Here is a 55,133-nt window from a genome sequence, read left to right as displayed (position 1 = left end):
CTTCCGCCAGTTGATAGGATGCAACGGCCCCGGCGATATGCTGCACCCAGGCGGAGCGCGCCTGCACCGGCTCCAGGGAGGCCACTGCCTCCTGCGCGACCGCGATGGCCTCGCCCATCTGCCCAGCCGCGCAGTGAAGCTCTGCGATGCTCCCCTTCGTCAGGGCGATGTCGCGCGGGCTGCGGAGGCGCCGGGCGATCGAGAGGGCCTCCTCCAGCTCCGCACGCGCCGCCTCGGGCTCGCAGCCGCGCAGCCGGAACATGGCCCTGGCCCTGAGGCAGGAGACGAGGGCTTTGCTCACCCTCTCGCTGCGCAGCAGGCCCTCGGCCTCGTCGAGCAGCGGCCCGGCGGCGCCGAGATTGCCGGCAAGGATGTGCTGCCACGCCTGACGCCAAAGTGCCCGTCCGAGATCGACCCGGCTGCCGGCGGCACGGAACAGCGCGGCCGCCCGGCGCGCAGCGTCCAGCGCCTCGGCGCCCCTGGGGGCGACCCACCCGCAGCGACCGAGCCACAAGCGGCCCGCGACGTCTGGGGGCGTCGTCTCGTCGATCCGGGAAATCGCCAAGTCAAACCAGTTGTGCAATTCGCCGGTCAGGGAGAGTTCGGTCCATACATGCTCGGTGAGGCTGGCAAGCTCGATGCCGAGCCGCGTGTTGCCATTCGGCCCGAAGGCCCAGGCCAGGCTCACCCGGAGGTTCTCCATTTCTGGCGCATAGATCGCGAACCAGTCCTCATCGGGCATGAACAGCCAATCTGCCTCCGCCCGGTCGTAGGCCTTGACCAGCCAGCGCACCATGATGCCCCGAGCCTCCTGGAGCTCGGGCGCGGAAAGCCGCTGGGCAGCATAGTAGCGTGTCGAGGAAAGCAGCCGATAACGCGCCTGCACCCCTGTCAGGTCTGCCTGGACCAGCGACTTGTCCACCAGCGAAGCAATCAGGCCGCAAACCGCGTCCTCGCCGGCTGCGCAGCCCGCCAGGAAGGCGGCGGAGCCTGCCGTCCAGGTGCTGCCGAACACGGAGAGCCGCAGCAGGAGCGCGCGCTCCAGCGGCTCCAGCAGGTCAATGCTCCAGTCGATCGTGGACCGGAGCGTCTGCTGCCGCGGCAGTGCTGTTCGGCGCCCGGTCGTGAGCAGGCCGAAGTGCCGCTCCAGCCGCTTGCGAAGCTCCGCCAGGGTCATCGCCTGCAACGCCGGCGCGGCCAGCTCGATGGCGAGCGGGATGCCGTCCAGCCGCTCGCAGATCCGCACGATTTCGGCGGCGTCGGCATCGCTTGGCTCGAAGGTGCCAAGCGCGGCGCGGGCGCGCTCGACAAAGAGGTCGCTGGCTGGGTAGTCCGCAAGCCGCTCGGCCGTGATCGCGGCATCGGGTGCCGCGGCGCCGAGAGGCTGCAGCCGGTGCAGCAACTCGCCCTCGGCGCGGAGCGGCTCGCGGCTGGTCGCAAGCATCACGATGCCGGGGCAGCTTCGCAGGATCGCCTCGACGGCGTCGGCGGCGGCGCGCAGGAGGTGCTCGCAGCCATCGAGCACGAGCAGCCCTTGCCGTGCGGCCAGCGCGGCGATGACGACGCGCAGCGCGTCGCCGCCGCCGACATCGACGCCCAGTGCGGAGGCGATCGTCGCCGCCACGAGGCGAGGGTCCTCCACCGGGGCGAGATCGGCGAACCATGCCTCATCCGCATGGGAGCGGCGGATGCGGTCCGCGGCGGCGAGGATGAGCCTGGTCTTGCCCACACCGCCCGCTCCCACGACCGTGACAAGGCGTGATTGGCGCAGGCCTGCTTCCAGCCGATCGAGGTCGGCGTCGCGGCCAATGAGCTTCGTCAGCGGGCGTGGCAGATCCCCCGGCCATGGCGCGGCGGCCGGCGGGCTCGGCGCCGCTGCCGGGGGTGAGGGCCGCAGCGAGGCGGCCGGCCAGGGCTGCTCCCCGGCCTCGCCGGCAATCTCGGTTACGGGCGCGACGAACCGGTATCCGCGCCCGGACAGGGTGGCGATGATGCCGCTGCCGAGCAGCTTGCGCAGGCCGGCGACATGAACGGTCAGGTTGCCCTCCTCAACGATGCGGCCGGGCCAGACCAGCTCCAGGATCTCGTCCTTCGAGACGACACGGTCACGCCGCTCGACCAGGGCGAGGAGCAGGTCGAAGGCGCGCCCGCGGATCGGGACCTCGCGGTCCTCGGCAGCGAGGATGCGGCGGTCCGGGACCAGGCGAAAGCGCCCGAAGGCGAAGGCTTTCGCGGTCTCGGCCATAGCGACGCGCCCTCCCTTTGGAAAAATTTGCAATTCTTTGCTCGGCATCGGCATGCGCTCGCCGCCATCATCCCGTTTGGACCAGGACTATAGCCGATGGCCGTGGCCGACCCAGCCCACCCGGCGGGCGAAGTGGCGAGGCGCGCCCCGCCACGGACGGGCCTTCGGCGCCCCGCAAAATTTGGATCTTTTTGGCGGCACGACAAGGACGCCGGGGCGGCAGCGCGGGATCCTGCGAGGGCGATCAACGCCCGGCTTTCGCCCTCCCGCAGAAGGGAACCTCGCCATGCCAACCAGACGTCGCGACACCGTCGCCGGTGCCGACACGGCTCCCACCCGTGCCCTCACGAAGAATTCCACCACGGGCCCGGCGCCGAGACGCCGCCAGGTCATCGAACTGGGTGCGGCCGCGATGCTAGCTCTCGGCAGCCTGCCGCGCATGGCAGGCGCCCAGACCAACACGAACACAACCCCGGAAGGACCATCCACCATGCCCACCGTGTCGACCCGCGACGGCGTCGAGATCTTCTACAAGGACTGGGGCCCGCGCGACGCCCAGCCCATCATGTTCCACCACGGCTGGCCGCTCTCCTCCGACGACTGGGACGCGCAGCTGCTGTTCTTCGTGCAGAACGGCTATCGCGTGGTCGCGCATGACCGGCGCGGCCATGGCCGCTCGGCCCAGGTCTCGGACGGCCACGACATGGACCACTATGCGGCGGATGCCTTCGCCGTGGCCGAGCATCTCGACCTTCGCAACGCGGTCCATATCGGCCACTCCACGGGCGGCGGCGAAGTCGCCCGCTATGTGGCGAAGCACGGCCAGCCGGCCGGACGCGTCGCGAAGGCGGTGCTGGTCTCGGCGGTGCCGCCGATCATGCTGAAGACCGCCGCCTATCCTGGCGGCCTGCCGCTGGAGGTGTTCGACGGCTTCCGCAAGGCGCTGGCCGCCAATCGCGCGCAGTTCTTCCGCGATGTGCCGGCGGGGCCGTTCTACGGCTTCAACCGTCCCGATGCCACGGTGCATGAGGGCGTGATCCAGAACTGGTGGCGCCAGGGCATGATGGGCAGCGCCAAGGCGCATTACGATGGCATCAAGGCGTTCTCGGAGACCGACCAGACGAGGACCTGAAGGCCATCACGGTGCCGACGCTGGTGATGCATGGCGAGGACGACCAGATCGTGCCGATCGACAACTCGGCGCGGCTTGCGGTCACGCTGCTGAAGAACGGCGCGCTGAAGACCTATCCCGGCTTCTCGCACGGCATGCTGACGGTGAACGCCGAGGTGCTCAACCGCGACCTGCTGGCCTTCGTGCGGGGCTGAGCCTCGGCCGAGCCGCGCCGGGGCGAGGGTCCCGGCGCTTCCGCCCGGACCGCTCGAAAGATTCGGATTCCTTTGGCGGCGCGACAGGGATTTCGGGCCGCTGGAGCGTGATCTTCCCGACCGCTGTTGAAGACAGCCCGCCTGCCTTCCAACTCTCGCACAGGAGCATTACCCATGCCTGCCACCCGTCGCGACCTCTTCGCCTCCGCCGCCGCGGCCACCATCGCCGGCGCCGCCCAGGCGCAGCCCGCCACCCAGGGGGCCGGCGCGCGGCCGGTCCGCAACGTCGTGCTCGTGCATGGCGCCTTCGCCGATGGCTCCGGCTGGCGCGGCGTCTATGACGAGCTGACGTCCCGTGGCTATCGCGTCAGCATCGTCCAGAACCCGCTCACCTCTCTGGCCGACGACGTCGCCGCCACGCGCCGCATCCTCGACCGGCAGGATGGGCCCACCATCCTCGTCGGCCACAGCTGGGGCGGCACGGTCATCACCGAGGCGGGCGTGCATCCGAAGGTGGCGGGCCTCGTCTATGTCTCGGCCCTCTCGCCCGATGCCGGGGAAACCACGGCCCAGCAGTATGAAGGCTTCGTCACGCCGCCTGAATTCGTCCTCGATGTCGCGGGCGACGGCTTCGGCTTCATCAAGTCCGAGAACTTCAAGGCCGGCTTCGCCGCCGACACCAGTGACGCCGAGGCGGCCTTCATGCGCGACTCCCAGGTGCCGATCGCCATGTCCGCCTTCGGCACGAAGCTGACCCAGGCAGCCTGGCGCGGCCTCCCGAGCTGGGCCGTGATCGCAACCGACGACAAGGCCTTCGACCAGCGCATGCTGCGCCACATGGCGAGCCGCATCGGCGCCAAGGTCACCGAGGTCCCGGCGAGCCACGCGGTCTTCATGACGCAGCCGAAGGTGGTGGCGGGCGTGATCGAAGACGCGGCGCGGCAGGCATCGCGCGCCGCTCTCTGACGGCGCAACCGACCCCGGGACCGTCAGCGCCGCCCGGCGCTGACGGCCGGCCGCGTGTGCCCCGCTGGCCTGCGCGACGCCTCCCGGTGGCGCAGCCGTTCGATGCGATAGGCAGGCGTGCCTCCTCCGCCGGCGCGGTCCCTTCCGTCACCGGTGCCGATCACCGCAGAGCCCGCTGGGAACACTGACGATGTTGCCGACCTTCCAGGACCAGCCCGCCAGCTCCGGATCACCGCCCTGGTCGCCCCGGGTTCTCGTCGTGGACGACGACCCCGACATGCGCCGCATGGTCGTGGATTTCCTGCTCGACAACGGTCTCCGCGCGACGGGCGTCGTCGAACGCCAGGACGTCGAGCGTCAACTCGCGCGGGATGATCTGGCGATGATCCTGCTGGACCTGCGCCTTGGCGCGCAGAGCGGGCTGGACCTTCTGCGCGACATCCGCGCCCGTTCCGATCTTCCGGTGATCATCATCACCGGCGAGCGGCGGGAGGAGGTGGACCGCGTCATCGGCCTGGAACTGGGCGCCGACGACTACGTCACAAAGCCCTTCAGCCCGCGCGAATTGCTGGCGCGCATTCGCGCGGTGCTGCGCCGCCAGGCGGTGAACCCCGGCCCGCGCCGCGAGGCGGTTCGGCACCGTTTCGAGGGCTGGGTCCTGGACCGCCGCATCAGGCGCCTGACCGCCCCGGACGGAGCGGAGGTGCGCCTCACGAAGGGTGAATTCGCGCTGCTCTCGGCCTTCCTCGACGCGCCCCGGCGGCCCCTTTCGCGCGAGAATCTGCTGCAGGCGACGCGCATGCATGAGGACGTCTTCGATCGCAGCATCGACGTGCAGGTGCTGCGGCTGCGGCGCAAGCTTGACGCCGACCGCGCGCCCAGCATGATCCGCACCGAGCGCGGCATCGGCTATGTGTTCGACGTCACCGTCGAACGAATCTGATGCGTGGTGCGGCTGGCAGGGTCGGCGGCGCCAGGTGGTGGCGGGTGGCGATTCCGCTCCTGGCGCTGGCCGCCGCGGCTTTCCTGTGGAACCCGATGGAGAAGAGGACGGTTCAGCCCCCGCCCCATGTCACGGCTGCGCTGGACTGGCAGCATCCGATCGGCATCCTGCGCCCCCTGGCGGTGGATGAGCGCCGGCGTGCGCTGGGTGAGCGCCTGTTCGCCGATACGCGCCTGTCGGGTGACGGCTCTCGCTCCTGCGCGTCCTGCCACGATCTGCGAACCAATGGCGCCACCCGGAACTGGCGCGACATCGGGCTGGATGGAGGACGTTTGCCGCTGAACACGGCCACCGTCTTCAACGCCGCGCTCAATTTCCGGCTCGGTTGGCAGGGTGGTGCGCGCAGCTTGGAAGAAAAGGCCGAAGCCCTGCTGCGCAACCCCGCCATCATGGGGTCAAGCCCCGAGACGGTGCTGGCGCGCCTGGGGCAAGATCCGTCCCTGGTCGCCGCCTTCCGCGGTGCCTATGGCCGCCCACCCGACAGGGACGCCCTGCTGGATGCGCTTGCCACCTTCCAGCGAAGCCTCCTCACCCCTGGCAGCCGCTTCGATCGGTGGCTCGCCGGCGAGGCCGACGCGATCACGCAGGAGGAACAGGAAGGCTACGCGCTGTTCCGCGGCATCGGCTGCGTGGCCTGCCACCAGGGGGTGAATGTCGGTGGCAACCTGTTCCAGCGGCACGGGATTTTTCACGCGCTTGCAAGGCCGGAGCCGGAGGTTCTGCGCGTGCCAAGCCTGCGCAACGTCGCTGTGACCGCGCCCTATTTCCACGACGGCAGCGCGGCCACGCTGGAGGGAGCGGTACGCGGCATGGGGCTCGCTCAGCTGAATCTCGTGCTGGACGGCGGGCAGGTCGCGTTGATCGTCGCCTTCCTGCGCACGCTGACGGGAAACTACCGCGGCATCCCGCTTGCCCCGCCGCCATGAAGGCCGGCATCGCCGCCGGCGTGGCGGCCGCGCTGCTCCTTCTCACCTGGCTGCTGCTGCGCGGCCTCGCCGTGGACCAGCGGCCTTTCGACACGGCGATGCAGTTGCTGGACGAGGTGGAGTTGGCCGAGGCCATGATCCGGCGCGACCTGCTCTCCGCCCGCGCCGGATTGCTGCGCGACTATGACCCGCTGGTGCGCGCGGGGCGCCAGGTCGAAGCCGCCGTCGCGCGGCTGCGCGCGTTCACGACGCCGGAGCAGGCGGACCGGCTGGAGGCCTGGCGCCTGCGACAGGAAAGGCTGGTCGAGGCCAGCAAGAGCGACAATGCGCTGCTGCGGAACTCCCTGGCGCAGGTTGGCCGCCTGACCGTCCGCCTCTCCGCCCCGCCCGGGGGCGGCGTGCCAGTCGCGGAGGCTGGCCGTCTCGGCTCGGCGATCCTGCACCTGACGCTCGACACCTCGGCTCTGGTGCTGGACGAGGTGCGACGAGGCCTTGCCGATCTGCAACTGCAGGCGGTTCCGGAGAGTGAGCGTGGCCCGGCCGCTGCCCTGCTTGCGCATGGCGCGCTGCTTCAGGACCTGCTGCCGCGCGTGGACGGGTTGCTCCGCGACCTCCAATCCCATGCGAGCGCGCCGGTCCGTGAAGCGATCGCCGCCGAGGTCGAGGTCCGGCGCGAGGCGGCGGAGGCCGCCGCACGTCGCTACCGGCTGCTGCTCTATGCCAGCGCGGTGCTGCTGCTCGGCGGCTTGCTGCTGCTGGGCATGCGGCTAAGCGCCCGGGCGCTCGCGATGCGGCGCCACGCTGCCTTCGAGCATATGCTGGCCCGCCTCTCGGCCCGGCTGATTGGCACCGGCCTGAGCGAGGCGGAGGCGGGCGTCAGCCATGCGTTGGAGGAGATCGCCCAACGCCTCGGCGCACAGCGTGCCTACCTGGCGACCGCCGGCCAGGCAGGTTCGGCGCATGTCCCCGCCGCGCATGTCTGGACGACCGATGGCGCCACGCCGCCGGAAGGCTGGCCGGAGGCCGTGCTTGCACTGGCCAACCGCCATCCACCTTCGCCGCAAGGGACGATCCGCCTGCCGCCCGGACACCCGGATCTGCGCGACATCCCCGGTGGCCTGCATGCCTGGATGGCGGCGGTGCGCCGGACGGAGGACGGGGTCGCCGTCCTGCTTGGCTGCGACCTGACCCGCCCCAGCCGCCTGCCGTCGGAGCAGGAGCTGGGCTCGCTGGGCCTCGCGCTCGATGCCGTCCTCAATCTCATCACGCGCAGCCGTCTGGAGGCGGAGCGCTCGCGCCTGGCCGCGCAGGATGCGCGGTCACGCCAGATGGAGATGCTCGGCACTTTCGCCAGCGGCATCGCCCATAACTTCAACAATATCATCGGCGCCATTCTGGGCTTCACCGAAATGGCGCAGGCGGGGTCCTCCGGCGCTCGGCTCGCGGATATCCGCCGTGCCGCGGAACGCGCCCGCGACCTGGCGTCGGACATCCTCGCATTCGGCGGGCGGCAGCCAACGCCACAGGGCGAGGTGGAGGTTGAAGCCCTGCTTGCCGAGACGGAGGCGCTGCTGCGCGTCATGCTTCCGCCTGATGTGCGGTTGACGGTTGGACTCCCGTCGGAAAGCGTCATGGTTTCGGGCGATGCGACGCGGATCCAGCAGGTGATTGTGAATCTCTGCCGCAACGCGGCCCAGGCCATGGAGGGACCTGGCGAGGTGGTGATCGAGGTCGAGCGGCGCGCCCTTCACGAAAAGCGCGCGCTCCGGCTGGGCGAGCTGCGGCCCGATCACTACCTCATCATCCGCGTCAGCGACACGGGGCCGGGCATGGACGCCACCACACTCGGCCGCATCTTCGAGCCCTTCTTCACCACGCGCCGGGCCGGCCACGGTCTCGGCCTTGCGACGGCGGGAGAGATCGTGCTCGCGCACGGAGGGGGCATGGCGGTGCGTAGTACCCCGGGGCAGGGAAGCTGTTTTGAAGTGTGGCTGCCGCGTGCCGTCGCGGCGGAGGCCATGCGTCGCGAGATGCCGCGCGGCGAAGGCGAGGCCGTGCTGGTTCTCTACGACGATGACCGGCTGCATCGCGAGGAGGAGCTGCTCGCCGTCCTCGGCTATGAGCCGCATGGCTTCCGTGCTGTCACCTCGGCGCTCGCCGCATTGCATGCGGTGCCGCGACGCTTTGACGCTGCATTGCTGCCGGAGGGGAGTGCGGAAATCGCCCGGAAGGTTCGCCGTGTGGCGCCTGCCCTGCCCATCATTCTCGCGGCCACGACGCCCGTCAGCGGCTTTGACTGCATCGGCTGGCCGCTCGCTTCCGACGAGCTGGCGACGGCGCTGCGCCGATGCCTGGCGCGGCCGACCCTTCCGGCCTGACGCAGCTGCGGCCGCCGCCCGAACGCGCTCGCCTTCAGCCGAAGCAACGCCGTACCGCCATCCTGCTCACCCGGCTTGGTGTTGCGGCGGTAACGCAGCAGCGCGCATCTGACATCAATGAGTCGCGCGTTGCGACCATTCTCCTTGCATCACCAACGAGGAGGTCGTCATGCACGACATCATCTGCCGAGTCGCCGCGCACAAGGACGTTTCTTGGCGCGCCGGAATGCGTCGCAGCTCGCGTCTTGCGCTGGCCGCCATCGGGTTCGGGCTATTGCCGGCCCTGGCGGCGGCGCAGCCCTACTACCCGCGCATCGTCGAAAGCGGCGAGAACAGTACCATCGACTACGGGCCGGGACCGCTCGGCAACATCGTCGGTGGCGGCCGCGTGGTCGTTACCGGCAGTGGCGAGGACACGACGCTCACCCATCTCGATCCGCAGCTTGCGCAGCGCCCACGCGTCGGGATGGTGCCGGTTGCCGTGGGAAGCGGTGAAGACTTCACGACGGTCTGGGTGCCCGCGGCGACTGATTGGCTGCAGATGGCGCTGATCGGCGGTGACGGCTCGCTACTCGAGACGACGTCGCCCGGCACGCCGATCCGAACCGCATCCCGCAGAATCGAGCCGTCGCGGGAGTAGCAGGCGAGCTGGCAGCGGAGGGCGCTTGAAGACGCCTTCCGCTGCAGCAGGACCAGGAGCCGATTGCCGCGTTCGGCAACGAGGTGCATGGGACAGCAGATGGCTCCGCCTGTTGTTTCCGCCCACAGAGAGTTGCGCGCGCGGTTCCTACCGCCTCCAGCTGGCGCGCGCGGTTGCCGAAGGGCGGCAGGACGGTCTCGGCCCGCACCGCCCAGGCCCGGCCCGACGGCGAGAGGACGAGCCTCGCGACATGGGACAGCCTCCGTGGGAGCAAGCGGTTTCGTTGATTCTGGTGACGCAGGCCGCGCCGGTCACAACGCCTGGGACTGGGCCACCTGCCGATGCACACTCTCGGCCACACGCTGCAGCGCGACCCGCTCCAGCCCCTCGGCGGCAACCGCGAAGCCGAAGCCCCGATCCACCCACCAGAAGGCGGTGATGCCCTGCGCCGGAACCTCGGCGACACGGAACTCGGTGCCCGCGCCGCCGGCCCGGTCGGCGCGGAGATAGACTGTCACGCGCTCGGCGCCGGGGCCGGCATACATGAGCTGGGCCGCCGGATCGCCCGCTGCACCCGGCAGCAGTCGCCCGCCCAGCAGGCGATAGCCGAGCGGCGCCAGATCGGGCGCCTCCAACGGCCGGCCGAGGCGGTGCGACAGCCAGCCCACCAGCTGCGCCTCCTGCGCCGCCGCGACCTCGACGGGACGCAGCGCGTCGGCGGCGAAGACACGATGCGCCGACAGCGCTTCAGCCACCATCGGCCGCGTCGCGGTGACCGTGGCGCCCTGCGGCACCAGCAGCCCATGCCCAACCCAGCCCAGCCCGCCGCCGATCACCAACCACGCCGCCACGGCGGCGACCCGGCGGATGCCGTGCAGCCGGGCCTGGCGCCGCGCCGCCAGCAGGTGGGCGACGCGCAGCCGCGCCGGAACCGGTTCCGCCTGCCCTTCGCCCAGTGCGGCACGCAGCGCGTGGCGCTGTGCCGCCATCGCCCGGAACCGCGCGGCAGTCTCCGGGTTTTCGGCGAACCAGGCTTCCACAAGCGCCTGTCGCTGCTGGCCCAGACGGCCATCGACCCAGCCCTGCAGGTCATCCTCGCCTACCGGCAGGGGGCCGCCGTTCACTGTCACTTCACTCTCCGCAACGGGGGTTTGGCGAGGTCGGCGCGGCTGTCGCCGGCGATCAGGCGGCGCAATCTTTCGCGCCCGCGTGCCAGCCGCGACATCACGGTCCCGACCGGCACGCCGGTGAGCTTTGCCGCGACATCGTAGGAAAAATCCTCGACGCCGACCAGCAACAGGACAATGCGCTGATCCTCGGGCAGCGCTTCGAGGGCGATCAGCGCATCGCGCCAGACCAGGCGATGCTCGGCCACGTGATCGGCGGTTGGATCGGCAATCTGGAAACCCTCATCGCCCTGCTCGTCCAGCGGCAGCACATGGCCGCGGCGGGAGGCGCTGCGCCGCCCCATCCGAAACAGATTGTGCAGGATCGCGAACAGCCAGGCTTTCGCATCGGTTTCGTGGCGGCGGAACTGCCAGCTTGAAATCGCGTGCTCCAGGCAATCCTGCACCAGGTCATCGGCGGCCGTGCGATCGCGCAACAGCGCCCAGGCGAAGCGGCGGAGGGCCGGGATATGCGGCTCGATCAAGGCCGCCATTGCGCGCTCGCCGCCGGCCATCATCGCGCAGGGGCGCTCCCGCGCGTGCCGCCCAGGGCCGGGAATTCGTCGCCCGGGCGGCGCAGTGCCGCGAGGCGGGCCTGCATCGCCGCGACTTCGACGGTCTGCCCTGCCATGATCTCCTCTGCCAGCCGGCGCGTCAGCGGATCCCGGCCGTGCAGCAGCAGCAGCCGCGCCATTTCGATCGCGCCTTCATGGTGGGGCGCCATCATGGCGAGGAAATCCTGATCCGGATCACCGGTGGGTGGCGCGGCATGCATGTCCACCATCATACGCTCCATGGCCGCGGACATCGCTCGCGCGAATGGGTCGGCCGCATCAGCCCATGACTGGGCACCGCCGATCGGCCCATGATGATGATGCGCATGCGCCGTATCGGTCATGCCGTGACGCTCCTGGCGCCGGGACGGATGAAGACGAGGTTGATGCCCTTCTTGTTCCGCAGCCCGCCCGATGGCAACGCCAGATCACCAAGCATCACCCGGTCGACGAAGCGCGGCCGGAAGGGATCCGTCACATCGAGCACCGTGCACAGCGTCTGCCCGGCGCCAGGCGTGCCCGGCAGCTCATCCTGCTCATGCACGACGAACAGCCGGGTGCCGGCGGGATCGAGCCACAGCCCGTGCGCTTCCCGCCCGCCGGTCGCGATCTCGCCCACGACCCGGCGTTGCCCGAGCGGTGCCGAGCGGTCGATGATGGCGAGCTTGGACGATGCGCCGCCGCCCGGCCCCGCGCCGTCGTCGATCCGGCCGAGGCTGGCATAGACCGCGCGGCCTTGGGCATTCTCGACGAATTCCACGTGGTTGGGCCGCGCCAGAGCCCCGAGCGGGATGGTCTCCGCGATGGCCCGGCCATCGGCCGGGAGCACGGAGAGCGAGTCCGCCAGCTTGTGGCTGATCCAGAATTCGCGCCCATCCGGGCTGAGCTTCAGGAAGGGGCTGAATCCGAAGCGGTCCTGCGCGTTGACATCGAGCCGTGCGCTGCGCCGCGCCGTGCTGAAGCCCGACGCATCGTAGGTGACGTCCAGCAGGTCGATCAGGGAGGCTTTCTGGCTGATGACCACGGCGCGGCTGCCATCGGCCGAGAACCAGGCATGCGCCGGGCCGGGCATGGTGTCGACGAAGCCCCGGATGGCGTGCCCGGGAGGACCGCCGGCACTTTCCTCCCGTGCCTTCTGGACGTCGAGCACCGCGATGCGGTCCTCGCCGCGCACGGTCACCCACAGTTCCCGCCCGTTGCGGGTGAAGGTCGGCTCGTGGGGCTCGCGACCCACGAAGACGCCGCTGGTCAGGCGGTCGGGGTTGGTCTGCGCGGAGGCCTGAGGATTGGGCCGGTTGCCGATGATGCGTCGCGTCGCTGTATCGATGAGGTAGAGGTTGCTGGTGCCGCGCCCGGTGGTGGCGACCAGTGTGGAATCCGGGTTTGGCACCGCGCCGTGGATCGAGATGGCGCCGTGATAAAGCGGCTTCTGCACCATGGCGCCATGCGTCGGCATGAAGCCGCCGGTCACGAAGCGGAACGGAGGGCGGCGATCCTCATCGAAGGAGGTGAGATTGACGCTGGTCTGCACCACGAGGCGCACCGGGTCGATGACCACAAGCGTGTTGCTGTCCTCGCAGCAGATCCAGACGCCGTCGCCCATGGATCCCGCGGCGGCTGAGGCATGGCCGTGTGTCGGCTGTGCGGCGGGCGCGGGCTGCCCCCGGGCGGGCGCGGCGGCCATGGTTCCCAAAGCGGCGACCAGGCCCGTGGCCAGTGTCAACGCATCGCGCCGGGACGTGGGAGGGGTGGGGGTCTGGGTCACGCGGGCGCTCCTGTCAGGCATCGACCCGAACTCGGGCGATACGGCTTGGAAGTGAGATGCCGAGAACGCCGGTTTATTCCCAGGCTCTGAAAAAAAGCGCGCCTGGCGGGTGCGAGGGTGACCAGATGCTCGACCTCGGACCTGGCGATGGCCGCTTCAGCCGCGCAGCCGACGGAGGCCCCATGATTGGAGCGTTTCGCACCATCCTGCTCGAGATCGTCAGCCTGTTCGTCCACAATGGCACGCCGGCTTTGGCACTGGTCGTCTGGTGCGCGCCCGTCGGGCCCCCGGTGCTGGCCCTTTCCGGTGGGACGATGGCAACTGCAGGCGCCACACTAATGGCCGGCTCGGCGGCGTGGACAAGCTGGTGAACCAGGGATTTCCAGCCGGAGGCGCGCGTGATTCCAGGCTGGTCTCTGGCATGGAGATCGGCGTTGAATCGTGGTCTGCTGGCGGACGAGGCGTGGTCCTGCTTCGAACCTGGTGGTGTCTGCCAGCCCGCTCGGCCGCCGGCCTGCCCGCGACCACAGGCGCGTGCTGGACGTCATCTTCAGGATCGCGCGCACCGGCGCGCCGTGGCGTGACCTGCCGGCCGAACTCGGCAACTGGAACTTGGTGCTGCGCCAGTTCCGGCGCTGGACCGCATCCGGCCTGTGGGACGTGACGCTGGAAGCCTTGGCCGATGGCGGCGGCGCCGACCTCCTCCCGATTCCTGCAGATGATCGACAGCACCGGCATCCGGGCGCACCACTGCGCCGCCGGCGGAAGGCGGGGACGCCTCAAGCGGGTCTGGGCCGCGCGCGAGGCGGCTTCACGAGCAAGCTCCACATCCACGGCAACGCGCACGGCCTGCCCATCGCCCTGCACGTGACCGCCGGGCAGGAAGCCGACTGCTCGAAAGACGATGCGCTGATGGAGGCGCGCGACGGCGACCCCGGCATCATGCTCGCCAACAAGGACGACGACAGCGAGCCGATCCGGCAGGACCTGCGCGGCCGCGGCGCCGCGCCGGAGAACCCGACCAGGCGGAACCGCCGTGTCCTGCACTGCGTCAGCCGCCCCCTCCACGCGCTGCGCTGCACATCGAGTGCTTCATCAACCGCCTCAAGAACAGCCGCCGCGTCGCCACCTGCTACGTTCAGACTGCCGACAGCTTCCTCGACTTCGCCGTGCTGTCCTCCATCCGTCCATGAATCAGATTTGTCCACGCAACCTGGTTCCAAGCCTCTGGCCGGGCGAATTCCTTGGCCAGACACCGCGCTGGTGCTGCAAGGATCGAGCGCGGCCAACTCGATAGAGCGGCAAACCAGAACAGGCGGGACGTTCGCGTCAGATGAGGCGCTTGCGTTCCAGGTTTCCATGACCAGCGAAGCGGCACATGTTCTCGATGCGGGCAGTTCGCTGAAGGCCGCTACGGGTCATGCGCAAGGCGGAACCCGGTATGCCCCGCCGAGGTATCCGGGCTGCGGCCAGAGCGCGCGGCGATGCGATATCGGTAGCAGTAGCTGATGTGGCACAGGTAGGAGCCACCTTTCATCACCCGCTCCCGCTCCGCTGCCGCAGCCTGATTGCGCTGCTTCGCCGCGGCCGAGATGGAGCGAATGCGGAAGGGGTCGGCGCACCATTCCCAAACGTTTCCACAGGTGTTGAACAGCCCATGGCCGTTCGGCCGATAGGCATCCACGGGGGCGGTGCCGAGGAAGCCGTCGGACAGGGTGTTCTGGGTCGGAAAGTGCCCCTGCCAGATGTTGCACAGCGCGTTGCCGTCATCCGGTTCCGTCGCACCCCAGGGGAAGCGTGCGGCATCATCGCCTCCCTTCGCCGCATGTTCCCACTCGGCCTCGCTCGGCAGGCGGCCGCCAGCCCAGGCGGCGAAGGCGTTGGCATCGTTCCAGGCGATATGGGTGGCCGGGTGGTCCAGCCGGTCGGCGATGGAGGAGCCCGGCCCTTCCGGCGCAGCCCAGTAGGCCCCCTGTACCTGGCGCCACCAGGGCGTCCCTTCCGGGCTGGGCGCCTGCACCCCCGGTGCCAGGAAGCTGTGGAAGACATAGGACCAGCCGTACCGCTCGGCTTCCGTCTGGTAGCCAGTGGCGCCGACAAAGGCGGCGAAGCGGCGGTTGCTGACGGCATGCACGTCGATCCGGAAGGGGCGCAGGGTAACGCGCCGCGCCGGCCCTTCGCCATCCGCACGGAAGACGGGCGCGTCAGTGCCGACGGTGACCGTGCCGCCCGGGATGGCCACCGTCATGGCCAGGTCGCCGCCGCCCGCCACCGGCAGCGCCGGGGCCGGCCCAGACGGTAGTCCCGATGAGCGACCCGCTATCGGCAGGCAGCAGGCTTTCGGCGGGGCCTCCACGCACCTAGCCCCCGGGTGTTCCCACCACGACATCCGCCCCGGCCTGCGGCGGCGGCGGGAAGTGGAAGCCGCGCTGGCCGGACAGGCCCCGATTGGTCTGGCCCTGGAACGGCCTGGCCGGGGTGCCGACCAGCTTGCCGTCGCGGATCCAGCCGGTATCGACGCCCCAGGCATCCGCCACCAGCGCCGCCTCCAGCTTCGCCCGCACCTCGGCCAGCGCCAGTTCGCCGGCGCGGTCCTGCATCTCCTGCGGGTCCTCCTGCAGGTCGAAAAGCTGGATCATGTTGCCGTTGGGGTACCAGATCAGCTTGTGCCGCCCATCGGTCGCCATGCGGGTGGCAGAGGCATCGTCGCGGCAGGCCGCCGTCAGCACCTTCCGCTTCGCCTCGCCGATCATCGAAAGCCCCTCCATCGGCGCGGCGGAGGTGACGCCGGCAAAGTCCAGCAGGGTCGGCATCACATCTGCCAACTGCACCAGCCGGCGATCCACGCTGCCCGGCCTGGTGCGGGCATCGCCTGCCGGGCCGAGCAGGATGGTCGGCACCCGGGCGCTGTCCTCGTAGAAGATGCGCTTGGCCCAGAGGCCATGCGTGCCCAGCATGTCGCCATGATCGGCGGTGAACAGCACCACCGTATTGTCCAGCAGCCCCTCCTCCCGCAGCGTGCCGAGCACCAGGCGGAATTGGTGGTCGATATGGGTGCAGAGCGCCATGAAGGCGCGCTGGATGCCGCGCAGATGGTGCGGCTTCACATGCGCCCAGTAGTCGGTGATGGAGCGCAGCGCGTAGGGCAGGGCGGCCTCGTCCCTGGCCCAATCGGCGATGGGCGGCACCGGCGGCTCGGCATCGCGATAGATGTCGAGATAGGCCTGAAGCGGTGCCAGCGGCGGATGCGGCGCGGTGTAGGACAGGTGCCAGAAGCCGGGCCGCGTCGGGTCGCGCCGCTTGATCTCGCGGCACATCTTCCAGGTGGTCCAGTTGGTCACATGGCAAGGCTCCGGCAGGTGGAAGGGCCGCCAGAGATAGTCGTTGTTGTTCATGCCATGGTTGAAGCCCTGGCCCGGAAAGCCCTGGTCGGCCAGGTACAGGTCGTAGTCGTCATAGCCGCCGAGATGCGGCCGGCCTTCCTCCGCCAGATGGACATCGTCGAAGCCGATGCGGTCGCGCGGCGGATAGACATGCAGCTTGCCGACTGCCGTCGTCTGGTAGCCGGCGGCGCCGAGCGTCGCGGCCAGGGTCGGGCTGTCCGGCATCCGCGCCACCGGATCGAAGCTGCGGTCGCCATGGATGCGCGCGGTATTGCCCGTCATCATGGTGCGCCGCGCCGGAATGCAGATCGGGCATTCGGAATAGGTGTTCGGGAAACACACGCCATTGCGCGCCAGCTGGTCCAGCGTCGGTGTCAGCACGGTGGGATGGCCGGCGTAACCCATCAGGGAGGCCGGCCACTGGTCCACCGTGACCAGCATGATGTTCGGGCGCTTCATGGCCTCGCTCACTCCACCCGCGCTCCGCTGGCCTGCACCACCGGCCCCAGCTTGGCGCGTTCCGCCGCGATGAAGGCGACGAAGTCCTGCGCCGAGCCGCCCTTCAGCGGCAGGCCGAGCTGGCGGGCGCGTTCCAGCACCCCGGGATCGGCAACGGCGGTGTTGTAGGCGGCGTTGAGGCGCGTGATCGCCTCGGCCGGCGTGCCGCGTGGCGCCACCACCCCGTGCCAGGAGAGGAAGTTGTAGGTGGCCACCCCCGCCTCCGCCACCGTCGGCAGGTCCGGCGTGAAGGGGGACCGGCTGGGGCCGGTGACGGCCAACGCCCGCACCTGGCCCTGGGTCACGGCAGGCAGCAGCGTGCCGTCGACCAGCAGGTCGACATTGCCGCCGATCAGGTCGACCTGCGCCGGGGCGCTGCCGCGATAGGGCACATGCGTCATCTGCACATTCGCCAGCGACATCAGCATCTGCGTCGCCAGGTGGCCCGCCGTGCCATTGCCCGGCGTCGCGAAGGTCAGCGCATTCGGCCGCGCGCGGGCTGCCGCCAGCAGGCTGGAGAGGTTCTGGTGAGGCGACTGCCGCGGCACACCGACCAGCAGCGAGACCTCCGTCAGGCGGATGATCGGCGCGAAGCTGTCCGGGTCGAAGGGCAGGCGCGCGAAGAGATGCGGCGCGATGGCCAGGATGCCGATATCGGCGAAGAGCACGGTATAGCCATCCGCCGCGGCGCGGGAGGCGATGCCGGCGCCGATGGTGCCGCCACCGCCGCCGCGATTGTCGATGACCAGCGGCTGGCCGATCTGCCGTTCCACCACGGGGGCCAGCAGCCGCGCCAGGATGTCGTTGTTGCCGCCGGGCGGATAGGGCACCACCACGGTCACGGGCCGCTCCGGCCAGGCGGCCTGGGCGGGCGGGGCGATGAAGGGCGCGGCGAGCAATCCGGCACCCAGCAGCGTCAGAAGCCTGCGAGCGATCATGGCGGAACTCCCTTCAATAATTGGCGCTGCGCGGTGGACCCGCGCTGGTGGTGGCGGCCATGGCGTCGAGGTGGAATTGCAACCGCTCCGCCCGCAGCGCCACATCGTGCCACAGATTGTCGAACTCGCCAGGGTCGCGGTCGTGGTCGAAGATCTCACCCATGGGATGGCCGTGATAGATCACGGATTTATGGCGCCCGTCGAAGACCATGGTGCCATGGCTGTGATCGCGCCCGGCGCCGATGGCGTCGTGGAATTCGCAGACCACATGCGACTTGTGGCGGCTTGGGTCGGCGCGGCCTTCCAGGATCGGCAGCAGCGATTTTCCCTGCACCGTCCAGGGGATCACGATGCCGGCCGCCTCCAGCAATGTCGGCGTGATGTCCACCAGCTCGACCAGCGCGTCGCTGACCAGGCCGGGCGTCACCCGGCCGGGCCAGGACCAGATCATCGGCACATGGACCAGGCCCTCGAAGAAGCGGCAGCCCTTCAACACAAGGCCATGGTCGCCCAGCATCTCGCCATGGTCGGAATGGAACAGCACGATGGTGTCCTGTTCCTGGCCGCTGTCGCGCAGGGCCGCCAGGATGCGGCCGAGCTGCGCGTCCAGATGCTCGATCATGGCATAGTAGTTCGCCTTCACCTGGAGCGCGTCATAGCCCTCCGGCACATGGCTCGCGACCTTGTCGTGGTCGCGCTCGGCCGGGGGCGGCGGCTGTTCGGCGTGGCGGATGCGCGGGTCCTGCGGGCGGACCTGCTGCTGGTCCACATTCTGGAAGTCGACCCAGCGTTCGCCATCGCTGTCGCGCCACAGCGGCAGGGGCAGGCTGGCGGCATCGACCTTGGCCAGGGCTTCCGGCGGCGCGTCGAAAGGGGCGTGCGGGTCGAAGAAGTTCAGAGACAGGCACCAGGGCGCATCGCGACGGTCGGTGATGAAGCGGATCGCCATTTCCGCGCACCAGGTCGATTGATGCAGCGCCGCCGGTACGCCGGGGCCGCAGAAGGCGCCCTTGTCGCGATACAGCGCCTGCGGATCGACGCCCTTCTCGTGCCGCAGCCAATGCTCATAGGCATCGCCGCGCGCCGCATCCGGCGTCGGGTGGTGGTTCCAGTGAAAGACGCGGTAGCCGTCATCGACCCGCTTCTCGTGATACTTGGCGGCAGAGAGATGCAGCTTGCCGATCAGCCCGCAATCATAGCCGGCATCGGCGAGCCGCTTCGTCACCAGCACCTCATGCGCCGGCCAGAAGGCGTTGCCGTTGCGTTGCACCTGATGCGTCGCCGGGTAGCGCCCGGTCATCATGCTGGCGCGCGACGGCGTGCAGATGGGCGACTGCGTGTAGCAGCGGGTGAAAGCGGTGCCGGAGGCCACCAGGCTGTCCATGGCCGGGGTGCGGATATGCGCATTGCCCAGCGCACGGATCGTGTCCCAGCGCTGCTGGTCGGTGCAGACCCAAAGGATGTTCGGTGGCTTCACTGAACCGTCACCCCGGCGGCCGGCACGGCGACGCGCCAGCGGTTGCGCTCGGCGGTGAGGTGGCCCTGGAAATCCGCGGCACTGCCGCCAGCGGGCTCGACGCCCAGGGTCAGCAGCCGCGCCGCCACCTCCTCCACCCGCAGCACCGCCTGGAATTCGGTGTTGAGGCGGGTGGCGATGGCGTCGGGCGTGGCGGCAGGCATCACCACGCCGAACCAGCCGCTGCTGTCGTAATCCGGCACGCCCAGCTCCCCCAGAGTCGGCAGGTCGGGGAAGGCGCGGGCGCGGCGGGCGGTGGCGGCGGCCACCGGCACGGCGCGGCCGCTGGCCAGGTTGCCGGCCATGTCGAGCGGGCTTGAGATCATCAGGTCGATCCGCCCGCCGGCGAGGTCTGCCGCGGCAGGGCCACCGCCGCGATAGGGGACATGCAGGATATCAACGCCCGTGCGCAGTTTCAGCAACTCCATCGCCAGATGCGGCAGGCTGCCATTGCCAGGGCTGCCATAGGTCAGCACCCCGGGCCGCGCCTTCGCCATCTGCAGGATTTCCGGCCAGCCGCCCGTTGCCAACCCGGTGCGGGAGAACAGCAGGGAAGGGCTGGTGACCAGCAGAACCACTGGGCGAAAGGCGGCCTCCGGGTCATAGGGCAGGTTCGGATAGGCGAATTGCGTGATGACGAAGGGCGGTGGCGCCAGCAGGATGGTGTAGCCATCCGGTGCCGCCCGCGCCGCCTCCGCCGTGCCGATGACGGAGGCGGCGCCGGCCTTGTTCTCCACCACGACCGGCTGGCCGAGCCGCTGCGACAGGTGCTGCCCGGTCAGCCGCGCCGTGGTGTCGGAGGCTCCGCCCGGCGCGAAGGGGACGATGAAGCGGATGGGGCGGGAGGGCCACGGCGCGGCCTGCGCCATGGCGGGCCGCACAAGGGCGGGTTGCGCCAGCCCCAAGGCCGCTGCAGCCCCGAGCAGCACCGCGCGGCGACCGCTTCCTGACATGGTTGTCATGGAGTTTCCCTTTCCCATCCGGTCCATGTTTGGCTAGGTGGCCTGACCGGTTGCCTCATGCTGCGGGCGGCTTGCAAGAGCTGTCAACTGCCCGGATACCAGCCGGATGCCGTTCCAGCCCCTCGAACCCCGCCGCCTGTTCCGCCGCATCGCCGAGCAGATCGCCGCCATGATCGCCGCCGGCGAATTGCCGCCCGGCAGCCGCCTGCCCTCCGAGCGCGACCTCGCGCCGCGGTTGAATGTCAGCCGGCCGTCATTGCGGGAGGCCCTGATCGCGCTGGAGATCGAGGGGCTGGTGGAGGTACGCGGCGGCTCCGGCGTCTATGTACGTGCCGCCGCTGCGCCGCCGCTGCACGAGTCCAACGATGCGCCCGGCCCGTTCGACGTGCTGGAGGCGCGGTTGCTGGTTGAGCCGGAATGTGCGGCGCTCGCTGCCCGGAGCACCGATGCAGCGGCACGGCTGGAGGTGGCCGAGGCCTTCGGCCGGATGCGGGCGGAGGCGGTGGCGGGCTGCGTCGGCGACCTGGCAGACCGGGACTTCCACCAAGCCATCGCCGAGGCCTCGGGCAATCCGGTGCTGTCGCGCATCGTTGGCGATCTGTGGCGGGATCAGGCGGCGCCCATCGCCTCCCGCCTCACCCGGCTGGCGGTCTCGCCGCTGCGCCGACGGCAGAATCTCGGTGAGCACGCACACATCGCGGAGGCCATTGCGGCTGGCGCGGCCACCGCCGCGCGGCAGGCGATGCGCCGGCACCTGCTGGCGGTACGCCGCGCCCGGATGGCGGCGCTGGGCGCGTGACGATCAGGCGGGATTTCTAACCCGGATCATGCACGGTCATGCGGACGGGCGGCCTGGGACTGACGCGTGGCTCGCGGGATGGTTGTGCGTGCGTGCGGGATAGGGCCGCTGGGCGTCGGCGTCGGCGTCGTTGCCGTCCTCGTAGCCGGGCGCGATCACCAGCAGGCGGAAGCGGATGATCTCGGCGTGGCTGTGCCGCACCGCCTCTGGCAGCCGCGGGTCATCGAGGCGGGCGGCCAGGCGATCGGCGATGCCGAGGCGGCGCTCGCTCTCACGCAGGGCCAGCACGCCGCCCCCGGAAGAGAGACGTCTGCCGTCGAAGCGGGCGACCAGGGGCTTGCCGCCGACCGGTGACACCACGAGAGCTTAGACGGCAGGCTGCGGGACAAGCTGCTCGACCGGGCGATCTTCCACTCGCTGCGGGAAGCCGAGGTGCCGATCGAGCGCCGGCGGCGGCACGACAACACCGCCAGGCGCGCACAGCGCGCTGGGCGATCGGCCGCCGGCGGCGGAAGCGGTGTTGCCCTGGCCGTCTGGCCCCACCTACGCTGCGCTCCGGCAGGGCCAAACGGCCAGGCCAGAACGCAGGCCGGCTCTTCATGGCCCATGGATCCCCGTTCGGGGGCGGGTCCCCCTGTGGCCCTCGCGATTGGCCGCGACTTATGACTTCAGGCTGCGCGCCACGGCAGGCATGAAATGCGCGACGGCTGGCGTCTCCAGTCCCTTCACCTTGGCCTGCTCGTCATAACGGCGCAGCTGGACCGCCTCGGCGCTGTGCTGCAGCGCCTCGAAGGCCTTAACCTCCTCCGCCGACATCGGCCCGCCCTGCAGTGCCAGGCTCTTCACGCTGTCCGGCGAGAGCTTGGCGAAGTAGTCCGGCTCCACGGCGCAGAGGTAGCGCTTGGCGGCCACATGCAGCCGCACCGGCTCGGTCACTTCGGCGCCAAAATGGTCGGTCAGCCAGGCATGGCCCAGCTCCTCGTGCCGGTCGTCGATGCCGGCATCGGCCGGGTTCTCACCCAGATCGTGAACCATGTGGCCGATATCGTGCAGCAGGGCGGCGACGACCAACGCATCGCCACGCCCCTCGCGCTCAGCGAGCGCCGCAGCCTGCAGCGCATGCTGCTGCTGGTTGATAAGCGAGAGCCCGTATCGCCCATGGGCCTTCTGCTCGAGCAGGTGGCGGATCTCCGCGATGATGGTGGCGGCGTCGGTCATGGTGGGTCTCCGTTCAGGCGGTGCCGGGCCACGTGCCGCGCAGCGCCGTCATGATCCTGTCATTTGATCTACGTATGGGCGACCAGTTAAACATAGATTGAGCCTATGTTCCAGCGCCAGTCGCTTCCCCCGACAGGCCATCGGCAAGGGCGCCACGAAACGGGAGTTCCGCCCATGTCCTTCGCCCGCCGCGACCTGATGGCCGCCGCCGCCGCTGGCACCTTGGCGTCGGCCATGCCGATGCCCGCCATGGCCAACCCGCGCGAGCTGCGCGTCGGCGTGCAGACGCACGCCCGCACCCTCGATTTCCAGGCCGAGACCGGCAACAACGCCGCGCAGTTCCTCGACTGCCTCTGCGATACGCTGGTCGAGATCGACACGCGCAGCGCAACGCCGCGCTACATGCCGGGGCTGGCCACCGCATGGCACAGCATCTCCCCCACCGTCACGGAATTCCGCCTGCGCGAAGGCGTGCGGATGCATGACGGCACGCTGATGGATGCCGATGACGTGGTGTTCTCGCTGCAGCGTGTCTTCACGCCGACCGAGGCGCGCTATCGCGGCAATCACGGCCGCTACTTCTCCAACTTCGCGCGCGTCGAGAAGCAGGATGCGATGACGGTGCGCATCGTCACCCACCGCCCCGATCCGCTGGTGGAGGCACTGCTGTCCTGCCGCAATGCGGGCATCGCGTCCAAGGAACAGGCGGATGCGCTGGGCCTGGATCGCGCCGCGCAATCGCCCGCCGGCAGCGGGCCCTATCGCGTCGGCAGCTTCCGCCCCAATGCCGAGCTTACGGTGGAGCGTTTCGCCGATTATTGGGGCCCCGCCGCGCCGCTCGATCGCGTGCGCTTCACCCGCGTCTCCGAGATGGCGCCGCGAGTCACCGCGCTGCTCAACGGCGACGTGGATTTCATCGTCTCCATCCCGCCCGACCAGCAGGCGCCGATCCGCGCGCGGCGCGGCCTGCGCCTGGTCGAGACGACCTGGCCGATGTTCTTCCTCTACGTGCTGAACATGAACCGGCCCGAGATCGCCGATCCGCGCATCCGCCGCGCCATGAACCTCGCCATCGACCGCAACGCGCTGGCCAGCGCGCTGTGGGGCGGCAAGGCGCATGCGCCGCGCGGCCATTACTTCCGCGGCTTCGCCGACCACGACTTCCTGAACGACCTCAACCTGCTGCCCTACGACCCCGCTGAGGCGCGGCGCCTGATGCGCGCCGCCGGCTACAATGGCGAGGAGATCGTGCTGTCCTTCCAATCCGCCTACTACACCTATGGCGACCTGGGCGCGCAGGCGGTGCTCGACATGTGGAAGGATGTGGGCTTCCGCGCACGGCTGCAGGTGATCGAAGGCTTCGGCCAGAACAGCAGCCGCTTCTTCACGCGCGACTGGTCGAACCCCCTCTACTACCCCGACATGCTCGGCGCCTTCGACACGCATTGGGCGCAGGCGTCGTGGGTGACGCGCGACAAGTGGTTCGCGCCCGAGAAATTCCCCGCCTATCAGCCGCTCTATGACGCGGTGCGGTTCGGCACCGACCCGCAGGCGCGCCGCGACGCCTATCGGCGCCTCGTGATCCTGACCGAGACCGAGATGGTGCCCTGGGTGCTGCTGTATCAGCCGGCCGAGGCCTATGCGATGCGCGCCAACATTGCCTGGGAGATCCCGCACAATGTGCGCCCCTACCAGCTGCCCTTCCGTGCCGGCCTGGTGAACGTCAGCTGATCGGCTTCCTCGCGGGACGGGTCGCGCGGGCGGGCGTCACGCTGCTGCTCGTGCTGGTGGTGACCTTCGCGGGGGCGCGCATCTCCGGCAATCCCTTCGACTACCTGTACGATGACGGGCTGACCGCCGAGCAGCGTGCCGAGCTCTCGGCCGAGTTCGGGCTCGATCGCCCGCTGCCGGCGCAGTTCGCGGCCTATGTGGGGGCGCTGGCAACGGGCAATTTCGGCGTGAGCATCGCGCAGCGCCGCCCGGTGCTGGATCTCTATGCGGAGGCCCTGCCCTCGACGCTGGTCCTGGCTGTCTCGGCCTTCGCGCTGACCCTGGCGGTGGGCCTGCCGCTGGGGGTGCTGGCGGCGGTGCGGCGCGGGCGGTTCTGGGGTGGGGTGGCGATGGGCGTGGCCTTCCTCGGCTATGCGATGCCGCATTTCGTGCTGGCGATCATCCTGGTGCTGGTCTTCGGCCTGGCCCTGTCCTGGCTGCCCTCGGTGGGGGGCGACACGCCCTGGCACTACGTGCTGCCCACGGTCACCCTCGCCGCCGGGCTGGTCGCGTCCGTGGTGCGTTTCCTGCGCGGCGAGATGCTCGAGGTGATGGGCCAGGACCATGTGCGCACCGCGCGTGCCACGGGGCTGTCCGGCCCGCGCGTGCTGTGGGGCCATGTGGCGCGCAACGCCGCCCTCCCGGTGCTGACCATCGTGGGCCTGCAGCTCAACGGGCTGATCAATGGCAGCCTGATCATCGAGACGGTCTTCGCTCTGCCCGGCATCGGCCAGACCTTCGTCGGCGCGGTGCAGGTCCGCGACTATCCGGTGCTGCAATTCGGCGTCATGGCCTATGCGCTGGTCGTGGTGGTCATCAATCTCGGCGTCGATGCGCTCTACGCCGTGGCCGATCCGCGCATCCGCCGCGGCGGCGCGACACGGATGGCGGAGGCGTGAGCGCCACCAGCGCCCTGCGCCGCGTCGCGCCACGCCTCCCCTGGCCGATCGCGCTTGCCCTGACGATGGCGGCATTGCTGCTGATCGCGGCCCTGGCCGCCCCCTGGATCGCGCCCTTCGACCCCGACCGAACGCAGCTGCTTCGCCGGCTGCGCCCGCCGGCAGGCTTCGAGGGCGCGCATCCGGCGCATTGGTTCGGCACCGACCAGCTCGGACGCGATTTGGTGTCGCGCGCCCTGCACGGCTTGCGCACCTCGCTCGGCATCGCGCTGATCGGCTCGGTGATCGGCTGCCTGATCGGCACCGGCATCGGCCTGCTCGCGGGCTATCTGCGCGGGCGGGTCGAGACGGCGCTGATGGTCATCGTCGATGCGCAGATCGCGCTGCCCTATCTGCTGCTCGTGCTGTTGGGTCTTGCGGTGTTCGGCACCTCCACCTGGGTGGTGATCGCCCTGGTCAGCCTTGCGGGGTGGGAGAATTATGCGCGGCTGGCGCGCGGCCAGGTGCTGTCGCTGCGCGAGCGGCCCTTTGTCGAGGCGTCGCTGGCGCTGGGTGCCGGGCCGGGCTGGGTGCTGCGCCAGCACATCATGCCGCATCTGGCAGCCCCGCTGGTCGTGCAGTTCACGCTGGGGCTGCCGGCGGTGCTGCTGCTCGAATCCTCGCTGTCCTTCCTGGGCATCGGCGTGCAGCCCCCCGCGGCGACGCTCGGGCGCATGATCGGCGAGGGGCGGCACCAGATGCTGACCGCGCCCTGGGTGGTGGTGGTTCCGACCCTGGTGATCCTGGCGCTGACGCTGTGCGTGCAGGCGATCGGCGATTGGCTGCGCGACCGCGCGGATCCGCGCGCATGACGCCGCCGCTGCTCTCGGTGCGCGGCCTGGGCGTGACCTTCGCCACGCCCTTCGGGCCGGTGCGGGGTCTGGACGGCGCGGATTTCGATGTCGCCCCGGGCGAGATCCTGGCCCTGGTGGGGGAGAGCGGGAGCGGCAAATCCGTCGCCTCCCTTGCCGTCATGGGCGTGCTCGGCCCGGGCGGCGATGGCGCGCGGGTGCAGGTCGAGGGCAGCGCCATCTGGGATGCGAAGGTCGATCTGCTGCGTGCCCCCCACCGCCCCGGCCTCGCCATGGTCTTCCAGGAGCCGATGACGGCGCTCAACCCCGTGCTGCGAATCGGTCGCACCATCGGCGAGGCGGTGGCCCGGCATGACGGCGTCCGCGGCGAGGCCGTGACGGCGCGCGTGACCACGCTGCTCGCCGAAATGGGCCTGCCTGACCCGGCGCGGGTGGCGCGCGCCTATCCGCACGAGCTTTCGGGCGGCATGCGCCAGCGGGCGCTGATCGCGCTCGCCATGGCCTGCCGGCCGCGCCTGCTGATCGCCGATGAACCCACCACGGCGCTGGACTCGACCGTGCAGGCGCGGGTGCTGGGGCTGTTGGCGGGGCTGCGGCGCAGCCATGGCCTGGCGATGCTGCTTGTGACGCATGATTTCGGCGTGGTCGCGCAGATCGCCGACCGGGTGGCGGTGATGTATGGCGGGCGGGTGGTGGAGACCGGCCCGGTCGCTGCCCTGCTGGCCCACCCCGCCCACCCCTATACGCGCGCCCTGCTGGCCGCTGTGCCGCGCCTGGACCTGGCGCGCGGCGAGGCGCTGCCGGCGGAGGAGATGCCCGGCACGCCGCCCGATCCGCGCCACCCGCCGCCCGGCTGCCGCTTCCACCCGCGCTGCGCCGTGGCGCGTCCGGGGCTCTGCGATAGCGGCCCGCCACCGGCCCCACAAGCGCTCGGCCCAGGCCGCGCCGCCGCCTGCCACCTGCTCGCCGCATGACGCCGCTGCTGCAAGCCGTGGGGCTGACGCGGCGCTTCGGCGCGGGGCTCCTCGCCCGCCGCGGCGGCGTGACGGCGGTGGCCGATGTCAACCTGACCCTGATGGAAGGGGAGGCGGTGGGCATCGTTGGCGAGTCCGGCAGCGGCAAATCGACGCTGGGGCGGCTGCTGCTCGGCCTGATTCCGCCATCGGCCGGGGAGGTGCGCTATCGCGGCCGGCCCTTGGGCGCGGCACTCGCCGCCGATCGGCGCGGGGTGCGCCGCGCCTTGCAGATCGTGCAGCAGGACCCGACCGCCGCTCTCGACCCACGCTGGGACGTGGCGCGGCTGGTGCGCGAGGGGCTGGACATCCACGGCCTGGGCACCCCGTCCGAGCGCGCCGCGCGCGTGGCCGGGCTGCTGGCCGATGTCGGGCTCGATGCCGGCTTCGCGGCGCGCCGGGCGCATGAGCTCTCGGGCGGGCAGAAGCAGCGCGTCGCGATCGCGCGCGCCCTGGCGCTCGCCCCCGAATTCCTGTTTGCCGATGAGCCGGTCTCGGCGCTGGACGTGTCCGTGCGCGCCCAGGTGCTGGGGCTGTTGAACCGCCTGCGCGCGGCGCGCGGCATCGGGCTGCTGATGGTCTCGCACGACATCGCGGCGGTGGCCGCCTGCTGCGAGCGGATCCTGGTGATGCAGCGCGGGCGCATCGTCGAGGACGCGCCGCGTGCCACGCTGCTGCGCACCCCTCTCCACCCGCATACGCGCGCCCTGCTGGCCGCCGTGCCGCCGCCGCCGGTGGCCTTGTTGGCGACGGGGTGACCTCAGCCGAAGAAGTGCGGGTTGGACCAGGCGCGGCGGCCCTGCGCGTCGGCCACCACGATACGGGCGAAGCCGCCCTCCCGCAGCTTGCCCAGCGGCAGGCTCACGCGGGTCTGCAGGGGTGCGACGGATTGCGCGGCGCGCGAGCCACGGCCGAGCACCATGACGCTGGCGGCGGGCGAGCACTGCACCTCCACGCTGTCGGCACCCCAGGCGACGCCCTCGATCCGCGGGCCCTGCGTGGCGTAGAAATGCCCGGCCTTCAGCGCGGCCAGCAGCGTGTCGGGCTCGTTCTCCGCGGCCTTCACCATGACCCAGCCGCCGAACCAATCCGGGCCGTGGAAATGCGCATCATCGACCGCGATCAGGCTGATGCGCTTTCCCTCAGCCAGCAGCTGGTCCGCCAGATGGCTGCCATCGCCACGATCGGTGCGAAGATGCGTGGTGTGGTTGTAGATCTCCACCGCATGCGCGCCCGTGAGCGTGTTCGCATCGGCGGCCGACAGCGCATACCAGCCCGGATGCGCAATGCCGACGAAGGCCCCGGCGGCAACGCAACGCGCGGCGAGTTGCGCCCCCGTCTCGCCGGGCGCGGTCGGCGCGAAGTCCAGGGGCAGGCCAACCGCGAGGATATGCCAGATCTCGCCGAGCGAGGTTGCGGGCGCATGCACCTCCGCGCCCAGCAGGGTGGTGAAGCCGGCCGTGCGGAAGGGCCGGGTATCGACGATCGGGAAGCCGAACTTCGCCAGGAAATGATCGGTCAGCGCCAGGAAATCATAGCCGCCCGCGCGGTAGGCGTCGCAGACCTCCGCTGGGCTGAGGCGGGCGTCGGAGGCGTTGGAATGGGTGTGGATATTGCCCTTGAGGAAGCGGCCGGGTGCGGCGAAGGTGGGGTCGGTCTGCATGAGGCTCTCCGCGTCGGGGCTCGGCGCATGTCGCCGCGCCTCATAGAATTTTTCTATGGTGAATCGACAAATCCGTGTGTTTATTTAAGATAATACATGACACCTCGATGATGACGGGATGGTCGATGCGTGAAGATGCCTAAGGCCTCGGGAAGCGATGGCCTGAGCAACGAGGCGCCGGGTGAGCGGCGCGAGGGCCGCATCAGCCTCGCGGCGCTGCGCTGCTTCGTCGCGGTGGTGGAGGGTGGCGGCCTGTCCCGCGCGGCCGAACATCTCGGCCTGAGCCAGCCCACCGTCTCGGTCACCCTGGCCGGGCTGGAGCGCGCCTGTGGCATGCTGCTGCTGCATCGCCGGCCACGCCTGCTGCTCACCGATGCCGGGCGCGACATGCTGGTGCGCGCAAGGCTGGTCTTGGGCCGCATGCAGGAGCTGGAGAGCTCGCTCAGCGCCTTCCGTGGGCTGCGCCGTGGCAGCCTGACGATCGGATTCTCGACCCCCTTCTTCGCCATGCCGATGATCGCCGCCTTCCTGCGCGAGCATCCCGGCATCGCGCTGCGTACCCGCCTGGGCAATACCGCCGGGCTGCTGGAGGCGGTGGCCGGCTGCGAGATCGAGGTCGCGGTGATGACGCTGGTCGACCCGGTGGAGGGGATGGCCTGCACCAAGCTGGCGGATCAGCGGCTGGTCGCCTGCATGCCCAGGTGCGCGGCGCCGCGCAGCATCTCGCTGGAACGGGTGGCGGCGGGGCCGCTCGTGCTGCGCGAGCCGGGCTCGATGACACGGCTGATGCTGGAGCGCGCGCTTGCATCGCGACAGTTGGCGCCGCAGGTCCGGCTCGAAGTCGGCAGCCGCGAGGCGGCGCGGGAGGCGATCGCCGCAGGCATCGGCATCGGCGTCGTGCTGGACGGGGAGCTGGGGGAGGATACCCGCCTGGTCGCCGTGCCGATCGAGGCACCCGCCATCAGCGGCGGCGTCTATGCGGTTGCCCTGCCGGAATCCCTGGAACTGCCTGCGCTCGCTGCCTTCATCGAAGCGGGAAAAGGCACGGGTCCGGGCGGAGCGCGGTAACCGGCGACCCGACGGGTCGCTGCCCGGCACGGTTGGTCATGGGTGGTCTCGCGGATCGCGTGCCACCTTCCCCGGCAGCCCTTCGAGCGGGATGCGTTGAGGCGGAGTCGTCAAAAAGCGCTGAACCCCGCGGTCCAGGCAAGCCTTGGGGATGCTGTGTGCGCGAATGCGAACGCAGCATGCTCTACCCCCCCGTTCGCACGCGCTCGAGGAACAGGTGCGCCGGCGCCCGCCGCGGCAAGTCGGCAGGCAGCACCGCCCAGAGCTGGCGGTACAGCGCCGGGCCGGCCAGCGGTACGGCGACAAGCGAGCCCGCCGCCAACTCGTCGCGCGCGGCGCAGGCCAGCAACACCGAGACGCCCAGCCCGGCCGCCACGGCGCGCTTCACGCCCTCGGTGCTGCCCATGGCGCGCGTCACGCGCAGGCTGGGCGCTGCATCGCCCAGCGCCTCGGCCAGCACGCGGCCCATGCCCGTGCCGGGCTCGCCGCCGATGAGCGGCTCGGCCAGGAAGCGGGCCAGCGGCACAGGCGCTCCATCGGCAAGGGGGTGCCCGGGCGGCGCGATACCGATGATCGGCTCCTGCCGCCAGGGCCGGGCATCCAGGCCGGGCCGCCCGTCCCACCATTCGGTGAAGGCGATGTCGGTCTCGCCCGCCGCCAGCAGCTCCAGCGCCTCGGCGTTGGAGGTCAGGCGCAGACCCTCCTCCGGGCGCAGCAGGGGCGGCAGCACATAGAGCCCCGGGTTGCTGGCAGCGCCCACCACCAGCGGGCGCGGCGCGAACAGGGCGGCGGCCTGGCGCGCGCCCTCCACCAGGCGGCGGGCATGCGGCAGCAGGCGCTGGCCCTGCGGCGTGGGGGCGCCGCCGCGCCGGCTGCGCTCGATCAGCGGCACGCCCAGCTCCTGCTCCAGCCGGCGCATATGCTGGCTGAGCAGGGGTTGCGACACGCCCAGCCGCCGCGCCGCCAAGCGGAAGCCGCCGCCCTCGACCACCGCCACGAAGCTGTTCAGCAGGCCGAGGTCGAGCATCACACCACCAGCCCGGGCACGCGGGCGCCGGCGAAGAAGGCGGCGAGGCTCTCTGCGGCGCTCATCTCGATCGCCTCGCGCACCTGCGCCACCGCCGAGCCCAGATGCGGCGTGAACAGGGTGCGCGGATGCGCCAGCAGGGCGGGCGGAATGGCACGCGGGCGGTCGGGGAGTGCCCAATCCTCCAGGGCGAACACATCGGCAGCGTAGCCGCCGAGCCGCCCGGCATGGAGTGCTTCTGCCACCGCCGCCTCATCCACCAGCGAGCCGCGCGCGACGTTCACCACCAGCGCGTGCGGCGGCAGGGCGGCCAGGCGCGCAGCGTCCAGGATGTGCCGGGTGGATGGCGTCAACGGCAGGGCAAGCACCAGAGCATCGGCGGCCGGCAGCAGCGCATCCAGCGGCAGGGCGGCGACGCCGGGCGGGGGCGGCGCGGCCGCGTCATGGCCGACCAGCCGGCAGCCAAAGCCCTGCAGCCGCGCCGCCACCGCCTGCCCGACCCGGCCGAAACCCAGCAGCCCGACTGTCGCCCCGTCGAGCCCCGCGCCATACAAAATGGGCCGCCACCCCGCGAAGCCCCCGCCGCGCACCAGCGCATCGCCGGCGCGCAGATTCCGGCCGAGGCCGATCAGCAGCCCGACCGCGAGTTCGGCCGTGGGGGCGGTCAGCAGGTCCGGCACGACGGAGACGGCCACGCCGCGGCGGCGGCAGGCGTCGAGATCGAAATTGTCGGCGCCCTTCAGGGCACAGCCGATCATGCGCAGGCGTGGGCAGGCGGCCAGGAAGGCCTCGTCCAGATGGTCGGTCATGAAGGTGAGCAGCCCATCCGCCTCGGCCGCGCGGGCGCGCAGTTCCGCGGCGGCCCAGGGCTCGGGGCCGGGGTTCATTTCCACCGTGGCGAAGTCCGTCAGGCGCTGCAGCACGCGCCCGTACAAAGGCTGTGTGACGAGGATGCGCGGCGTTGGGGCGGGTTTCATCAAGACGTCACTCCGGGGGCGGGATTGGTCGCGATATAGGGCCGGAAATTATCAAACAGCGCCGGAGTTGCAAATGAATGATCAAACAGGGGGCAAGCCGGCGCTGCGGCTGATCAAGGGCGGCGTCGTCTACCCGAACGGCACGCGGGCCCTGCACCCCACCAGCCTCGATTTCGCCGAGGGCGCCTTCACCGTGCTGCTCGGCCCCTCTGGCGCCGGCAAATCCACCCTGCTGCGCAGCCTGAACGGGCTGGTGCCGCTCAGCGAGGGCCATGTGGAGACAGCGCGGCTGGGCCCGGTGCGGGGCACGCGCGGCTGGCGCGAACACCGGCGCGCCACCGGCATGGTGTTCCAGCAGCACCAGCTGATCGGCCGGCTGACCGCCTTCGCCAATGTGCTGACCGGCCGCCTCGGCCACCATTCCACGCTGCGCAGCCTGCTGCCGCTGTCGCCCGACGAGAAACACCTGGCGCTGGACGCGCTCGATCGCGTGGGGCTGCTGGATTTCGCGCTGCGCCGCGCCGACCAGCTTTCCGGCGGGCAGCAGCAGCGCGTGGGCATCGCGCGCGCCCTGGCCCAGGCGCCCAACCTCATCCTGGCGGATGAGCCCGTGGCCTCGCTCGACCCCGCCACGTCGGAGCGCGTGCTGGCCCTGCTGCATGACATCTGCCGGCAGGACGGGCTCTCCGCCATCGTCTCGCTGCACCAGGTCGAACTCGCCCGCCAATTCGCCGACCGCATCATTGGCATCGGCGGCGGGCGCGTCGTCTTCGACGGCCCGCCCGGCGCCCTCGATGAGGCCGCGATCCGCCGGATCTACGGCGGCACCGCGCCCACCCAAGTCCACGCCACCCCCATCCTGGAAACCACGCCATGAACCGCCGTTCGCTGCTGGCCGCACCGCTGCTCCTGCCGGCGCTGGCCGCCACCCGGGCCCACGCCCAGGGACAGAATCCCAGCCGCCTGCGCATGGCGCTGCTGCCGGATGAGAACGCCTCCACCATCATCCAGAACGCGCAGCCGCTGCGCGCGCACCTGACGCAGGCGCTGGGCCGCGAGGTTCAGGTGGTGGTGACGACCGACTATTCCTCGATGATCGAGGCGATGCGCTTCGGCCGCATCGAAATCGCGTATTTCGGCCCCTTCTCCTATGTGCTGGCGAAGTCCCGCGCCGAGGGCATCGAGCCCTTCGCGGTCGGTGTCGAGCGCGGCTCGCCCACCTATCGCTCCATCATCATCGCCAACGCCGAGGGGCCGGTGAAGAAGCTCGAGGATGTGCGCGGCCATCCGGTGGCCTTCGGCGACCAGGCCTCCACCTCCTCGCATCTCGCGCCGCGCGCCACCATCCTGGCCCGCACCGGCCTGGTGGGTGAGCGCGACTACCGCGTGGTGCATGTCGGCACGCATGACGCGGTGGCCCGCACGGTGGAATCCGGCCGCGCCCCGGCCGGCGGCCTGTCCGAGCCGATCTTCCAGACGCTGCTGACGCGCGGCATCATCAAGCGCGAGCGGGTGGTGGACATCGCCTTCTCCGACCCCATCCCGAACTACCCGATGACGATGCAGAGCAACCTGGCGCCCGAGTTGAAGCAGGCCATCCGCGATGCCTTCCTCAACCTGCGCGACCCCGCCCTGCTGCGCAATTTCCGCGTGGAAGGCTTCGCGCCGACCACCGACGCCGCCTATGACGTGCTGCGCGAAACGGCGCGCATCCTGAACCTCGACCTCGGCCGGATGAGCTGATGTCGGCGACCACGCAACACGGCATCCTGGCGGCGGAGCGTGCCGATGGCCGCCGCCAGGCGCTGCTGGTGGCGGGCGTGCTGGCGATCTGCGTGGTGGCGCTCGCCATCACGGGGTTTTTCGACGCGCAGCGCTTCGCCGAGGGCATCCCGGCACTGGCGCAGCTCGGCTCGGAGATGATCCCGCCCGACTTCTCGCGCTGGCAGCATTGGTTGCGCCCGCTGCTGGACACGCTGGCCATGTCGATCGCCGGCACCATCCTGGCCGTGATCCTGTCGCTGCCGCTGGCGCTGCTGGCTGCGCCCAACACCACGGTGCACCCGGCGCTGGGGCACATCACGCGGCTGCTGCTCTCCTTCCTGCGCTCGGTGCCGGAACTGATTCTCGGCATCATCTTCGTGGCGGCGGTGGGCTTCGGCGCGCTGCCGGGCGTGCTGGCGCTGGCGCTGCATTCGGTGGGCATGGTTGGCAAATTCTACGCCGAAGCAATCGAGCATGTGGACCCGCGACCGCTGGAGGCGGCGCGGGCGGCGGGTGCCACGCGCGTGCAGGTCATCACCAAGGCCGTGCTGCCGCAAGTGCTGCCGCAACTGGCCGACATCACCATCTACCGCTGGGAGTATCACTTCCGCGCCTCCACCGTGCTGGGCATCGTGGGCGCCGGCGGCATCGGCTTCGAGCTGATCGCCGCACTTCGCCTGATCGCCTATGATCAGGTGGCGGCCATCCTCCTGACCATTCTCGCCTGCGTGGTGTTGGTGGACAGCTTGGGGGCGGCTCTGCGACGGCGGCTCAAATAGAGGCCGAAGAGCCTTGGCGCGACCAGCGCCCCCCCCCGCGGAGGTTGAACAAAGAGCCGCTTCCGCCGGGTGTTGCCCAAGCTGTGCGAGATGGAAGTTAGAGCATTCTCAAGCCTTGTGGCTTCGCAAGGCGACTCGGAAAATGCGTCGAAACAATAGGCTGGAGCTGTTTCACCGTCTTCGCTTGCGGTGAAACAGCTCCAGCCCGGAGCAGGTTGGATTCCGTTCCCCACCGCCGCAGCAATGGGAATCGTATTCCAACCTTTTCCGGCGTGCACGGAATGCCGCTCCTCCGCGCAGACAGACCTACTCGGCTGCGACGCGCGGCCGTTCCGGCATCGCGCCGCCGATCCGCCGGGTCAGCGTCACGGCAGCTTCAGCGAGGATCGGTCTTGCGGCCGCCTGCGCGTCCGCTGTCCAGCGGATCACCGGCGCGGAGAGTGCGAGGGCCCCGGCGAGCTTGTCGCCGGGGCCGAATACCGGCGCGGCCATCGCACCGGTGTGCGGATCTGTCGCGCCCATGGTGACGATGGGCAGGTCGAGCGTCGCGACATAGGGTGGTAGCGGCCGCGGCGCGAAGGCGCGAAGCACCTGGGCGATGGCGGAACTGTCGAGGGGCAGTGCGTCACCGACCCGGACATGCATCCGCAGGAGATGCGGGCTGTCCACGCGGTACAGGCAGAGCCGTTGCTCGCCACGCCGGACGTAGAAGGCTGCCGTCTCGCCCGTCCGGGCAACGAGCTCCTCAAGCACCGGCATGACATGCGCGTCCAACCGGAAGGACTGCGTGTAGATCATGCCGAGGCGGAGCACCTCGGCATCAAGCCGGTAGGCGCCGTCATCCTCGCGCGCGAGGTAGCCCTGCTCCTCAAGCGAGATGGCGAGGCGCATGATCGTGCTCTTCACCAGGCCCGTCCGTCCCGCAAGCTCCGCCAGCGACAGGGCGCGGTCGCCCTTGCGGAAAGCGGACAGCACGGCCAGGGCGCGGTCTGCCGAAGCCACACCCTCAAGCGCTGATCGCCGCTTCCCCTTCTCCGCCATGGTCACCTCCGGCCTCACCGTCCCACATTAGCCGATTCCGGACGCGCGCGCAGGATGCTGCCAGTTTCGCTTTCGGTGATGAACAGGTCGCGCCCGTCGGCGCCGCCCAGGCAGAGGTTGGTGGTCGAGGCGCCGGCGCAGGAGGTGATGGCGAGCGTCGGCTCCGCCCGCCCGTTGAACCGCCAGACCGTCCCGATCCCGGTATGGGCGACCAGAAGATTCCCCTCCGGGTCCCAGGCCAGACCATCCGGGCCGCCGGGCCCGCCATGCAGGTGGATGAAGATCCCCGCCTTGGTGACCGCGCCATCGCCGTGCAGCGGCAGGCGCCAGATCTGGTTGGCGCGTGTGACGGCCACAAGACAATGCGACAGGTCGGGCGCGGCAACGATGCCGTTCGGGCTCGGCACCGTGCCGATCAGCGTGTCGAGCCTGCCGTCCGGGCGCAGGCGATAGACCCGGCCGGTCGGGTCGTGCAGGCCGGTCTGCCCCTGGTCGGTGAAGAAGATGCTGCCATCCGCGCCGAGGGCCAGGTCGTTCAGCCCGCGAAAACCCTCACTGCGCGCCGTCTCCAGCAGCGGCGTGATGTCGCCGCTGGCAGGGTCGATGCGGATCAGGCCGCGCTTGTAGTCGGTGACCAGCAGCGTGCCGTCGGCCGCCACCTTCAGGCCATTCGGCCAGCCATCATACTCGGCAACAAGATCCCACGCGCCGTCGGGTGCGATGCGGAAGATGCGCCCGAAGGGGATGTCCGTGACGTAGAGCCGGCCCTCCGCGTCGAAGCAGGGACCTTCCAGAAAGCTGTCGATCTCGCGTCCGCCGCGGTTCCAGCGTGCCCATTCGGTCGCACGCGGCCGGCGGAAGCGGTCCGGCAGCCGCGTGAAGACCTCGGTGCTGATGCGCGGCGGCGGCGCGAAGAAGGGCATCGGCTTATTGCCGTGCGATGCCGCTGGTGACAGCCACATCGCGCCACAGGGCGGATTCCTCGGCGAGCAGCGTCGCGAAGGCGGCTGGCGGCATTCCGCCCGGCGAGGACGCCAGCGAGGCCAGGAAGTCGCGCATGTCCTGCGCCCCCAGCGCCTCCGCAACCACCGCATGCAGCCGCGTCACCACCGCGTCCGGCGTGCCAGCCGGGGCCGCGATCCCCGACCAGTTCACCACGCCGGTGCCATTCGGGCCGAGGTTGGGCAGGCCGGCCTCCTTGAAGGTCGGGACCTGCGGCAGGACAGGCGTGCGCTCCGCGCCGCTCATCGCGAGCACCCGCAGCAGGCCGCCCTGCACATGGCCAAGCGCAGAACCGAGCGAGACCATGACCAGGTCCACCTGGCGCGACAGCACATTGGTCACCGCCTCGCCGGCGCCACGGAACGGCACGTGCAGCATCCGGATGCCGGCTGCCTGGGCGAAGGCGGCGGTGGCGAAGTGTGGCGCGCTGCCGATGCCGCCGGTGCCGTAGGTGATCCTCTCCGGCTCGCGCTTCGCATCCGCGATCAGCGCGGCGAGGTCGCGCCATGGTGCGTCGCGGTGCACGGCGATCATCACCGGCGAGAAGGCGCTGACCGTCACCGGGCGGAAGGCATTCGCATGGTCGAAGGGCAGGCGTTCAAACAGGTAGGGCAGCATGGCGTAGGTGTTGTCCATCGCCAGAAGCGTGTGCCCGTCCGGCGTGGCGCGCGCGACGTCGGCGGCGCCGATCGTGCCGGTGGCACCCGACTTGTTCTCCACCACCACCGGCCGTCCCAGTCTCTCGGACAGCCTGGGCGCGAGGCGCCGCGCAATGGTGTCCACGGCGCCGCCGGGGGCCCAGGCGACGACGATGCGGATCGGGCGCGACGGCCAGGCTTCGCCCGCTTCGGCGTAGCCAGGGCGCGGCAATGCCCCGAGGGTGAGCGGCATGGCGGCGAGGCCGGTGCGGAGGATGTTGCGGCGGGAGAGCATGGTACGCGGTTCCTTCCCAAGGTGCCCTGCTGTTGAAGGCTTGCATTTCGAAATCGTGTTTCATTATAAGCGATCCCAGCCTGTGTCTGTCAAGAAAAGGGCCGGGCTCAGGGAAGGAACTTTGGGATGCAGGAAACCCAGATCGGCCGGCGCGGCGCGCTCCTCGGCGCCATCTCCGTCCTCGCGACCCCGGCGCTCGCCCAGCGCGGTTGGCCGGCGGGCCACCCGATCGAGATCGTGGTGCCCTTCGCGCCAGGTGGCGGCATGGACGCCATGGCGCGCAGCGTCGCGCCTTTCCTCGCCGCGCGCCTGCCAGGCGCGCGTGTCGTCGTCAGCAACCGGGCGGGCGCGGGTGGCCAGGTCGGGACCGAGGCGGTGGCGAATGCCGCGCCGGACGGCTTCGTGCTCGGCGCCTGCGCGACGCCCACGATCCTCAGCCAGCCCATCGAGCGCGCGGTCCGCTGGCGGCCGGCGGAGCTCACCTACCTCGCGCAGGTCGTCGAGGATGCCTGCGGGCTCTTCGTCCGTGCCGACAGCCCGCTGAAGGGGCTGCCGGACCTGCTGACGGCGGCGCGGGCGCGGCCGGGTGACCTGCCCTATGGCACCGCCGGCATTGGCGGGGACGACCACATCGCGGCCCTGCTGCTGGAGGAGGCCGCTGGCGTCCGGCTGAACCACATCCCCTTCAACGGTACCTCGCAGCTGCTCGTGCCGCTGCTCGGCGGCCAGCTCGATGTCGGCGCCTTCAACATCAGCGAAGCGCTACCCTTGCTGCGCGACCGCGCCATCCGCGGCCTGGCGCTGGCCAGCGCGGCGCGCGACCCTGCCGCGCCGGAGATCCCTACCTACCGCGAGGGCGGGGTGGATGTCGTGTTCTCCGCCGGCCGGGGCATCTTCGGGCCGCCGGGACTGCCGGATGCGGTCCGCGCGCAGATCGAGGAGGCCTTCGCGGCCATCTTCGCCGATCCGGCCTGGTCCGCGGCCGCCGCCCGGGTCGGCCTGCCGCTCAAGCCCCTGGTTGGCGCGGCTTATCGCGACGCGGCGCTCGGGGGCGAGGCAGCGATACGCGCGCTCTGGGCCCGGCATCCCTGGAAAGAATGACTTCGCCATTTCGAAATCAAGTTTCACAAATCCGCCCCTGTTCCGCGGTTCGTGACCATCGCGCGGGGAGAACTGTCATGGCCCTGGTGGGCGCAACCTTGCGCCGCTTGGGCTGCGACGGCCTCGTCTGACCGCGCACCGATCTCTTCCGAAAGAATCCCCTCATGCCCCAGCCCCATGCCGCGAAGCCCGCAGTCCTCGTCACTGCCGCGAAGCTCGCCCCGGAGGCGGTCAGCATCCTCGAGGCGGCCGGCTATGCCGTGCCCTGCACCTCCGGCTACCCATCCGAGGCCGAGCTTCTGGCTGCTATCGCCAAGCACCATCCGGTCGCGCTCCTGCACCGGCAGGGGATCATCAACGGCGCGGTCATGGATGCCGCGGCGCCCGCGTTGCGCGTCATTGCGCGGCACGGCGCTGGCGTCGACGGCATCGACCTCCCCGCCGCGGAGGCGCGCGGGCTGACGGTGACGCGCGCCGCCGGCGCCAATTCCCGCTCGGTTGCCGAGCATGCAATGGCCCTGATGCTCTCGCTGCTGAAGGACCTGCCCTCGGTCGCTGCCGGCATGCGCCAGGGGCTGTGGGAGAAGACCTCCCGCATGACCCGTGACGTGGAGGGCGTGTCGCTCGGCCTCGTGGGCTATGGCGCCATCGGGTCGAAGGTTGCGCGCTTCGCGGATGCCTTCGGCATGCGGATCGCCGCCTATGACCCGCTGCTGCCCGCCGGGCCGCTGCCGGGCCCCGGGGAGCGCATCGCCGACCTGCCGGCGCTGCTCGCGCGGTCGGAGGTGTTGTCGCTCCATTGTCCGTTGGAGCCCGGGACGCGTGGGATGATCGGCGGAGGGGAGCTCGCGGCGCTGCCGCGCGGCGCCATCCTGGTGCACACCGCCCGCGGCGGCATCGTGGACGAGGCGGCGCTGCTGGCTGCGCTGGACTCCGGCCACATCGCCTGGGCTGGTATCGACGTCTTCGCAAATGAGCCACTGGAGAACGCCAGCCCGCTCCGCGGCCACCCGCGAATCCTGTCGACGCCGCATCTTGCGGCCAACACACCGCTCGGCGCCGTCGGCATGTCCACGGGCGCAGCCGAGAGCATCGTCGCGGTGCTGGCAGGGCGGCTGCCGGCCCTGCCGGGCGCCGTGGTGATCCCGGGCGGCCTCCGCGAGGCGGCCTGACGCGCTGCCGGCGGCTGCCGGTCCGTACTGTTCCACATGGAGAGGAAACAATGAACACACACACCACCCTCACCCGCCGCGGCATCCTTGCCGCCGGCGTCGCATCACTGGCAGCGCCCGCGCTGGCGCAGCCCAACTGGCCGGCCGGCCGGCCCATCGAGGTCGTTGTCGGCTTCGCGCCGGGCGGCGGGACGGATGTCATGGTGCGGGCCCTGGCGCAGTTCCTGCCGGCCGAGTTGCCCGGCGCCAACTTCGTCGTTGCGAACCGGCCCGGCGCCGGCGGCGAGACCGCCTATGCCGCGCTGCAGGGCGCGCGCCCGGATGGCTACACGCTCGGCACCATCAACACGCCGGGCTACGTCTCGCTCGGCATCCAGCGCCGGGTCCGCTACGATCGTGCGCAGATCCGCCTGATCGCGCGCCTGGTCGACGATCCCAGCGCCTTCGTCGTGCACCGCGATTCACCCTTCCGCACGCTGAAGGACGTGGTCGAGGCGGCGAAGCGCCGGCCCGGTACGATCAGCGTCGGCTCCTCGGGCATCGGCACCGACGACCATCTCGGCCTGACGCTGTTCGAGGCGGCTTCGGGAACCGAGTTCATCCACGCTCCCTTCGCCGGCGCGGGACCCGTGCGGAATGCCGTGCTCGGCAAGCAGATCGACATTGCGGGCCTCAACCTCGGCGAGATCGGGATGCTGGGGCAGGAGAACCCGATGCTCCGCGCCATCGCCAGCATGGGGGAGCGGCGCTGGGAGCTGATGCCGGACGTGCCGACCTTCCGCGAGGAGGGCTACGATGTGCAGATGACCAGCGAGCGCGGGCTCGGCGCGCCGCGTGGCATCCCGGACGAGATCGCGACGCGGCTGGAGGATGCGATTGCAAAGGTCATCGCCACGCCGGAATGGGCTGAGAAGGTGCGCCAGCTGGAACTCGCGATGTCCTTCCTGCGCGGTGCCGAGTGGGAGGCGAAGATGCCGGCGCAACTCGCGCGCTTCCAGGGGATCTGGCAGCGGACGCCGTGGCAGTGAGCGGCGACATGATGCGCCGCCGCACGCTGCTGGCTGCACCATTGCTGGCCGCCGCCGGGCCAGGCCTGGCCCGCGAGGTCCCTGCGCATGGTCGTGGGCTTCCCGCCCGGCGGCGCGGTGGATAGCGCGGCCCGGCTGATCGCCGACCTGCTGACGGCGAGGCGCGGTCAGCCTGTTGTCGTGGAGAACCGGCCGGGCGGCAGCGGCACGATCGGCGTCACAGCAGTCGCGTAGGCGGCGCCGGATGGCTACACCCTGGGTGCCGTCGCGATGAACAGCCTGTCGATCCACCCCTACCTGTTCACGCGGCTTCCCTATGATCCGGAGCGCGACCTGCTGCCCGCCTCGCTGGCCTGGGAGGCGCCCCTGGTCCTCGTCGTGCCGGCCGCGCATGTGCCGGCCGGCACGGTAGCGGAACTCGTCGACTGGGCGCGACAGCAGCGCGGCGGCGTTTCCTTCGGGAGTTCGGGTGTCGGGACGACCGTGCATCTGTCCGGCGAGCTGTTCTGCCGGCGCGCCGGCATCCAGGGGGTGCATGTTCCCTTCCGCGGCGGGTCGGAAGCGCTGACCTCGCTGCTGCGGGGTGATCTTGGCTTCGTCGTCGACAACGTGCCGACGGCGCTGCCCAGCATCCGGAGTGGCGTGCTGCGGGCAATCGCCGTCACCTCCGCCGGACGCTGGCGCGACCTGCCGGATGTGCCGACGATGGCCGAGGCTGGCGTCCCCGATCTCGTCGCGACCTCCTGGGGTGCGGTCTGCGCGCCGGCGGGGACGGACACGGCGATCGTCGCGCGCCTGTCGGAGGCGATGCGTGCCCTATGCGGGTGTGCGCCCCTCGGCGGCGAGCGCCGCGGGCGGATTGTTGGGGCGGGTGGCCCCTGCGTGACGATAGTCCTCGACAGGCAGCGCGCCCTGTTGTCCTGAGGGCTGTGCCCGCCTCCGTCCCGCCATTCCCGATTCCCCCTGTGACCTGCCCCCGTAGAAGCGGTCCGCCGGTAATGTAGTCCGGTGGCAGCGAAGGGGTGGCTGGGATGGCGCGGAAGCGCATCCCTGCCCGCGACGTGCTGCACATCTACCGCAAGCGCCGGCCAGGCCAGCTGCGCGACGTCTCCTGGCTGGCGCCCGCGCCTGTGGAGATCACCTTTCCTACGCCGCCGCGAGGCACCGCCGCCACGGCGATGAACGTCGCCTGCATCACCACCGGCGCGCAGGTCTGGCCTCGCGCCCTGCCTGTTCTCGCATCGCGACGTAGAGCACGTGGTGGATGCGCTCGGTGGTGAAGCGGCTGCGACGGGAGAACGAGATCCTCCGCCAGGAGCGGGACATCCTGAAGCGGGCCACCGCTTTTTTCGCCCGGGAGGGAAGTCGGTGAGCTTCAAGCTCGTCGACGAGGCGAAGAAGGAGTTCCCCGTGCACCGCCTGTGCCGCGTCCTTGGCGTCAGCCAAAGCGGCTACTTCGCCTGGAAGGGCCGCCCAGCCTGCCGCCGTCAGCACGAGGACATGGTGCTGCTGGCGCACGTGCGGTCGGCCTTCGCGTTGTCGAACGGCACCTACGGCAGCCCGCGCATGACGCGCGAACTGCGCGACGATGGCCTGTCCGTCGGCCGCCGCCGGACGGGACGCCTGATGCGAGAGAATGGGTTGCGGGCTCGGCAGAAGCGGCGGTTCAAGCGGACCACGGATAGTCACCATGCCTGGCCGGTGGCGCCGAACCTGCTGGATCAGGATTTCACAGCGGCGGGCCCGGACGAAAAATGGGGCGCCGACATCTCCTACATCTGGACGAAGGAGGGCTGGCTGTACCTCGCCGTCGTCATCGACCTGTTCGCCCGCCGCGTCGTTGGCTGGTCGACCGGCGATAGGCTGCACCGTGACCTGGCCTTGGCCGCACTGCGGAAAGCGGTCGTCATGCGCCGCCCAGCGGCAGGCCTGGTTCATTACTCGGACCGCGGAAGTCAATATTGTTCCGTGGACTACCAGGCCGAACTGAAGGCCAACGGCATCCTGATCTCCCTGTCCGGGCGGGGAAACTGCTTCGACAATGCCATGGTCGAGACGTTCTTCAAGACGCTGAAGTCCGAGCTCGTCTGGCGCACCGCCTTCGACACGCGTGCCGACGCCGCAGCCGCCATCGGCCGATACATTGACGGCTTCTACAATCCAGTCCGCCGCCACTCCGCGCTCGACTTCACAAGCCCAGCGCAGTTCGAGAGAATGGCCGCTACCTGACCCAATGCCTCTCCATAAAAGTGGAGCAAGTCCACACACAACCATCACCTCCCCATAACCCCTGCACGCCACACAGCGCGCAGGGGTCGCGCCGTTTCGGGCGCGCCGAAATGGTGCGCGCGGGTTGCCCGGCCACGTCGCCGCCGATAGCGTCGGCATCGGACGCAGCAGCCAGGCAGGGGGGGCGGCATGTCGGTCGCGGGTCGTCTGGCGTCGTGCTTCCCGGCGCTGCATCTCCTACTCATGGCGGCCTGCGCGTTGCAACTCGTCTGGCATTCGGACACCACGCTGCAAGCCGGCGGCTGGACCTTCGCCTTGCTGTTCGTGACCTACGGGCTGCCTGTCGCCACGCACCGCATCATCGACCGCCTGGCGCCAATCCGGGAAGGCGTGGTGGACCTTGGCGCGCCGCGTCACCTGCCGTGGTGGACCGCGATGCAGCTCCAGTGGACCTACGTCGCGCTGCCTGCGCTGGAGGTCGCACTGCGCGCCGTGCCGGGGCTCTACAGCGCATGGCTGCGGTGCTGGGGCAGCCGCATCGGGCGCGGCGTCACCTGGACACCGCGCGTCGAGGTGCTGGACCGCAGCCTGCTCGACATCGGCGACCGCGTGGCTCTCGGCCACCGCGTCATCCTCTCCGCCCATCTCGCGACCATCAGGGGCGGACGCTGCCTCGCCTATATCCGCAGGGTCAGGATCGGCCACGACGTCTTCGTCGGCGCCGGCAGCATGATCGGACCGGGGGCCCGCATCGGCGATGGCGCCGTCATCGGCTACGCCGCGCTGCTGCCGCTGAACGCGCGGGTCGCCGCAGGCGCCAGCATCGAGGCCATGGCTAGGGTCGATGCGCGGGGCACCAGCCGGCCGACCGACACGACCGTCCCGTGAGGCGGTTCGCCCCGCGCGCGACGGGTCAGGTCACCGGCTGCGGGTCGGCGGCCGTCAGGCCCTCCTCGAAGAACTGGCGCACGAAGGGCTTGAGATTGGCCACCGAAAGCTCGGCGAGGCAGACCATCTCCACCCCCTCGCGATAGTCGGGGTTGCGCTCCAGGAAGAAGCGGATTTCGGGGCGGTCGGCCAGTCGCTCCGGCACCTCGGTCCAGTCGCGCTTCAACTGGCCGAGCGATTGCGGGAAGCGGATCACCCCCCCATCCGCGTCGAAGGCAGCGCCGAAGCGATCCGCGGCAAGGCCATGGGCAATGCGGCGGAGCTGCGGCTCGGTGGCCGGGTCGGGATCATGGCGGGGGAAGTAGTCATAGGCGTAGACTTGCAGATGGCGGTAGGTCCGGTGGCTCATCACGACCAGGAACCAGTAGAGCGGCACCGCCGGCTGCTCCGCCTTCACGCGGCCCATCAGCCGCAGCCAGGCGGCGTGCAGGTCGGTGCGCCCCCACAGCGTGTGGTGGATGATCGTGTCGCCCGAGAAGGCGGCGCGCACCGGCTGCCCGCCGAAGACCTGCCGGTCGATCCGCAGGGTGGTGAAGCCGAGGACCTGCCCCTGGCCGCCGCGCATCAGCAGCACGAAGTGCTTCTCCCGCAGGTCGCCGCCGAAGCGGTCGCGGTCCACGCAGTCGTAGTAGGCGGCGAACAGGCCGAACATCTCGGCTTCGAGGTCGGCGTCGATGTCGCCGACGGCCACCGTCGCGAAACTGTGCATGCCCTTCGGTACCTCCCTGCGCGTCCGTGCCGCGTGGCATCCTGCCTGCGTGCCGCTATGCGCCGCCTGCCGGCTGGTCGTTGCCGGGCGCGACGCCCCGGCCGGCACGCCCGGTACGGCGCTGGCTGCGGAAGCCGGCATAGTAGAGATCCTCGGAGGAGCCTCCGTGGATGCGGCCCTCGTCGATCATGAAGGTGTGGTCCGCGCGGTTCATCACCTGCTGGTCGTGGGTGACGATGATGACGGCCGCGTGCTGCTCCGCCGCCACCTTGCGCAGCAGGTCCACCGCCTTGTTCGCCCGCGTGGCGTCGAGCGAGGCTGTCGGCTCGTCCGCCAGGATGATGCTCGGCCGGTTCGCCAGCGCGCGCGCGATGGCCACGCGCTGCGCCTCGCCGCCGCTCACTTCGGAGGGGTAGCGGTCGCGCCGGTGGCCGACGTCGAAATATTCCAGCAGCTCCATCGCCCGCTCCCGCCCCGCGCGGCGATCGACGCCGGCGTGGCGGAGGACGAGCTGGATGTTCTCGAGGCAGGTCAGGAAGGGCACGAGGTTGTGGAACTGGAAGATGAAGCCGATGCGCCTCAGGCGGAGCGCGGTGTAGTCGCGGAGCGTCCAGCCGCCATCCGCCACCACCTCCCCGCCCAGCTCGATCCGGCCGCCGCTCGGCTCCACGATGCAGCCGATGACGTTGAGCAGCGTGCTCTTGCCCGAGCCGCTCTTGCCCACCAGCGTCGCGACCTGGCCGCCGGGAATCTCGAGGTCGACGCCGCGCAGCGCCTCAACGCGCGAGGCGCCGCTGCCATAGTGCTTCGTCACGCCGGACAGGCGGATCAGCGGCGGTGGCGTTGTCATGCTCCGGGCACCGACGCTTCAACCGGACAGCGCTTGCGCCGGCTGGATGCCGAGCGCGAACCGGACGGAGGAGATGCTGGCGACCAGGCTGATCACCAGCGTGATGAGCGCCACGATGGCCGCATCCTGCCACAGGAACACCAGGTGGACGGGGAAGTAGCCGCGCAGCGCCAGGGCGCCCGATGCGCCGACCACGTAGCCGATCAGGCCGATCATCATGGATTGCTGCATCACCAGCCCGACGATGACATGGCCCGGGATGCCGATCAGCTTCAGGGTGGCGATGGAGCGCATCTTCTCCATGGTCATCCCATGGATGGTCAGGCTGAGGATCGCCACCGTCACCACGACCAGCACCAGGGCGAACAGCGCCATGGTCGCGCTGATCTCCTCAATCGTGGCCAGCGCGTAGACCTCCTCCTGTTCCTGGCGCGTGGTGGCGGAAAGCCCGCCCCAGCGCTCTATGGCCGCGGTCACGGGCCAGGCGGCGGCATCGGGTTCCAGCACGACGGCGAGCAGCGTCGCCTTGCGGAAATCACCGAGCGGTTGTCCGGTCGCCACCAGGCGGCGGATGATCGGGTCCGAGAGGCGGTTCTGCAGCCGCCGCGCATCCTCGATGGTGACGAAGGCCACCGGCTCCCCGCTCGGCCCCAGCGCATGCGCGCCATGGCCGACCACGGTGTAGGGCGCGCCGAGGATCGTCACCTCGGCGCCGACCGGGATCCCGGCGCGCCGGTCCAGCACCACCTCGCGCAGCGGCGCGGTGATGCCGCGCCCGGCGATGATCTCGGAAGGGCCGCCCGGCCGGCCGAGCTCATAGCCGACCAGGCGCACGCGCTGGCGCCGCTCGCCCTCATCCACGCTCGCATAGTGGAAGATCACCTCGCCGACGGCGGCGACGCCGCGGATGCGTTCCACCGCGCGCCGGGCTTCGCTCCAGACCGAGGAGACCTCGCCGACGCCGTTGCGGACATCGGTCTGCAGCACCCAGATATCGGCGCCGATGACGCGGATCAGCGACAGGGTGTTGTCGACGATGCCGCGATAGATCGCGCCCTGCATCAGCAGCGTGCCGATCAGCGTCGCCGCGCCGAAGGCGGTGGCAAGGAAGCGGCCGGGCCGGCGCCGCAGGTCCTTCAGCGCCAGCATCAGCTACCCGCCCCGAACCATCCGCGCGGACGGACCGCCAGCACGGCCTCCTCCGGCTCCAGGCCGCCCAGCAGCTCCCGCCGGCCATCATCATGCCGCCGGCCGAGCTGGACGCGGCGCTCCGCCAGCGTGCCGCCGGCGCGCACCCAGACCGTGCCGCTGCCATCGCGGACGTTGCGGATCAGCCGCTCCGGGATCAGCACGGCTTCCCGCGTCACGCCGGTGACGATCCGGATCTCCGCCGGCTCGCCCAGCACGAAGGCGGGGGGGATGATTTCGAAGGCCAGATTGAAGCGGCGATCCTCGGTCGCGCGGTCGACCTCCCGGTCGATGCGCGCGACGCGGCCGGGCAGGGGTTCCGAAGGGCGGGCGCGCAGCACGATCTCCGCTCGCTGTCCCTCCTCCACGCCGCCGGCGAAGTCCTCGCCGACATAGGCGCGCAGCCACACGCTGTCGGGGTCCACCAGGGTCAGCAGCGGGCTCCGGCCATCGGCGATCTCGCCGACCTCCTGGTGGCGCGCGATGACGATGCCGCTGAAGGGGGCGCGCAGCGTGTGCCGGTCCAGCACCACGCGCGCCGCCTGCACCTCCGACCGCGCCGTCTCGACCTGCGCGCGGGCGAGTTCATGCGCATGCCGGGCCCCGCGCAGCTCGGCCTCGGCGGTGGCGACGCCGAGCTCGGCGTCCTCCGCGATCGCCATGGCGGCATGGCCGGCGAGGCGGAGCGCCGTGGTGCGCGACTGGGTCCGGCGCCGCTGGTCAAGGACGGCGACCGCCCCGGCGACCGACGCCTGGCGGACCAGCACCTGCAGCTCCGCCTCGGCCAGCGCAGCGCGGGTGCTGTCCAGGCGTGCGATCTGCAGCCGGTTGTCGAGCAAAGCGAGCTCCTGCCCGGCCTCGACCCGGTCCCCGACCCGCACGGCGATCCGCGCGATGGTGCCCGGCATGTCGAAGCCCATCCGGGCGAGGCGGTCCGCCTCGACCGATCCGGTCGCCCGCAGCAGGATCGGCACGTCGCGCTCCAGCCCGAGGACCGGCAGCGCGGCCGCGTCCTCGCCGCGGAGCAAGGTCCAGCCGAGCCAAGCGCCGAGCGCGAGGAGAAGGCCCAGCGCCCCGAGCCTGGCGGCACGCCGCCCACCCCAGCCTTGCCGCGCCTCGCTCAAAGCCGCGACATCACGTCGCGCAGGCCGGCGGCGAAGGCATGGGCCGGGTGCGTCAGGGCAAAGAGGTCGGCGCTGCCGAGGGTCAGCATCTCCTCGCTGAACGGCAGGATGCCGGCGACGGGTGCGCTGTAGGTGCGCTCCATCCTGTCCTTCAGCAGCGCGAAGTCGAGGCTGGACAAGGATTTGTTGACCACGAGCAGCAGGTTCGGCACATCCAGCCGCCGCGCCACCTCCAGCGTCACCGCCGTGCCCTGGTAGTCCTGGCTGTCCGGCCGCAGCACCAGCAGCAGCGTGTCGGAGACGGCGATGGACAGCAGCGTCTCCTCGCTCATGCCGGGGTGGGTGTCGATCATCAGCACGTCGAGGCCGAGCGCATCGAGGGCGGTGTTGTAGGCATCCCCCAGCAGGTTCACATCGAACCCCTCCCGCAGGATGCGGGTGATCTCGCCGGCCTTGACGCTGGACGGGATGAGGAACACGGCGCCGCCCTCGGCCAGCTTGCCGTGGGCGGCGACGCGGTCGGTGACGTCATGCGCCGCATCGGTCATGGCGCAGCGTCCCCACAGCACGTCGTTCAGCGTGTGGCGCATGGCCTGCGGCTCAAGCTGGAACAGGACATGGATGCCGGGGGACTGGATATCGGTATCGACCACGCCAACCCTTCGCCCCGACCGGGCGAGCAGCGCCGCCAGGTTCGCGGTGATGTTCGACTTGCCCGTGCCGCCGCGATAGGAATGCGTCGAGACGATCATGCCGGGCCGAGGCCGCGTCGGTTTCGGCGCAGCCCGCGCGCGGCGCTGGCAAGGGCGGTGAAATAGGCGGTGCCGGTCACCCTTGCCACCTCGGCCGCCCGCTCCTCGCCGTCGATCCCGATCGTCATCAGCGAGACGTCCTGCCGCAGCACGACATTCTCCTGCTCCAGCCGGCGCTTCGCATCCTCGAGCTGCCGCTGGGTCTCGCGCAGCGCGTTGATCAGCTGCTGCAGGTGCATCTCCCGCGCCTCGATCTGCACCAGCATCATGCCGAAGGCCTCGGCGAGGCGGGCGAGGTCGGTCGACGCCTCGTCGCCCGTCAGCTCGAACAGCGCATTCGCATCCTGGTAGTCGCCGCGCGCCAGTGCCTCGCAGACATCCACCAAGCGATCGATCGGATCGCCGCCACTTTCGACCAAAATGCACCTCCGCACGTCGTTCGGTGGCAATCCTGCAGCCCAGACATCTTTTCCCGAAGATTGTATCAACCTTCCGGTGCGGTCTAGTCTCGATCCGCGTGTGACGGTTCCAGAGGCGGCGGCGAGCATCTTGGCAGCCTTGATTCCCGACTACCGGCTTCGCCGCGGGCTGCCCCCCGGCCCGCCCGTGCCCCCGGCCTTGCAGACGCTGTTCGAGGTCTATGCCCCGGCCCGGTTCATGCTCGCCTGCCGCCGCCGCTACGGCCCGGTCTTCACCATCCAGGGGCTGGGCACGCCGCCGCTGGTCGTGCTGGCGGCGCCGGAGCCGGTGCGCCGGCTGTTTTCTCTGCCCAGCCGTTCGCTCAGCGTCGGGCGGGGCAATGCCGCCCTCGCGCCCCTGTTCGGCCCGCGCTCCCTGGTCCTGGCCGATGGCGCCGAACACCAGCGCATCCGGCGCGCGCTAATGCCCGGGCTGGTGGGCGCGGGGCTCGACGGCAAGGCGGATGTCGTGCGCAGCGCGACCTTGGCGGCCGCGTCGGCGCTGCGGCCCGGCGACCGCTTCTCGGCCCTGGCCCTGGCGGACCGCGCCACGCTCTGCACCATCCTGGAGGCGCTGTTCGGCACCTGGCGCGCACCCGCGGACGAGGCGCTGCGCCTCCGCCTCACCAGCATGTTCGGCGACCTGGGGTCCCCGCTGAAGACCTTCGGCGTGCTGATCCCCGGCCTCTATGACCGGCTGGACCGCATCCCCGCGGTGCGGCGGATCCGGTCCGACCTGGCGGCGGTGGACGCGATGCTGCATGACCGGATCCGCACCGCGCGCGCGCGGGGCGCGCCGGCGGGTTCGCTGCTGTCGCGCCTGCTCGCGGCGCGGGAGGCGGATGGGCAGCCGCTCGGCGCCGCCACCATCCGCGACCAGCTGATGACGGTGCTGCTGGCGGGCCACGAGACCACCTCCGCCGCGATCGCCTGGGCGCTGCACCACATCCAGCGGCGGCCAGGGCTGCGCGACCGGCTGGTGGCCGGGCTGGCCCGGGGGAGCGAGGACGACCTCGTCGCCATCTGCCACGAGACCCTGCGGCTCCACCCGCCGCTGACGGGCGGGCTGGTCCGGGAACTCCATGAGCCGCTCGACCTCGGTCCCTGGCGCCTGCCCGCCGGCACCCGCGTGCTGGCGCATGGCTGGCTGGTGCATCTCGACCCCGCCACCCATGAGGCGCCGGCGGAGTTCCGGCCGGAGCGCTTCCTGGACCGGGGCCCGGACCGTGCCGGCTACCTGCCCTTCGGCGGCGGGCACCGCCAGTGTCCGGGCCAGGCGCAGGCCCTGCTGGCGATGCGCACGGTGCTGGCGACACTGCTGACGTCGCTGCACCTCGCCCCGCTGCCGGACCGCCCGGTGCGTGCGATGCGGCGGGGCGGCGTCATGGTGCCCCGCGGCGGCGTCATGCTGCGCGTGGAGTCCGTGCTGGCCGGTCCGGGCAGCGGCAGCCCGGCCGAGCGGGAGGCCTGCCATGCCGTCGGCACATGAGGCGACGCTCCGGCTTCTCCATGGCGCCTGGCGGCTGGCGGCGACGCGGGAGACGCGGCGCTTCGCGGCCGCGGCCGCGGCGCTGGAGGCGAGCCAGGCAGGCCGCCTGCTGCACATGCTCCGGCGCAACGCCGGCACCGTCCTCGGGCGGCGGCACCGGTTCGAGAGCATCACCTCCGTGGCCGAGTATCGCCGCCGCGTGCCTGTCGTCGGCTACGACGAGCTGCGCGACCTGATCACGCGCATCGCCGCGGGCGAGCGCGACGTGCTGACCGCCGGCGGCGTGCGGATGCTGGAACGCACCTCCGGCAGCACGGCGGCCGGCAAGCTCATTCCCTACACGAACGATCTCCGCGCGGAGTTCGAGCGCGCCGCGACGGTCTGGATCGCCGGCGTCCTGCGCGACGTCCCGGCGGTGCGCGGCTTGCGGACCTACATCTCGATCTCGCCGCTGCATGCCGGGCCGCGGCGGACGGAGGGCGGCATCCCCATCGGCCTTGACGACGACACCGGCTACCTCTCGCCGGTCGCGCGCCTCGCGGCGCGCCTCAGCCTGGTGGGGAGCGGCGCCCTGGGCGCGATCACCGACCCCGCGGCCTGGCGCGACGCGACCGCCCGCGCGCTGCTCGAGGCCGATGACCTGGGCCTGATCTCCGTCTGGAGCCCGGACTTCCTGACCCTGCTGCTGGACCACGTCGCGGCGCATTGGGACCGGCTGCTCGCCGGCCTGCCACCCGGGCGCCGGCGCGTGCTGTCGCGGCTTTCCGCGCCCGAGCCCGCGCGCATCTGGCCGCGCCTCGCGATGGTGTCCTGCTGGACCGACGCCCAGGCCAGCGCCCCTGCCGACCAGTTGCGGGCGCGGCTGCCGGGCATCGCGATCGAACCCAAGGGGCTGATGGCGACCGAGGGCGTGGTCTCCGTCCCCATCCGGCGCGGCCTGGCGCCCGTGCTGGCGGTGACCAGCCACGTCTTCGAGTTCATCGACCTTTCGCGGCCCGCGACGCCCCCCTTGCTGGCGCATGAGCTGCGGGCCGGCGGCGACTATTCGCCCGTGCTGACCACGGGCGGCGGCTTCCACCGTTACCACCTGCGCGACGCGGTCCGGTGCGAGGGACACTGGCATGCCGCGCCGCTGCTGCGCTTCCGCGGCAAGCTCGATGGCGTCGCAGATTTGCGCGGCGAGAAGCTGGACCCGGTCTTCGCCACGGAGGTGGTGACGCGCGCCCTGGCCGAGACGGCGCTGCCTTACGACTTCGCCCTGCTGGCGCCGACGGAGCCCGCAGGCATCGCGGGCTACACGCTGTTCGTGGAAAGCCCCGCCGCGGAGTCCGCGATCGCGCAGCTGGCGGAGCACGTGGAGCGGCTGCTGCGCGACTCGCGCCACTATCGGCTTTGCCGGGACCTCGGCCAGCTGCGCCCCGTGGAGGCCGAGCGCGTGCACGACGGCCGGCGGCGACGCATGGAGGTCCTGGTCGACGCAGGCATGCGGCTTGGCGACATCAAGCCGGCGCTGTTCGACCCCCGGCCGGGCCTGGCGGAGGCGTTGCGCCGGGGCGGACCCTCGCCCGCGGATCGCGGCCCGGCTTGAGCCGGCGGCGGCCACCCCGCGGGGCCGCATCGGCGCCGCGACCGCCACGCGACGGCGTGGCGCGCGGTCAGATCCGTTGCACGACCTTCCGCAGCAGCGGGCTGGTGAACGCGAAGCGGTTGGTCGCGGCGAAGCCGCTGAACACCAGGCGCGGCCAGGCGCCCTGGGGCGCGATGGCGATGTATTCCAGCGCCGGTTCGCCGCCGCGCAGCGCCTTGAACTCCGGCACCCCGGAGCTCCAGTTCAGCGCGAGCCCCACCTCCGCCGCAAGCTGAAGCTGGGCGAGCATCAGCAGCCTGTAGATGGGATAGGTGCTCGCGCGATCCATCGCGTAGCCGATCATCGGCGTCGTCATCGTCGTGCCGTTGCAGTAGTAGCCGACGAAGCCGATGACGGTTCCGGAGGGATCGCGGACCGTGAGGAACCGCAGCGCCCCGGTGCGCAGCGCGGCGCGCAGGAAGCCGGCGCTGAAATCCGGATTCTGCACGGAATATTTGTGGATGTAGAGTTGCCGGTACATGGCGACGGCTGCGTCGAGTTCCTCGTCGTCCAGCACGTCGTCCGTGGCGACCGTTAGGTCCTTGTGCTTCCGCCGCAGCCGAAGATCCCTGGCCACCTGTCCGGACCGCGACAGCGCGACTGCCGGCTGCGGCACGAGGAAGATTTGGCGCCAGGGAATCAGGATGAAACCGGCGTGCCGCAGCGCCGCCAGGATCGGCATGTGCTGCGCGTCGTTCAGGCCACGGATCGCCAGGCGCGGGCCGATCGCATGCGACGCGCATGCGACGTGACGCAGCATGTCATCCGCCGCCAGATCGGGAAGCAGGACGGTGCTGAAGGGCAGGTTGAACAGCATCGCCATGCCATCCCCGCCGGCCGAGCCGATGAGCAGGCCGGACAGCCGCGCGACCGCCAGCGCCATGGCGACCTCCAGGGGCCTCTTCATGTGCTTCGTGCGCGTTGCGGCGTATCCACCCAGCCCGGAGCGCAGCGAGCCGATGAAGCTCTGGTCCGGGCCGCCCGGGCGCGGAAACGAGACCGGGATCCCGTCGTCGCCGAGCACGGTGAAGTCCGCGGCGGAATTGGCGATGGCGCGTTCGGCGGCGGGCAGCCGCAGGAAGTCCAACATCGCCTCCTTCCACCGTGCCGCCGAGGGGAAGGCGCGTCGAGGGGGGTGGCATGGCGCCGCGATCATGATGATGGAACGCTAGGCCGGAAGACTTGAGCGCTCAAGCCGCCGGCGTGCTTGCCTTGGGACCGGGCGAAGCTGCACAGCACCAACCCGGTCGGGCGCCCCAGCGGGCTCGCCCGACACTTCGTAATTTTTAGTAAGGTTGGCGATGTGGGCAGGTTGGCCCGATCAATCGCGGGCAGCGTGGGTTCCGCACCGCCAGGCCCGCCTTGCCGGGGTGCCCACGATCCCGCGGAATTTCGTCGCTGTCCAAGGATTGCTTCGTGTCGCTGCCTGTTCCGAACGACCCCCTTTTCCCGTTCTCCTGGCATCTGCTGAATACCGGGCAGAATGGCGGCCTCGCCGGGATCGACATCCGCATCCTGCCTGTCTGGGAACACTACCGCGGGGCGGGCATCACGGTCGCGGTGGTCGATGACGGCGTCGCGGATACCCTTTCCCAGGCGGTCAGCTTGCTGAAAGCCCCCAAGCCTCAATCCCACAAAACGATCCAAATTCAACGCTATAATGCTTGAGGGTCAAATCGTCATACCCCCAAGCTTGGGAGACTTTCGCGCCTCCGGAGAGCGATTTCCGGGGTCGTTGCGTTCTCCAACCCTCAAGCCGTCGCGGCGAAACCCCAGGAAACCTGAAGTTCACGGCGCTGTCCGAGCATGGAAGATATGAGGTTGGGAAATCGACTGGAGCAGCGGTGGGAACCGGAAACTAACCTGCTCTGGGGGCGGCGATGCCCGACACGACGGGGTGCACCCGCACCTCCTGCGCTGCCTTCCCCATTCCGCCGGTCGGTACGGCGCCACCCGCTTCCGCCCCGCAGCCCAACGCCTGCACCGCCTCGAACTGCGAGAGAAATACCCGCCCCTTGAAGTGCTCGAAGAAGTCCGATCGTTTCAGCGCATCCATCACCGGCCCCTTCACCTCCGAAGGATGAAAGCCCACGCCCGCGGCATGCAGGCGATCCGCGATAGCTTCGAGACTTTCGAGCGCACTCGCGTCGATCAGGTTCACCGCGGGGCACATGAGGATGACGTGTTGCAACGCCGGGCGTGCCGCAGCCTCCCCGTAGATGCGGTCTTCCAGGTATCGCGAGTTGGCGAAATAAAGGCTCTGGTCGACGCGTAGGGACAGGATCGCCGGATCCGTGATCACCACGTGCCGCTCGACATTGCGGAAGTGCTCGGTGCCAGGTACCTGGCCCACGATCGCCATGTGCGGCGTGCTGGTGCGCCAGAGGAAAAGCAGTAGCGAAAGCGCGACGCCCGCGACGATCCCGGCTTCGACACCGACGAGCAGCACCAGCAGGATGGTCGCGGCCATCGCAGCGAAATCGGCCTTCGAATACGCCCAGGTGCGGCGGATGGCGGCCAGGTCCACCAGCGACAGCACGGCGACGATGATGGTCGCCGCCAGCACCGCCTGCGGCAGGTAGCGGAACAGCGGCGTCAGGAACAGCGTGGCGCCCAGGATGCCGAGCGCCGTCGCGGCGCCAGCCAGAGGTGTCGCCGCACCGGCATCGAAATTCACCACCGATCGCGCGAAGCCGCCCGTCACGGGGTAGCCGCCCGAGATCGCCGAGGCGATGTTCGCCGTGCCGAGCCCGACCAGTTCCTGGTTCGCCACGATCCGCTGCCGCCGCTTCGCCGCCAGCGTCCGCGCGACCGAGACGGATTCCACGAACCCCACCAGGCTGATGAGCACTGCCGCCGGCAGCAGCTCGATCCATAGCGCCGGATCGAAGCTGGGCAGCGCGAAGGGCGGCAGGCCGGCAGGGATGTCGCCCACGATCCGTACGCCCACCTGGTCGAGGCCGAGCAGCACGACCGCGAGCATCAGCCGCCGCTTCTCGCAGCATGGGGATGCCATGATCCGGCCTTCGTTCCCGCCGGCGCCAACGCTTACAAGCGGGACCTCCCGGACGCCGAAATTCACCTGCTCGACGCGGGGCACTTCGCGCTGGAGACGCATCATCACGAGATTGCCGCGCTGGTACGCGACTTTCTTGGTCGCCAATCGGCGACCCTCTAACGATCCTCTGGGCGAAGGGATCGAGATCAAGGAACCTGCTGCCCGACGGATTTGGGCCCTTCAACCAGCGCTGGTTGCTCGAAGCGCTTCCTTGAACAGTTCGAAGGCCTGGCCTGCTGCCGGTTCGATGGACACCGAGTTTAGCCTGAACCGGCCAAGCGCTCGAATGCCACGGGGCTGAGATAGCCGATGGCCGAGTGGCGTCGCGTC

The 55,133-nt window shown here is 70.6% G+C and carries 54 protein-coding genes and 3 pseudogenes (1 of these 57 running past the window's edge); 31 read left to right on the top strand and 26 right to left on the bottom strand.

Annotation, left to right across the window (positions count from 1 at the left end; translation table 11 throughout):
- Positions 1 to 2,245 carry the 5' portion of an ATP-binding protein gene (locus HEQ75_RS09590; RefSeq protein ID WP_168029689.1) on the bottom strand. 344 nt of this gene lie to the left of the window's left edge, so the window shows 2,245 of its 2,589 coding nt (coding positions 1-2,245); its start codon is at positions 2,243 to 2,245; the stop codon falls past the left edge of the window.
- A gap of 490 nt (positions 2,246 to 2,735) precedes the next feature.
- Between HEQ75_RS09590 and HEQ75_RS09585 the strand changes: the two genes are divergently transcribed.
- The 7 genes from HEQ75_RS09585 to HEQ75_RS09560 all read left to right on the top strand — a co-directional run bounded on the left by HEQ75_RS09585 (position 2,736) and on the right by HEQ75_RS09560 (position 9,484).
- Complete coding sequence (locus HEQ75_RS09585; protein WP_456237387.1) at positions 2,736 to 3,377, top strand: alpha/beta fold hydrolase; 642 nt, start codon at positions 2,736 to 2,738, stop codon at positions 3,375 to 3,377.
- Positions 3,378 to 3,388: 11 nt separating this feature from the next.
- Positions 3,389 to 3,571: an alpha/beta hydrolase gene (locus HEQ75_RS29225; RefSeq protein ID WP_456237386.1), complete on the top strand. Its 183-nt coding sequence runs from the start codon at positions 3,389 to 3,391 to the stop codon at positions 3,569 to 3,571.
- Between the two features lie 174 nt (positions 3,572 to 3,745).
- Positions 3,746 to 4,537, top strand: coding sequence for an alpha/beta fold hydrolase (locus tag HEQ75_RS09580; protein WP_168029687.1), 792 nt, complete (start codon positions 3,746 to 3,748; stop codon positions 4,535 to 4,537).
- 190 nt (positions 4,538 to 4,727) lie between these two features.
- The gene (locus HEQ75_RS09575; protein WP_168029685.1) at positions 4,728 to 5,480 is read left to right on the top strand and encodes a response regulator; all 753 of its coding nucleotides are present in this window, start codon (positions 4,728 to 4,730) and stop codon (positions 5,478 to 5,480) included.
- A 44-nt stretch (positions 5,481 to 5,524) separates the two neighbouring features.
- Entirely contained in the window at positions 5,525 to 6,466 is a 942-nt protein-coding gene (locus HEQ75_RS09570; protein WP_209318456.1) for a cytochrome-c peroxidase, read from the top strand.
- Complete coding sequence (locus tag HEQ75_RS09565; RefSeq protein ID WP_168029681.1) at positions 6,463 to 8,844, top strand: two-component system VirA-like sensor kinase; 2,382 nt, start codon at positions 6,463 to 6,465, stop codon at positions 8,842 to 8,844. The genes HEQ75_RS09570 and HEQ75_RS09565 overlap by 4 nt, the downstream gene beginning before the upstream one ends.
- A gap of 169 nt (positions 8,845 to 9,013) precedes the next feature.
- A complete protein-coding gene (locus HEQ75_RS09560; RefSeq protein WP_168029679.1) occupies positions 9,014 to 9,484 on the top strand; it encodes a hypothetical protein in 471 nt (156 codons plus the stop codon).
- Positions 9,485 to 9,795: 311 nt separating this feature from the next.
- On the opposite strand, the gene HEQ75_RS09555 is transcribed toward HEQ75_RS09560, so the two are convergent.
- From HEQ75_RS09555 to HEQ75_RS09540, 4 genes are read right to left on the bottom strand one after another with little or no spacing between them, the layout of a single operon-like run.
- Entirely contained in the window at positions 9,796 to 10,608 is an 813-nt protein-coding gene (locus HEQ75_RS09555; RefSeq protein WP_168029677.1) for an anti-sigma factor family protein, read from the bottom strand.
- 2 nt (positions 10,609 to 10,610) lie between these two features.
- Positions 10,611 to 11,168: an RNA polymerase sigma factor gene (locus HEQ75_RS09550; protein ID WP_235961448.1), complete on the bottom strand. Its 558-nt coding sequence runs from the start codon at positions 11,166 to 11,168 to the stop codon at positions 10,611 to 10,613.
- Entirely contained in the window at positions 11,165 to 11,548 is a 384-nt protein-coding gene (locus HEQ75_RS09545) for a DUF305 domain-containing protein (RefSeq protein WP_168029675.1), read from the bottom strand. Before HEQ75_RS09545 ends, HEQ75_RS09550 begins: the two co-directional genes overlap by 4 nt.
- Positions 11,545 to 12,969: a YncE family protein gene (locus HEQ75_RS09540; RefSeq protein WP_209318455.1), complete on the bottom strand. Its 1,425-nt coding sequence runs from the start codon at positions 12,967 to 12,969 to the stop codon at positions 11,545 to 11,547. The genes HEQ75_RS09545 and HEQ75_RS09540 overlap by 4 nt, the downstream gene beginning before the upstream one ends.
- Positions 12,970 to 13,094: 125 nt before the next feature.
- On the opposite strand from HEQ75_RS09540, the gene HEQ75_RS09535 reads away from it, so the two are divergent.
- Positions 13,095 to 13,340: a hypothetical protein gene (locus HEQ75_RS09535; protein WP_168029671.1), complete on the top strand. Its 246-nt coding sequence runs from the start codon at positions 13,095 to 13,097 to the stop codon at positions 13,338 to 13,340.
- A 163-nt stretch (positions 13,341 to 13,503) separates the two neighbouring features.
- Positions 13,504 to 14,478, top strand: a complete 975-nt coding sequence (locus tag HEQ75_RS09530; protein ID WP_328733496.1) for a transposase — start codon at positions 13,504 to 13,506, stop codon at positions 14,476 to 14,478.
- Here HEQ75_RS09530 and HEQ75_RS09525 read toward each other — a convergent pair.
- The 5 genes from HEQ75_RS09525 to HEQ75_RS09505 form a co-directional block, all read right to left on the bottom strand.
- On the bottom strand, positions 14,381 to 15,217 hold the full coding sequence (locus HEQ75_RS09525) for a formylglycine-generating enzyme family protein (RefSeq protein ID WP_209318454.1): 837 nt from the start codon (positions 15,215 to 15,217) through the stop codon (positions 14,381 to 14,383). The genes HEQ75_RS09530 and HEQ75_RS09525 overlap by 98 nt on opposite strands.
- A gap of 112 nt (positions 15,218 to 15,329) precedes the next feature.
- On the bottom strand, positions 15,330 to 16,811 hold the full coding sequence (locus HEQ75_RS09520; RefSeq protein WP_168029667.1) for a sulfatase-like hydrolase/transferase: 1,482 nt from the start codon (positions 16,809 to 16,811) through the stop codon (positions 15,330 to 15,332).
- Between the two features lie 8 nt (positions 16,812 to 16,819).
- Complete coding sequence (locus tag HEQ75_RS09515) at positions 16,820 to 17,788, bottom strand: Bug family tripartite tricarboxylate transporter substrate binding protein (protein WP_168029665.1); 969 nt, start codon at positions 17,786 to 17,788, stop codon at positions 16,820 to 16,822.
- Positions 17,789 to 17,801: 13 nt separating this feature from the next.
- Positions 17,802 to 19,265: a sulfatase family protein gene (locus HEQ75_RS09510; protein WP_209318453.1), complete on the bottom strand. Its 1,464-nt coding sequence runs from the start codon at positions 19,263 to 19,265 to the stop codon at positions 17,802 to 17,804.
- A complete protein-coding gene (locus HEQ75_RS09505; RefSeq protein WP_168029663.1) occupies positions 19,262 to 20,257 on the bottom strand; it encodes a Bug family tripartite tricarboxylate transporter substrate binding protein in 996 nt (331 codons plus the stop codon). The genes HEQ75_RS09510 and HEQ75_RS09505 overlap by 4 nt, the downstream gene beginning before the upstream one ends.
- 115 nt (positions 20,258 to 20,372) lie before the next feature.
- Between HEQ75_RS09505 and HEQ75_RS09500 the strand changes: the two genes are divergently transcribed.
- Entirely contained in the window at positions 20,373 to 21,065 is a 693-nt protein-coding gene (locus HEQ75_RS09500) for a FadR/GntR family transcriptional regulator (protein ID WP_168029661.1), read from the top strand.
- A gap of 36 nt (positions 21,066 to 21,101) precedes the next feature.
- On the opposite strand, the gene HEQ75_RS09495 is transcribed toward HEQ75_RS09500, so the two are convergent.
- Positions 21,102 to 21,425, bottom strand: a complete 324-nt coding sequence (locus HEQ75_RS09495) for a transposase (RefSeq protein WP_407925891.1) — start codon at positions 21,423 to 21,425, stop codon at positions 21,102 to 21,104.
- On the opposite strand from HEQ75_RS09495, the pseudogene HEQ75_RS28190 reads away from it, so the two are divergent.
- Positions 21,426 to 21,588, top strand: a pseudogene (locus HEQ75_RS28190) (integrase core domain-containing protein); the annotation flags it as partial.
- Between the two features lie 137 nt (positions 21,589 to 21,725).
- On the opposite strand, the gene HEQ75_RS09490 reads toward HEQ75_RS28190, so the two are convergent.
- Positions 21,726 to 22,283: a phosphonate degradation HD-domain oxygenase gene (locus HEQ75_RS09490; protein WP_168029659.1), complete on the bottom strand. Its 558-nt coding sequence runs from the start codon at positions 22,281 to 22,283 to the stop codon at positions 21,726 to 21,728.
- Positions 22,284 to 22,457: 174 nt separating this feature from the next.
- Here HEQ75_RS09490 and HEQ75_RS09485 point away from each other — a divergent pair, with 174 nt between their 5' ends.
- From HEQ75_RS09485 to HEQ75_RS09465, 5 genes are read left to right on the top strand one after another with little or no spacing between them, the layout of a single operon-like run.
- Positions 22,458 to 24,014, top strand: a complete 1,557-nt coding sequence (locus HEQ75_RS09485; RefSeq protein WP_168029657.1) for an ABC transporter substrate-binding protein — start codon at positions 22,458 to 22,460, stop codon at positions 24,012 to 24,014.
- Between the two features lie 56 nt (positions 24,015 to 24,070).
- Positions 24,071 to 24,952, top strand: a complete 882-nt coding sequence (locus HEQ75_RS28185) for an ABC transporter permease (protein WP_209318452.1) — start codon at positions 24,071 to 24,073, stop codon at positions 24,950 to 24,952.
- The gene (locus HEQ75_RS28745; protein ID WP_209318451.1) at positions 24,949 to 25,803 is read left to right on the top strand and encodes an ABC transporter permease; all 855 of its coding nucleotides are present in this window, start codon (positions 24,949 to 24,951) and stop codon (positions 25,801 to 25,803) included. The genes HEQ75_RS28185 and HEQ75_RS28745 overlap by 4 nt, the downstream gene beginning before the upstream one ends.
- Positions 25,800 to 26,777: an ABC transporter ATP-binding protein gene (locus HEQ75_RS09470; protein WP_168029655.1), complete on the top strand. Its 978-nt coding sequence runs from the start codon at positions 25,800 to 25,802 to the stop codon at positions 26,775 to 26,777. Before HEQ75_RS28745 ends, HEQ75_RS09470 begins: the two co-directional genes overlap by 4 nt.
- Positions 26,774 to 27,574: an ATP-binding cassette domain-containing protein gene (locus HEQ75_RS09465; protein ID WP_168029653.1), complete on the top strand. Its 801-nt coding sequence runs from the start codon at positions 26,774 to 26,776 to the stop codon at positions 27,572 to 27,574. Before HEQ75_RS09470 ends, HEQ75_RS09465 begins: the two co-directional genes overlap by 4 nt.
- A gap of 2 nt (positions 27,575 to 27,576) precedes the next feature.
- Here HEQ75_RS09465 and HEQ75_RS09460 read toward each other — a convergent pair whose 3' ends face one another.
- The gene (locus HEQ75_RS09460) at positions 27,577 to 28,479 is read right to left on the bottom strand and encodes a CehA/McbA family metallohydrolase (RefSeq protein ID WP_168029651.1); all 903 of its coding nucleotides are present in this window, start codon (positions 28,477 to 28,479) and stop codon (positions 27,577 to 27,579) included.
- Positions 28,480 to 28,614: 135 nt separating this feature from the next.
- Here HEQ75_RS09460 and HEQ75_RS09455 point away from each other — a divergent pair, with 135 nt between their 5' ends.
- On the top strand, positions 28,615 to 29,547 hold the full coding sequence (locus tag HEQ75_RS09455) for a LysR substrate-binding domain-containing protein (RefSeq protein ID WP_235961459.1): 933 nt from the start codon (positions 28,615 to 28,617) through the stop codon (positions 29,545 to 29,547).
- A gap of 184 nt (positions 29,548 to 29,731) precedes the next feature.
- Here the strand turns inward: HEQ75_RS09455 and HEQ75_RS09450 are convergent, their stop codons facing one another.
- Positions 29,732 to 30,574 carry a LysR family transcriptional regulator gene (locus tag HEQ75_RS09450; RefSeq protein WP_168029647.1) on the bottom strand — a complete coding sequence of 281 codons (843 nt, stop codon included), beginning with the start codon at positions 30,572 to 30,574 and terminating at the stop codon, positions 29,732 to 29,734.
- The gene (locus HEQ75_RS09445) at positions 30,574 to 31,551 is read right to left on the bottom strand and encodes an NAD(P)-dependent oxidoreductase (RefSeq protein ID WP_168029645.1); all 978 of its coding nucleotides are present in this window, start codon (positions 31,549 to 31,551) and stop codon (positions 30,574 to 30,576) included. Before HEQ75_RS09445 ends, HEQ75_RS09450 begins: the two co-directional genes overlap by 1 nt.
- A 73-nt stretch (positions 31,552 to 31,624) precedes the next feature.
- Between HEQ75_RS09445 and phnC the strand changes: the two genes are divergently transcribed.
- The 3 genes from phnC to phnE are packed head-to-tail and all read left to right on the top strand — an operon-like array spanning position 31,625 to position 34,094.
- Positions 31,625 to 32,428, top strand: a complete 804-nt coding sequence (gene phnC, locus HEQ75_RS09440) for a phosphonate ABC transporter ATP-binding protein (RefSeq protein WP_168029643.1) — start codon at positions 31,625 to 31,627, stop codon at positions 32,426 to 32,428.
- Positions 32,425 to 33,294 carry a phosphate/phosphite/phosphonate ABC transporter substrate-binding protein gene (gene phnD, locus HEQ75_RS09435; protein WP_168029641.1) on the top strand — a complete coding sequence of 290 codons (870 nt, stop codon included), beginning with the start codon at positions 32,425 to 32,427 and terminating at the stop codon, positions 33,292 to 33,294. The genes phnC and phnD overlap by 4 nt, the downstream gene beginning before the upstream one ends.
- On the top strand, positions 33,294 to 34,094 hold the full coding sequence (phnE, locus tag HEQ75_RS09430) for a phosphonate ABC transporter, permease protein PhnE (protein WP_168029639.1): 801 nt from the start codon (positions 33,294 to 33,296) through the stop codon (positions 34,092 to 34,094). The genes phnD and phnE overlap by 1 nt, the downstream gene beginning before the upstream one ends.
- Positions 34,095 to 34,400: 306 nt before the next feature.
- On the opposite strand, the gene HEQ75_RS09425 is transcribed toward phnE, so the two are convergent.
- The 3 genes from HEQ75_RS09425 to HEQ75_RS09415 are packed head-to-tail and all read right to left on the bottom strand — an operon-like array spanning position 34,401 to position 37,070.
- Positions 34,401 to 35,135: an IclR family transcriptional regulator gene (locus HEQ75_RS09425; RefSeq protein WP_168029828.1), complete on the bottom strand. Its 735-nt coding sequence runs from the start codon at positions 35,133 to 35,135 to the stop codon at positions 34,401 to 34,403.
- 14 nt (positions 35,136 to 35,149) lie between these two features.
- Positions 35,150 to 36,058: an SMP-30/gluconolactonase/LRE family protein gene (locus tag HEQ75_RS09420; protein ID WP_168029637.1), complete on the bottom strand. Its 909-nt coding sequence runs from the start codon at positions 36,056 to 36,058 to the stop codon at positions 35,150 to 35,152.
- Between the two features lie 4 nt (positions 36,059 to 36,062).
- Complete coding sequence (locus HEQ75_RS09415; RefSeq protein ID WP_168029636.1) at positions 36,063 to 37,070, bottom strand: Bug family tripartite tricarboxylate transporter substrate binding protein; 1,008 nt, start codon at positions 37,068 to 37,070, stop codon at positions 36,063 to 36,065.
- 126 nt (positions 37,071 to 37,196) lie between these two features.
- On the opposite strand from HEQ75_RS09415, the gene HEQ75_RS09410 reads away from it, so the two are divergent.
- The 8 genes and pseudogenes from HEQ75_RS09410 (at position 37,197) to HEQ75_RS09370 (ending at position 43,488) form a co-directional block, all read left to right on the top strand.
- On the top strand, positions 37,197 to 38,171 hold the full coding sequence (locus HEQ75_RS09410) for a tripartite tricarboxylate transporter substrate binding protein (protein WP_168029634.1): 975 nt from the start codon (positions 37,197 to 37,199) through the stop codon (positions 38,169 to 38,171).
- A gap of 164 nt (positions 38,172 to 38,335) precedes the next feature.
- Complete coding sequence (locus tag HEQ75_RS09405) at positions 38,336 to 39,343, top strand: hydroxyacid dehydrogenase (RefSeq protein WP_168029632.1); 1,008 nt, start codon at positions 38,336 to 38,338, stop codon at positions 39,341 to 39,343.
- A 50-nt stretch (positions 39,344 to 39,393) separates the two neighbouring features.
- Positions 39,394 to 40,371 (top strand): Bug family tripartite tricarboxylate transporter substrate binding protein, encoded by a 978-nt coding sequence (locus HEQ75_RS09400; RefSeq protein WP_168029630.1) that lies wholly within the window; start codon positions 39,394 to 39,396, stop codon positions 40,369 to 40,371.
- 87 nt (positions 40,372 to 40,458) lie between these two features.
- A complete protein-coding gene (locus HEQ75_RS29030) occupies positions 40,459 to 40,605 on the top strand; it encodes a tripartite tricarboxylate transporter substrate-binding protein (RefSeq protein ID WP_168029628.1) in 147 nt (48 codons plus the stop codon).
- A 12-nt stretch (positions 40,606 to 40,617) separates the two neighbouring features.
- Positions 40,618 to 41,295: pseudogene (locus HEQ75_RS09390) on the top strand (Bug family tripartite tricarboxylate transporter substrate binding protein); the annotation flags it as partial.
- 107 nt (positions 41,296 to 41,402) lie between these two features.
- Positions 41,403 to 41,651 carry a phage portal protein gene (locus HEQ75_RS28740; protein WP_268887736.1) on the top strand — a complete coding sequence of 83 codons (249 nt, stop codon included), beginning with the start codon at positions 41,403 to 41,405 and terminating at the stop codon, positions 41,649 to 41,651.
- Positions 41,636 to 42,600: pseudogene (locus HEQ75_RS09375) on the top strand (IS3 family transposase); the annotation flags it as partial. The gene HEQ75_RS28740 and the pseudogene HEQ75_RS09375, both read left to right, overlap by 16 nt.
- 189 nt (positions 42,601 to 42,789) lie before the next feature.
- Positions 42,790 to 43,488: a DapH/DapD/GlmU-related protein gene (locus HEQ75_RS09370; RefSeq protein WP_168029624.1), complete on the top strand. Its 699-nt coding sequence runs from the start codon at positions 42,790 to 42,792 to the stop codon at positions 43,486 to 43,488.
- 25 nt (positions 43,489 to 43,513) lie between these two features.
- Here HEQ75_RS09370 and HEQ75_RS09365 read toward each other — a convergent pair whose 3' ends face one another.
- From HEQ75_RS09365 to HEQ75_RS09340, 6 genes are read right to left on the bottom strand one after another with little or no spacing between them, the layout of a single operon-like run.
- On the bottom strand, positions 43,514 to 44,257 hold the full coding sequence (locus HEQ75_RS09365; protein WP_168029622.1) for a hypothetical protein: 744 nt from the start codon (positions 44,255 to 44,257) through the stop codon (positions 43,514 to 43,516).
- A 55-nt stretch (positions 44,258 to 44,312) separates the two neighbouring features.
- Entirely contained in the window at positions 44,313 to 45,107 is a 795-nt protein-coding gene (locus HEQ75_RS09360) for an ABC transporter ATP-binding protein (protein WP_168029620.1), read from the bottom strand.
- An 18-nt stretch (positions 45,108 to 45,125) separates the two neighbouring features.
- Positions 45,126 to 46,256: an ABC transporter permease gene (locus HEQ75_RS09355; RefSeq protein WP_168029618.1), complete on the bottom strand. Its 1,131-nt coding sequence runs from the start codon at positions 46,254 to 46,256 to the stop codon at positions 45,126 to 45,128.
- Positions 46,256 to 47,419, bottom strand: coding sequence for an efflux RND transporter periplasmic adaptor subunit (locus tag HEQ75_RS09350; RefSeq protein ID WP_168029616.1), 1,164 nt, complete (start codon positions 47,417 to 47,419; stop codon positions 46,256 to 46,258). Before HEQ75_RS09350 ends, HEQ75_RS09355 begins: the two co-directional genes overlap by 1 nt.
- Complete coding sequence (locus tag HEQ75_RS09345) at positions 47,416 to 48,171, bottom strand: MinD/ParA family ATP-binding protein (RefSeq protein WP_168029614.1); 756 nt, start codon at positions 48,169 to 48,171, stop codon at positions 47,416 to 47,418. Before HEQ75_RS09345 ends, HEQ75_RS09350 begins: the two co-directional genes overlap by 4 nt.
- Positions 48,168 to 48,590, bottom strand: a complete 423-nt coding sequence (locus tag HEQ75_RS09340) for a hypothetical protein (RefSeq protein WP_168029612.1) — start codon at positions 48,588 to 48,590, stop codon at positions 48,168 to 48,170. The genes HEQ75_RS09345 and HEQ75_RS09340 overlap by 4 nt, the downstream gene beginning before the upstream one ends.
- 1 nt (position 48,591) lies before the next feature.
- Between HEQ75_RS09340 and HEQ75_RS09335 the strand changes: the two genes are divergently transcribed.
- A complete protein-coding gene (locus HEQ75_RS09335) occupies positions 48,592 to 50,118 on the top strand; it encodes a cytochrome P450 (RefSeq protein WP_235961446.1) in 1,527 nt (508 codons plus the stop codon).
- Positions 50,102 to 51,706, top strand: coding sequence for a GH3 family domain-containing protein (locus tag HEQ75_RS09330; protein ID WP_168029608.1), 1,605 nt, complete (start codon positions 50,102 to 50,104; stop codon positions 51,704 to 51,706). The genes HEQ75_RS09335 and HEQ75_RS09330 overlap by 17 nt, the downstream gene beginning before the upstream one ends.
- A 67-nt stretch (positions 51,707 to 51,773) precedes the next feature.
- Here the strand turns inward: HEQ75_RS09330 and HEQ75_RS09325 are convergent, their stop codons facing one another.
- Entirely contained in the window at positions 51,774 to 52,769 is a 996-nt protein-coding gene (locus HEQ75_RS09325; RefSeq protein WP_168029606.1) for a GNAT family N-acetyltransferase, read from the bottom strand.
- Between the two features lie 392 nt (positions 52,770 to 53,161).
- Here HEQ75_RS09325 and HEQ75_RS09320 point away from each other — a divergent pair, with 392 nt between their 5' ends.
- On the top strand, positions 53,162 to 53,413 hold the full coding sequence (locus tag HEQ75_RS09320; protein WP_168029604.1) for a hypothetical protein: 252 nt from the start codon (positions 53,162 to 53,164) through the stop codon (positions 53,411 to 53,413).
- A 190-nt stretch (positions 53,414 to 53,603) separates the two neighbouring features.
- Here HEQ75_RS09320 and HEQ75_RS09315 read toward each other — a convergent pair whose 3' ends face one another.
- Positions 53,604 to 54,908: a SulP family inorganic anion transporter gene (locus tag HEQ75_RS09315; protein ID WP_235961444.1), complete on the bottom strand. Its 1,305-nt coding sequence runs from the start codon at positions 54,906 to 54,908 to the stop codon at positions 53,604 to 53,606.
- Between the last annotated feature and the right edge of the window lie 225 nt (positions 54,909 to 55,133).

Origin of the sequence: Falsiroseomonas selenitidurans (assembly GCF_012103215.1) — a bacterium.
Lineage (GTDB): Bacteria > Pseudomonadota > Alphaproteobacteria > Acetobacterales > Acetobacteraceae > Falsiroseomonas > Falsiroseomonas selenitidurans.
The sequence above is the reverse complement of the archived record's forward strand: the minus strand, read 5'-3'. Positions and strand labels throughout refer to the sequence as shown.

Bases quoted from the DNA above. Each gene is read 5' to 3' on its own strand.
- HEQ75_RS09490 (WP_168029659.1), bottom strand. From the start codon at position 22,283: ATGACCGACGCCGCCACCATCATCGCGGAGATCCGCCACCTGCTCGAG.
- HEQ75_RS09410 (WP_168029634.1), top strand. From the start codon at position 37,197: ATGCAGGAAACCCAGATCGGCCGGCGCGGCGCGCTCCTCGGCGCCATC.
- HEQ75_RS09335 (WP_235961446.1), top strand. From the start codon at position 48,592: ATGCACCTCCGCACGTCGTTCGGTGGCAATCCTGCAGCCCAGACATCT.
- HEQ75_RS09400 (WP_168029630.1), top strand. From the start codon at position 39,394: ATGAACACACACACCACCCTCACCCGCCGCGGCATCCTTGCCGCCGGC.
- HEQ75_RS09455 (WP_235961459.1), top strand. From the start codon at position 28,615: ATGCCTAAGGCCTCGGGAAGCGATGGCCTGAGCAACGAGGCGCCGGGT.
- HEQ75_RS09550 (WP_235961448.1), bottom strand. From the start codon at position 11,168: ATGATGGCCGGCGGCGAGCGCGCAATGGCGGCCTTGATCGAGCCGCAT.
- HEQ75_RS09520 (WP_168029667.1), bottom strand. From the start codon at position 16,811: ATGAAGCGCCCGAACATCATGCTGGTCACGGTGGACCAGTGGCCGGCC.
- HEQ75_RS09415 (WP_168029636.1), bottom strand. From the start codon at position 37,070: ATGCTCTCCCGCCGCAACATCCTCCGCACCGGCCTCGCCGCCATGCCG.
- phnC (WP_168029643.1), top strand. From the start codon at position 31,625: ATGAATGATCAAACAGGGGGCAAGCCGGCGCTGCGGCTGATCAAGGGC.
- HEQ75_RS09445 (WP_168029645.1), bottom strand. From the start codon at position 31,551: ATGAAACCCGCCCCAACGCCGCGCATCCTCGTCACACAGCCTTTGTAC.
- HEQ75_RS09560 (WP_168029679.1), top strand. From the start codon at position 9,014: ATGCACGACATCATCTGCCGAGTCGCCGCGCACAAGGACGTTTCTTGG.
- HEQ75_RS29030 (WP_168029628.1), top strand. From the start codon at position 40,459: ATGGTCGTGGGCTTCCCGCCCGGCGGCGCGGTGGATAGCGCGGCCCGG.
- HEQ75_RS09355 (WP_168029618.1), bottom strand. From the start codon at position 46,256: ATGCTGGCGCTGAAGGACCTGCGGCGCCGGCCCGGCCGCTTCCTTGCC.
- HEQ75_RS09500 (WP_168029661.1), top strand. From the start codon at position 20,373: ATGCCGTTCCAGCCCCTCGAACCCCGCCGCCTGTTCCGCCGCATCGCC.
- HEQ75_RS09580 (WP_168029687.1), top strand. From the start codon at position 3,746: ATGCCTGCCACCCGTCGCGACCTCTTCGCCTCCGCCGCCGCGGCCACC.
- HEQ75_RS09465 (WP_168029653.1), top strand. From the start codon at position 26,774: ATGACGCCGCTGCTGCAAGCCGTGGGGCTGACGCGGCGCTTCGGCGCG.
- HEQ75_RS09345 (WP_168029614.1), bottom strand. From the start codon at position 48,171: ATGATCGTCTCGACGCATTCCTATCGCGGCGGCACGGGCAAGTCGAAC.
- HEQ75_RS09575 (WP_168029685.1), top strand. From the start codon at position 4,728: ATGTTGCCGACCTTCCAGGACCAGCCCGCCAGCTCCGGATCACCGCCC.
- HEQ75_RS09470 (WP_168029655.1), top strand. From the start codon at position 25,800: ATGACGCCGCCGCTGCTCTCGGTGCGCGGCCTGGGCGTGACCTTCGCC.
- HEQ75_RS09515 (WP_168029665.1), bottom strand. From the start codon at position 17,788: ATGATCGCTCGCAGGCTTCTGACGCTGCTGGGTGCCGGATTGCTCGCC.
- HEQ75_RS09450 (WP_168029647.1), bottom strand. From the start codon at position 30,574: ATGCTCGACCTCGGCCTGCTGAACAGCTTCGTGGCGGTGGTCGAGGGC.
- HEQ75_RS09405 (WP_168029632.1), top strand. From the start codon at position 38,336: ATGCCCCAGCCCCATGCCGCGAAGCCCGCAGTCCTCGTCACTGCCGCG.
- phnE (WP_168029639.1), top strand. From the start codon at position 33,294: ATGTCGGCGACCACGCAACACGGCATCCTGGCGGCGGAGCGTGCCGAT.
- HEQ75_RS09565 (WP_168029681.1), top strand. From the start codon at position 6,463: ATGAAGGCCGGCATCGCCGCCGGCGTGGCGGCCGCGCTGCTCCTTCTC.
- HEQ75_RS09585 (WP_456237387.1), top strand. From the start codon at position 2,736: ATGCCCACCGTGTCGACCCGCGACGGCGTCGAGATCTTCTACAAGGAC.
- HEQ75_RS09420 (WP_168029637.1), bottom strand. From the start codon at position 36,058: ATGCCCTTCTTCGCGCCGCCGCCGCGCATCAGCACCGAGGTCTTCACG.
- HEQ75_RS09460 (WP_168029651.1), bottom strand. From the start codon at position 28,479: ATGCAGACCGACCCCACCTTCGCCGCACCCGGCCGCTTCCTCAAGGGC.
- HEQ75_RS09535 (WP_168029671.1), top strand. From the start codon at position 13,095: ATGCTCGACCTCGGACCTGGCGATGGCCGCTTCAGCCGCGCAGCCGAC.
- HEQ75_RS09545 (WP_168029675.1), bottom strand. From the start codon at position 11,548: ATGACCGATACGGCGCATGCGCATCATCATCATGGGCCGATCGGCGGT.
- HEQ75_RS09365 (WP_168029622.1), bottom strand. From the start codon at position 44,257: ATGCACAGTTTCGCGACGGTGGCCGTCGGCGACATCGACGCCGACCTC.
- HEQ75_RS28740 (WP_268887736.1), top strand. From the start codon at position 41,403: ATGGCGCGGAAGCGCATCCCTGCCCGCGACGTGCTGCACATCTACCGC.
- HEQ75_RS09370 (WP_168029624.1), top strand. From the start codon at position 42,790: ATGTCGGTCGCGGGTCGTCTGGCGTCGTGCTTCCCGGCGCTGCATCTC.
- HEQ75_RS09425 (WP_168029828.1), bottom strand. From the start codon at position 35,135: ATGGCGGAGAAGGGGAAGCGGCGATCAGCGCTTGAGGGTGTGGCTTCG.
- HEQ75_RS09330 (WP_168029608.1), top strand. From the start codon at position 50,102: ATGCCGTCGGCACATGAGGCGACGCTCCGGCTTCTCCATGGCGCCTGG.
- HEQ75_RS09360 (WP_168029620.1), bottom strand. From the start codon at position 45,107: ATGACAACGCCACCGCCGCTGATCCGCCTGTCCGGCGTGACGAAGCAC.
- HEQ75_RS09505 (WP_168029663.1), bottom strand. From the start codon at position 20,257: ATGTCAGGAAGCGGTCGCCGCGCGGTGCTGCTCGGGGCTGCAGCGGCC.
- phnD (WP_168029641.1), top strand. From the start codon at position 32,425: ATGAACCGCCGTTCGCTGCTGGCCGCACCGCTGCTCCTGCCGGCGCTG.
- HEQ75_RS09525 (WP_209318454.1), bottom strand. From the start codon at position 15,217: ATGACGGTGGCCATCCCGGGCGGCACGGTCACCGTCGGCACTGACGCG.
- HEQ75_RS09485 (WP_168029657.1), top strand. From the start codon at position 22,458: ATGTCCTTCGCCCGCCGCGACCTGATGGCCGCCGCCGCCGCTGGCACC.